Genomic DNA, 56,214 nt, shown 5'->3' with positions numbered 1-56,214 from the left:
TCTGGCTCTGGCTCTGGCTCTGGCTCTGGCTCTGGCTCTGGCTCTGGCTCTGGCTCTGGCTCTGGCTCTGGCTCCACAGGAACATCTTCGAGCGCTTGCTCTTCGTCAAGCAATAACTCGTCTTGTTCTAAACCAAGCAGCGACGCAAAGTAATCATCCAGCGCCTGCTCACTTGAGAGCGGCGCGGTATCAGCTTTCATCTTGCGCTAGCCTCTCCAAGTAAATCAGCAACTGTTTGTAGGCAAAGACACCTCGACTGCCCGCCGCAAAATGTGACGCAGGCAAATGCTTCAAACTGGCATCGCGAAATTTAGTGTCTATCGGTACTGCCGAGCTCCACACTTGCGATGGGTAATCTTGTTTAAGCTGAGTCAAGGTTTGCAGCGATGCGCGCGTACGTTTGTCGTACATGGTTGGTACTATGGTGACCTTAAACGGACGCTGACGCGACTTTTGCATAATCGCAAGTGTACGCACCATACGCTCTAAGCCTTTCATCGCTAAGAATTCTGTTTGGACCGGAATTAAGATGCGATCACTTGCCGCCAGCGCATTTACCATCATGACCCCAAGGATAGGTGGGCAATCAATTAACACGTAATCGTAGTCATCACGAATAGTCATTAGAGCGCGTTTAAGGATAAGTCCCATACCACTTCGATTACCCATCACTCGATCGAGCGTTGCCAGCGACATGTGCGCTGGCAAAATATCGATATTTTCGATGTTAGTGTTGTGGATTAACGGCTTAACTCGACTATCACTGAACTCTTTAAGCTGGAACATATCAAACAAACTGTGTGATAGATGATCTGAGTCCATGCCTAAGTAAGTGGTCAATGAAGCATGAGGATCGGTATCGATAAGCAATACACGATTACCTTTCTGGCTCAAAAGCCCCGCCAACGTAACAGTGGTTGTCGTTTTACCGACACCGCCTTTTTGGTTAGCAACACTCCATACGATCATGTTACGACCTCTTCAACTCAACCAAAATGCGTTCAGCAATACGATCAAGAGGCAGATCTTCTGAAGAAATCCCTGCCTTAGCGACTGCTTGTGGCATACCGTAAACCACGCAAGAGTCTTCATCTTGAGCCCATACCGTCGACCCAGCAGATTTCAGCATGCGTGCACCTTCTCGGCCATCAGCCCCCATTCCGGTCAGTACCATCGATAATACTTTGTCGTGGTAAATCTTGGCCGCCGAGCCAAAGGTAACATCAACACAAGGTTTGTAGTTCATGCGTTCACCGCCATCAAGAATGCGGATTTTCGCACTCCCAGGGCGCCCTTCGATCATCATTTGCATACCGCCAGGGGCAAGATAGGCCACACCTGGTTGCAGTACATCGCCATTGGCAGCTTCTTTCACCGTGATTTGGCAGAGCGAGTTTAGCCTAGCCGCGAATGCTGCGGTAAAAGTTGCTGGCATATGCTGGATCAGCAAAATCGGATGAGGGTAATTGCCTGGCAATTTAGTCAGGATTTTTTGCAGGGCAACAGGGCCGCCTGTCGACGTACCAATCGCCGTCAACTGATAACTTTTGCCGCTACTGCGAAAACGCGCTGCAGGTGCCGCCGTTTTAGACGCTGATGCATCATCATTAGGGCGAGTGACCGTTGCTCTTGGCGCAGTACTTGGCGTAGACATAGGTCGGCGCACCGCCGTGCGTCTCAATAACGCTCTGCGGCTAGCAATTTGCTGCACGCGCTGCTGCAGTAAGCTAACTGCTTCATCTTTATTTCGTGCGATGTCTTCAAACTTCTTAGGCAAGAAGTCCAACGCCCCGGCTTCTAGCGCATCCAGCGTGGCTTTTGCGCCTTCATGGGTCAATGAAGAAAACATCAAAATAGGGGTTGGCTGAGCGCTCATAATCTCACGGACAGCAGTGATGCCATCCATGACGGGCATCTCAATGTCCATAGTGATCACGTCAGGCTTTAGCGCTAGCGCTTTTTCTACCGCTTCTTTACCATTGATGGCCACGTCGATAACTTCCAGACGTGGCGCAGCATTGATAATGTCGCTGACTCGGCGACGGAAGAAACTAGAGTCATCTACAACTAATACTTTTAACGACATAGACTTCCTTATCAGATACGCGATGCTGCAGCGTACTGTTTAAGTAAGTCCGGCACGTCAAGAATAAGCGCAATATGGCCGTCACTGGTGATCGTTGCACCAGCCATGCCTGGAGTACCTTGTAGCAAGCTATCGAGAGGCTTGATCACCACCTCTTCTTGACCAATCAAGGTATCAACAACAAAGCCAACACGCTGACTACCAATTTGAACAATCACGACGTGACCATGGCCGGTGCGCTGCTGAGCGCGACCCGCGTGTGGTGCTAACCAGTCTTGCAAATAGAATAGCGGGATAGACTTATCACGAACGATAATCGTCAATTGACCATCAACCACATTTGTGCGGCTTAGATCCAAGTGGAAAATCTCATTCACACTTGCAAGTGGCAGTGCAAATGGGTTTTTACCAACACCCACCATCAAGGTCGGTAAAATCGCTAAAGTCAGTGGGACTTTAATAGTGATCTTGGTACCTTTACCAAGCTCTGAATCGATATCGATTGAACCGTTTAGAGTGTTGATGGCGGTTTTCACCACGTCCATTCCTACACCACGGCCAGAGATATCAGAAATCTTCTCTTTGCTTGAGAAACCCGGCATAAAGATAAGGTTAAAGCACTCTTTATCCGTCAAGCGAGACGCAGCATCGTCATCCATCATTCCGCGTTTCACCGCAATGGCACGCAGTTTATCAGGATCCATACCGCCACCATCATCGATGATTGCGAGCTCAATATGGTCGCCTTCTTGCGATGCTGATAAGGTAATTTTACCCGTACGGGACTTGCCAGTAGATTCACGGACGTCTGGCATTTCAATGCCATGGTCAACCGAGTTGCGCACCAAGTGGATCAATGGATCCGCGAGTGCTTCGACTAGATTTTTATCCAGATCGGTATCTTCGCCTTGCATCTCAAGTACGATGTCTTTGTTTAGGCTACGTGCTAAATCGCGAACCACGCGAGGGAAACGGCCAAACACCTTTTTAATCGGTTGCATGCGGGTTTTCATTACCGCACCTTGCAAATCTGCGGTAACAACATCGAGATTCGAGACCGCTTTCGACATCTCTTCATCGTTGCTGTTAAGACCCAAGCTCACCAAACGATTACGAACCAATACCAATTCGCCTACCATGTTCATAATGGTATCTAGTGTTGACGTATCAACGCGTACGCTTGCTTCTGCTTGTGGTTTCTTAGGTGCAACAGCCGTCGCTTTTTTCTCAGCCGGTAGTGATTTTTCACTGTTACCTACGCTGACAGGTGCAACAGTTGGTGCAGCAACAGGCTCTGCGACAGGTGCTACAGGTTCAACTGGCTTAGTGTCAGCAGGTGCTTCGTTCATTGAAGCAGGCTTAGTCGCAGCATCTAGCTCATCAGGAGAGGGACCTTTACCTACACCATGCAGTTCATCTAATAACTTTTCGAATTCTTCGTCTGTCATCAAATCACCGCCGTCATTCGCAGAGCTAGCAGCGGGTGCTGGCGCTGGTTTAGACGGGGCAACTGGTGCTGGCTGAGCGCCATCCGCTGCAGATGGTCCTTTACCGACACCATGCAGCTCATCTAGAAGCTTTTCAAACTCGTCGTCGGTAATATCCGATGAAGGAAGATCGCTCGGCGCTGACGCGGGAGCTGGTGTTTCAACCACAGTCATGGTCGGTTTAGCGGTTGATTTCGTTGGACTGCAACCTTTACCATGAAGCTCATCCAACAAACGTTCAAATTCATCTTGAGTAATATCATCAATCGAACCACTCGCGGAGATCTCCGCAGTTGGCGCTTCTGACACTACCTCAGGAACGGATTCTGGAACAACGTCGACGACTGGCGGCGGTGTAGGTGAGGCTGCTGTTTCGTCAGCAGATTCTGGGCTACTTAAACGATGAAGCTCTTCAAGCAGAGCAGGATCGGCAGGATCAATCGGCTCCATATTTTGAACTGACTGGAACTGAACGTTTACCGTATCCAGCGCTTTTAACATGGTATCCATTAAGCTAGCATTCACCGAACGCTGTCCGTTACGTAATATATCGAACACGTTTTCTGCGCCATGGCAGGTATCAACCAGTTCGGTCAACGCCAAGAATCCGGCACCACCTTTCACGGTATGAAAGCCTCTAAAGATCGCGTTGAGCAGATCTTTATCTTCCGGGTTATTTTCTAGCTCAACAAGTTGCTCAGAAAGTAACTCTAGGATCTCCCCCGCTTCCACTAGGAAGTCCTGAAGGATCTCTTCATCTAATTCGTAGCTCATAGTCACCCCTAAAACCCAAGACTTGAAAGTAAGTCATCAACTTCGTCTTGCGAAGCAACAGCATCGTCACGCTCATGAGGATTTATGATTGGTCCTTCAACGCCAGAGGTCGCTTGCTTTGGTTTTGTTGTTATTGGTTGTTGTTCGTCACTGAACACTTTCAAGATTTCTACCAAGCGCGTTTCCACTTCACTCACTAACGTGATGACGCGTCGGATGATCTGTCCAGTAAGGTCTTGAAAGTCCTGTGCCATAAGGATATTGGTCAGTTGAGTACGCAATTCGGTACTGTCCCCTTCCACTTGACTGAGTAAGTCATCAATGCGATGACACAGGTCTTTAAATTGCTGTAGCTCGAGCCTGCCATGCATCAGCTCGTTCCACTGAGGGCGTACCTGAGTTAAACACTCATGTAAACTGTCCGCCATTGGCAAACAGCGTTCCACCGCATCCATGGTTGTATTCGCTGAGACTTCGGTCTTATTGATGACATATTCAAGGCGATCGCGCGCTTCTGGGATTTCGTCAGTAGCAATCTCGTTAAGACGAGTATCGTAACTGAATTCCGTCAGTGCATCGTGTAGGTCACGGGTTAGCGCACCAACTTCTTGAAGCACTTTGCGCTCGCTGCCACCTTGAATCATCATGACCAGCTCGTCCGCTTCTTGTTGCTTGCCTTGTTCTAACAAATCAACAAGTTGCTTAGCTTGTTCCAATGAAATCATTCTGATATAGCCGTCTGCTATTTATGGCGTCTTATAAACGCTCAAAGATTTTATCTAGTTTTTCTTTTAGTGTTGCCGCAGTGAAAGGCTTAACGATATAGCCGTTTACACCCGCTTGCGCCGCTTCAATAATTTGCTCACGCTTAGCTTCTGCAGTGATCATAAGAACAGGCAAGTGCTTCAGCTCTTCGTCGGCACGAATATGGCGAAGCAGATCAATACCTTGCATGCCAGGCATGTTCCAGTCAGTCACCACAAAGTCGAAATCGCCTTTCTTGAGCATTGGCAAAGCCGTCAAACCATCGTCGGCTTCTAGCGTGTTGCTAAAACCCAAGTCGCGCAAAAGGTTTTTAACGATACGACGCATTGTTGAAAAATCGTCAACAATCAAGATTTTCATGTTTTTATTCAAAGTTGCCTCCACTGAAAGCAAAATCAGTGTTTATTAATTATTATCGGTCCAAGCGCTTAGCTTGGTGCGAAGACGCTGCATGGATTGACTTAGTATTTGGCTAACGCGCGATTCGCTGACGCCCAATACCTCACCTATCTCCTTCAAATTTAACTCTTCATCATAATACAGGGATAACGTCAACGCTTCACGCTCTGGGAGCGATTTTATTGATTCTATTAACGCTTCGCGAAATGCATCATCCGCGACCCCCTGAAAAGGCGAGTTATCTTCTTCATCTGCAACAGATACAGAGTCTTCGGAAATGCCAAGATCTTCAATACCAACAAGTTTTGAACAGTTAATGTCTGACAATGCCTTGTGATATTGTTCTAGGCTCATTCCTAAATGGTTGGCGACTTCCGTATCGGTCGGGTCACGATTGAGCTCCACCTCCAATACCGAAATCGCCTGCGAAATATCACGACTGTGCTTGTGTACCGAACGTGGCACCCAGTCACCTCGACGAATATCGTCTAGCATCGCACCTCGAATGCGAATGCCAGCATAGGTCTCAAAGCTTGCACCTTTGCTACCATCATAATTCTTTTGTGCTTCAATCAAGCCGATCATTCCGGCCTGAATCAAGTCTTCTACCAACACGTTAGGTGGTAAACGCCCAATTAAATGGTGAGCGATTCGTTTCACCAATACTGAGTATTTCTCCAAGAAAGCTTGCTGACCACTCAAATTGGCATGCTGGTCATAGGTCAAAGCTTTATTCACCAAACGGTTCCTCTAATACTTCCGGTCTGTTGAGTAGTCTCTCGACAAAAAACTCCAAGTGGCCACTTGGTACTTTTGGTATTGGCCAAGTCAGCGCTTTGTTGGCAAGCGAGCTCATCGCCAATGCCGCCGGTGAACGTGGAAATGCATCCACAACAATTTTCTGTCTCTTCACCGCTTGTCGCACTTTATCATCTAATGGAATACAGGCGACTAACTCAAGGCTCACATTCAAGAATCGCTCTGTGACTAGTGTCAATTTTGTGAACAATTCTCGGCCTTCTCGGTAGCTACGAACCATGTTCGCCACCACTTTGAAGCGTTGCACTTGGTGCTCGCGGCTCAGCAATTTAATCAATGCATAGGCATCAGTGATCGACGTTGGTTCATCACAGACCACCACAACGACATCTTGCGCGGCGCGGGAGAAACTGACCACCATGTCAGAAATACCTGCTGCAGTATCCACCAACAACACGTCCATTTCTTCTTCCAAGCTACCAAATGCACGGATAAGTCCCATGTGCTGTGCATGACTTAGTTCCGTCATGCTTTGGGTACCCGACGTCGCTGGAATGATTCTAATGCCGTGTGGGCCTTCAACGATAGCGTCTTTTAAATCGCATTCACCCGCCAGAACATGACCTAGATTTTTCTTAGGTCGGATGCCCAGCATGACATCGACATTAGCAAGACCTAAGTCGGCATCAAGTACCATCACTTTCTTGCCTTGGCGCGCCATGCAAATGGCCAAACCAAGCGTTACGTTGGATTTACCTACGCCGCCTTTGCCGCCGGTGACAGAGATAACTTTAGTTAAAGTTGGTTTAGTCAAACGTCTTAGGCCACTGGCCTGATCATGTATCATGTTATTTGTCATTTTCGCTTGCATCTAAACCCCCTCCATATCACTGTTCCAGAAGTGAGGTTCATTCTCTGTCGACTTCTCTAATAATTCGTTGGCTTTCGCGACCATGTATTTTGGCTGCGCGATCACGATGTCTTCCGGTACTCGCTGACCATTCGCAATGTAGGTCACCGGTAGTGCATTTTGGACAACGACACTAATAAACTCACCCAAACTCAACGACTCATCCAGCTTGGTCATAATACAACCAGATAACGGAATGCGTCTAAAGTGATCCAGTGTCTCTTGCAGTACTTGTCGCTGCGCTGTAGCAGGCAAAACAAGGTAACTGTGAATCACTTCGCCACTCTCTTGCATCAGAGTGTCTAACTGTTCGGACAAACGCACGTCGCGCTGGCCCATACCGGCGGTATCTATCAACACCAAACGTCGATTTCTCAACTGATAGAGTACATCGGCCAATTCTTCAGAATCTTTAGCGACTCTTACCGGGCAACCCATAATTCGGCCATAAATCGACAGCTGTTCGTGAGCACCGATACGATAAGTGTCAGTAGTCACCAAGGCGACATTGTCTGAGCCATACTCCATCGCCGCACGCGCAGCGAGTTTTGCCACAGTCGTGGTTTTACCTACACCTGTAGGACCGAGCAGCGCAACGATGCCACCTTTGCGTAGAATATCTTGCTTACTGACAACAATCTGATCGGAGACCAAAGACAGCAACGCTTTCCACGCTTTTTGTGGCGGTGTGTCTTCTGGAATATAGCAAGCAAGCTGGTCAGAAAGCTCAGGGGAGATCCCCATGCGTTCAAGGCGTTTAATCAACATGGCACGCAGCGGCTCACGACGCTCAACTTCTTGCCACATTAATCCGGAAACTTGATGTTCGAGCAAACGACGGATCGAGGACATATCCTCTTTCATCGCTTCGAGCTCTTCACCAAACTTACCATCGCGGCCACTACTTGGTTTGCGCGTCTCACGAGCATTATCTAAATAGCCTTCGTCAGAGCGGTAAGAGGGACGAGCACTTTCTTGGCGGTCACGGAAAGTCGTCTCAGAGCGGTTTTGCTGAGCATACTGCAAGCGGTCGCTGTTTTGATAGCCATCACTCACTGAACGAGAATCAGCGGCAGACTTACTGCGCTCCGACTGACGTTCAAGTAATGCTGAGAGTGAATCTGGTGGTGTATTCTTCGGCTTGCTTTGCTCGTTGTCGTTGCCGCGATAGCTTTTTAGCATATTCGCGAAACGATCGGTCATCGATGGTAGTGCGCTACTGGTCGGTGCGGCGCTGCCCTTTTGCAAGTTCACCACATCCTCTTTGAGGTCGCGACCATAGCTCGGCAAGGCCGAACGCGATGGCGCTGCTAGAGCATTGCTGCCCATTTGACGCTCTGGTTGCGCAGTATCGCCATCAATAGCAGCCACGATTTCTACGCCGCCCGCCACTTTTTTATTCGACATGATCACAGCATCGGCACCAAGTTCTTCTTTAACTTGGAGCAGAGCTTGCCTCATATCTCTGGCGAAAAATCGTTTAATTTTCAAGTGTTACATCCATTCAATGTGCAATGTCCGGCTCATCGGTGTAAAGACCGATGACCAGTGCTAAGGCTAATTACCTACGGCCTGCACGATTCTAATCTGTTTCTCATCAGGGATTTCTTGGTAAGACAAGACTCGCAAGTTCGGAATGGTATTTTTCACGAATTTAGCGAGCGTCGAACGCAATACACCCGATGTTAGCAGCACAGCTGCCTCTCCTTTTAGCTCTTGCTCTTGAGTCGCTTGTGTTAGCGAAGCTTGAAGTCTTTCGGCTAATCCAGGTTCAATGCCTGCGGATTCACCGCCAGACGCTTGCATAGTTTGATGCAAAATTTGTTCCAGCTCAGGTATCAGGGTAATCACTGGAAGCTCCGGCTCTATGCCGTTGATTTCCTGAACAATCAGGCGTTTCAGCGAGATACGAACCGCTGCCGTCAATACGTCAGGTTCTTGACTCTTGCCGGAGTATTCCGCCAAAGTTTGGACGATAGTACGGATATCACGGATAGGAATCGCCTCATGCAGCAAGTTCTGTAGAACCTTGACTACGGTACCCAGCGGCAATTGCTCTGGGACAAAATCTTCCACCAACTTAGGAGCGCTGCGACCAAGTACTTCCAGAAGGTTCTGCACTTCTTCGTGACCTAATAGCTGAGCGGCGTTATTGGTCAAGAGCTGACTCAAATGAGTGGCAAGCACTGTAGATGAGTCTACGACGGTATAACCAAGCGCCTGGGCGTGTTCTCGCTGCGCTTCTTGAATCCACACTGCTTCTAGCCCAAATGCAGGGTCAATGGTTTGCTCACCATCAATCAGGCCATAAACTTGTCCAGGATTAATCGCGAGCTCCTGATCGGGGCGAATTTCGGCTTCTCCCACAGCGACCCCCATCAAGGTAATGCGATAAGAGTTAGGCGTCAGCTCTAAGTTATCGCGAATATGCACCGCAGGAATAAGGAAGCCAAAGTCTTGGGATAGCTTTTTACGAACACCCTTCACACGTTCAAGCAGCTCACCACCTTGGTCTCTGTCTACTAGTGGAATTAAACGATAGCCCACTTCAAGACCAATCACATCAACGGGCTGAACGTCATCCCAAGAGAGCTCTTTTGGCGGCGCAGCCGGGTCATTGCTGTTGGCACCCACCTCCGCCGGTAGGTTCTTCTCATCCGCTTTAGCTTGCTGTTTACGGTGCATCCAATAGGCGCCACCACCAGCCAACGCAGCCAAAAGTAGAAAAGCAAAGTGTGGCATACCCGGCACAATACCCATCACACCCAAAATACCGGCGGTGATAGTCAATGCTTTCGGGTTATCAAAAAGCTGGAATACGACCTGCTCCCCCATGTCTTCGTCAGTATTTTGACGGGTTACCATGATAGCGGCAGCAATGGAAAGTAGTAGCGATGGGATTTGAGCAACCAAACCATCACCAATGGTCAGCAACGTGTAGATTTGCAGGGCTTCGGTAAAGCCGAGCGAGTGCTGCATCATACCAATGCTGAGACCCCCAACGATGTTGAGAAACAGGATCAAAATACCTGCAATGGCATCGCCCTTAACAAATTTGGATGCACCATCCATCGAACCGTAGAAGTCAGCCTCTTTGGTCACTTCGAAACGGCGCAGGCGTGCTTGGTCTTGGTCAATGAGACCAGCGTTAAGGTCAGCATCGATCGCCATCTGTTTACCTGGTAGGGCATCGAGGGTGAAGCGAGCACTTACCTCAGAAATACGTCCCGCACCTTTCGTAACCACCATGAAGTTAATGATCATCAAAATCATAAACACCACGAGACCCACGGCGTAGTTACCACCGATAACTACGTTACCAAACGCTTCAATGACGTTACCGGCAGCGCTGCCCCCTTCATGACCATAGAGTAAAACCACACGAGTAGACGCCACGTTTAGCGCTAAACGCAACAGAGTGGCGATCAGCAGTACGGTTGGGAATGCGGCAAAATCAAGAGGACGACGGGTATAGACCGATACCAGCAAGACCACCATGGCCAATGCGATATTAAAGGTGAAGAACAAGTCGAGCAGAATTGCCGGGATCGGCAATACAATCATCGCAAGCGCGGCAAGCACCATAACCGGTGCACCGATAGCAGGTAGCGCTCGACGCGGAATGTTCGGCAACTTATCGGCAAAAGGTAACGTCAATTTCATTACGGATAGTTCACTGCTGGTCTCCACTTTCCTTGGAGACTCGGGTTGTTTCTTTTAATAAGGACTAATGTGCAAGAATTACGCCACTAACGCACGCCATTTTTTTGACACTACGACTTTGCCACCCACGCTGGCAAAGTCGTATTAGTAACGCATATCTTTCGGGATGGTGACCTGCTCATTTTGCAGCTTAGGCCGCTGTCCACCCTTTTTGCGATACTGCTTAAGCTGATACACATAAGCGAGAATTTGCGCCACCGCTGCAAACAGTCCATCAGGGATTTCTTGTTCCAGCTCTGTGGTGTGATAAAGCGAGCGAGCTAATGGCGGTGACGGGATAACATAAATATTGTGCTCTCTCGCCACTTCACGGATCTTCAGCGCCATGTGATCCACGCCTTTTGCGACCACAATTGGCGCTTTGTCTTGGCCTTGTTTATAGCGAAGCGCTACGGAAAAGTGCTCAGGGTTAGTCACTATCACATCAGCTTGAGGCACTTCTGCCATCATGCGCCGTTGAGCGGCTTCCCGTTGCAACATACGAATACGCCCTTTCACCTCAGGTTTACCCTCGGTATCTTTGTATTCGTCTTTCACTTCTTGTTTGGTCATTTTCAGTTGGTTGGCGTGCTGCCAGATCTGAAACGGGATATCTATCGCTACCACAATGAGCAACGTCGTACTAATCAGCAAAATAAAGTTAAGCAAGATATCCAGCGCGTGGAAGATGTTCTGAGGATAGACTTCCATACTGAGCTGGAATAAGTCCGCACGCGAGGCGTTAACCAAATAAAACGCCATCCCGGCAACGAGCGCGACTTTTAAAATCGACTTGATAAGCTCCACCCAGCTTTGCATCCCAAGCATTCGCTTCACACCGCTAAGTGGGTTCATTTTCGACAGCTTTGGCATCGCTGCTTCCGCCGAAAAACTAATGCCCCCGACGCCCGCGGCGCCGACAAGCGCAGCAACGAACAACACAACCAAGATAAGTGTCAGTGGTAGCAACAAGCTCGACAGTGCACCGAGCACAACATCAAAGAGTTTGGTGGAGTCGTAGATTTCTTCTCGGGTTAAGGTGAATAACCGCGACATTGAACTAAACAATGCGCGCGCTAGCCCTTCGCCAAACATCATCAGTGATAGCGAGCCAACAATCAGTACGGACACCGATGCTAGTTCTTTGGATCGCGCCACCTGTCCCTTTTCGCGAGCTTGTTTAAGCCGCTGGGGGGTGGCGTCTTCGGTACGTTCTTGGCCGTCGGATTCTGCCATGATCAGCCCTCCCCTAGCACGCGAGATCGATCAAGCGACACACCTGACCTTCTACTTGTAACCAATAGAGCTGATAGTGACTATACAGCCCCGCCATAATGTACCAACAGATCATCAAACCGATCAGTAGCGCAAACGCAAAACCGAGCGAGAAGATGTTAAGTTGTGGCGCTGCACGAGTCATAACACCAAAAGACAAGTTGACGGTCAAAAGCGCGATAATACCGGCCAGAGCCATACTCAATGCAGTCTGAAACATGATGCCTAGCCACCCAGCCATTTCGCGAAAATCCGCGCTGGACAGGTGTCCCGAGCCCACTGGCAAGGTCTTAAAACTCATCACCACCAGTTGAATCATCTTAAGATGGCCATCTGTCGCAAGGAAAAACATGGTAGTAAGAAATAGAAATAGCTGACCTAACACCGGCGTATTTTGACCGTTCGCAGGGTCAACCATAGAAGCAAAACCTAGGCTCGATTGCATACCCAATATCTGGCCGAGCATAACAAAGGTCTGCACCATAAATACCGTCACCATGCCCATCGCCGTACCGATAAGTATTTGCTCAGCGACGGTGAGGAAACCTTGAAACGACAACAACTCAATGGTTTGAGGAATGGCTGGTATCGAAGGTGACACCGCCAGCGTCAGCGCAAGCCCCAAGAACAATCGAATACGAGGTGACACAAAGTTCGCCCCAGTCACGGACATCACCATCAACATGGCAGAAATACGCACATAAGGCCAAAAGAAGTTGGTTAGCCAATCAAGGACGTCACTCGCTGGGTATTCCATGCGGGGTTACCATAGTACCAATGGGAGACGCTCGATGATTTCATAAAAAAACTCCATCATCATCTGCGTGCCCCAATGGGCAAACGCCATCAGTGCCAAAATGGTGACAATCAATCTTGGCAAAAAACTTAACGTCTGTTCGTTAATCGAAGTCGCGGCTTGAAAGATAGCCACAACAAGACCGACTAACAGGCTCGGCACTACGATGGCACAAACCAGCAGCAATACCAGCCACAGCGCATCTCTAAACAGTTCGACAAACATCTCAGGAGTCATAATGCTACTCCAGCTACAAGGCGAAACTGCCGGCCAAGGTGGAAAGAATTAGATTCCATCCATCCACCAGCACGAACAACATCAGTTTAAACGGCAAGGATACAATCATCGGTGACAGCATCATCATACCCATTGCCATCAAAATGGACGCCACGACCAAATCAATGATAAGAAACGGTAAAAACAGCATAAAGCCAATTTGGAAGGCGGTTTTCAGCTCCGAAGTAATAAAGGCCGGGATAAGCACTGCCATAGAAACGTCTTCTGGGTTCTGTGCGGTTGAACCAGACATTTCAACAAAGGTCTCCAAATCTTTGACGCGCGTTTGCTTTAGCATAAAGTCTTTGATGGGTGCTTGTGCTTGTTCAAAGGCTTGCTTGGCACTGATCTGCTCATTGAGGTAGGGCTGAACAGCTTGCTCGTTCACCTGATTGAGCACCGGGGACATAATAAAAAAGGTCAAGAATATGGCAATACCAATGATCACCTGATTGGACGGCGTTTGCTGCAAACCCATTGCTTGGCGCAAGATGGACATCACCACGACAATTCGGGTAAAGGAGGTCATCAAAATCACCATGGCAGGCAAGAAGCCTAGCATGGTCATCAGTGCCAATATTTGCAGGTTGACCGAATAGTCTTCACTGCCGTCTGGATTAGTCGTCATAGTAAATGCTGGAATGCCAGGCCCCGTGCCAAAGGCACTGGATGTGGTTGCACCGGCTGCGCCTCGGTCGCTGCGCATTTCGCTGACGGTAACGCTGCTACTTGGAGCAGCAGAGCTTGAGATAGGCGTTGCTAACTCTTCTTCAGCAGCACTCACACCAACAGAAAACAGTGGCGCAGCAATCAGCAATAAACAAACAACAACAAGTCGAATAGAGTTAGTCATTGTGAGTCTGCTTTTTCATGATTTTTGACAACTGACTAGCAAATGCAGGTTGAGAGACCTCACTCTCTTCAAGCGGCTTCTCAAGCTTTGAGATAAGTTGAATCGATTGTGAGGTAATGCCCACTAAAAACTGCTCTTCACCCGCTTCTACGATCGCGATGCGCTCTTTGGTACCAACAGGAATTTGGCGAACAATCTTAAGCCCTTGCTGATTGACCAAAGAGGGCACTTTCATGCGCTTTAACACCCATGCTAAACCCAAGATCACAGCAATCACTAATACGAGTGAGCCAAGCGTGGCAGCAAAATCAAACGGCGAACCGCCGTTAGCTGAAACTTCTGCCGCGGCATTGGCGATTCCGGAAGTCATAAACAGCGCCGCCCCAATCGTGGACAACCAATATCGATTCAATGTCATCAGCCTAATTCCATTCACTAAATTTGATTAGCGCAACTTCTTAATGCGCTCTGTTTGACTGATCACGTCCGTTAAACGAATACCAAACTTATCGTTTACCACAACCACTTCGCCGTGGGCAATCAAGGTGCCGTTGACCATTACATCGAGCGACTCACCTGCAATACGGTCAAGTTCAACCACCGAACCTTGGTTGAGTTGTAGCAGGTTACGAATACTGATCTGCGAGCGCCCTACTTCCATCGAAATAGTGACAGGAATGTCCATAATGGTGTCGAGCTTACGACGCTCATCATCAGTAATTGGTGCAGGTGAATCTTCTAGCTCATCCAGTGGCGCCGCCAGAACTTCATCCACATTTACGTCGGGCGCCATTGGATCTTCACCCAGTGCCGCTGCCCACTCGTCCGCTAATTTTTGGTCATCACTGATTGTCATTGGTTATCTCTACTTCTGTTATTCTGTTGCACCGCGCGCCTGCGCAGTTTGATTATTCTTGGTCTAAGCCTTCGACGTGCTCAAGCTCTGCCATGATGTCTTTACCAAGGAAAGCCAAATCGGTTTTCACTACATCTGGTCGGCGAATTTTCTCCGACACTTGCACTGCGACTTTCTCGCCAGTGCGCCCCATCTTCACTCGGTAGGTTGGCAAATCTTCGACAAACATAGTGGCGTTCTCAGGCATCTCGATTGGGATAATATCGCCCGCTTGCAGCTCCATAAGATCGCGCAGCGACACATCTTTCTCTAATAAGTTGACGCGAAAGTTAACCGGAACATCCATGATTTCTTCACGCAGCGCGCTGCTCCAGCGTACATCGGTTTCCATCTTGTCGGATTGGACACCCGCATCGAGCAGTTCACGAATGGGCTCCACCATGGAATAAGGCATGACAACGTGGAAGTCACCGCCACCACCATCGACTTCAATGTGGAAAGAACTCACCACAATAACCTCGGTCGGACTGACGATGTTCGCCATACTCGGGTTAACTTCTGAGTCTAAGTACTCAAACTCGACGCCCATCACCGGCGACCACGCTTCTTTGTAGTCCTCGAACACCGTTTTCATTAACAGCTGAATGATACGGCGCTCGGTTGGCGTAAACTCACGGCCTTCAATCTTGGCGTGGAAACGGCCGTCTCCACCGAAAAAGTTCTCAACTAAGATAAATACCAAGCGTGCTTCCATCGTGATCAGTGCCGTACCTTTTAGTGGACGGAATCTCACCATGTTCAAGCTAGTCGGAACGTACAGCGTGTTTTGGTACTCACCAAATTTCATCATCTGAACGCCGTTAATCGACACTTCAGCTGTTTTACGCAGCATGTTGAATAAACTGATGCGCATGTGGCGCGCAAAGCGCTCGTTAATCAGCTCAAGCGTTGGCATGCGTCCACGGACGATGCGGTCTTGCGATGAAAAGTCGAAATGGACGACATCCGCCGGGTCTTGATCCAGCTCGTCCTCTACCTCATCGACGTCATCCACACCATGCAGTAGCGCATCAATCTCATCTTGGCTTAATAAATCGGTCACAATGCACCTATTGGATTACAAAATCGGTAAATAACACACGCTCAACCACTGGCGAACCTACTACTTGGCTGAGGCTTGCTTGAACATCAGTGGTCGCCTGATCACGAAGCTCGACACGACCTGTCGAACTGCGCAGTTGCTCTACCGTCGTAGAGGCAAACGTTGAAAGCAGAGTGCTTTCAATTAATGGTGAATGGTAACGCGCTTGACTCTCGTTATCTAAGCCACGCACCATAAGCTGAACTTTGATCTGCACCATACGATCGCGCTGCTTGCCAGATGCATTAAACAAAAATGGCTGGGCGAGATTGACATAAGAAATCGGGTCAACAGGTACCGCAGCACCTCCAGAAGCACTTTTGGTAGGCGATGATACGCTCACTGTGTCATCTGAGCTCAAAATCCAGTATGCGCCACCACCGACACCAAGTAGTACCACGACAGCGGCAACAATAATAATCAGCATCTTTTTGCTGCTGTTTTTTGCGGGTTGTAAACTTTCTTCAGCCATAACTCTTCAACTACTGCGTTACTTTGTTTTAGACATAGTCACTTCTACTTTATGCATCGTAATTTTTACCTTATGCACAGTAATTTTTGCCTTATGCACCGTAATTTTTACCTTATGCATAGTAACTTATGCCATCTTTATTCTGTTTTACTGCGACTTCAACGCTCGTGCCATTTTCAACACTGTCTACGTCACCGCTGCCATTTGATGCGCTATTCCCAGAGCCGCCCGTACCAGACCCGCTTGACGCATGGCGCTGCTGCTGACCTTGCTGCTGTACGGACGTGTCCGCCAACTGAATGCCTTGCTGTGACAACATTTCACGCAGCCTTGGCATCGCCTGGTCAACCATATCGCGAGTCTGCTGGTTTTGAACGGTAAAGTGCACCGTTGCCGAATCGTTGTTAAGGCTCATGCGAATTTGCATGCGTCCTAACTCAGGTGGATCAAGACGAATATCGACGTGCTTTAAGTTCTTCGACATCATCATTTGTACACGCTCAGCAACTTGATCACTGGCATTTTCTTTTGTCAGTACCATTGGTGATTGAACCGCAGAGGCGGCGGGCGTCTGCTGCTCAGCACGCAATTGCTGGGTCGCCGTTAATGCACCTGTTGCTTGTAGCGCGGTGTCATTACCCAAGCCAGCCGGAATTTGAGTTTTATTAGCGCCTTTAATTCCATTGATATTCGCCCCAGCCACTTGCGTGCCTATCGGCGAACCTGTTTTGGTTGCATCGGTACCACCAAGCTCTTTACCCCCCGCCATCATCGCTGCTGCAGCGGCCATTTCACCAGCGGATTGGCTGACGGCTTGAGCGCCTTGAACTGGCACTTGGGTTGAGTTGGCTTGCGCCTGAGCTTGATGAGCGGTGCCAGCAGAAGGAGCGCCTGCCTGGGACGTTGCTGCAGACGGCATTTTATCCGCTATAAAAGCGGTACCTGCAAGTGCTGCTTTCGCTTCTGATTTGGCGGCAAGTTCTGCGTCGGATTTACTCCAAGCAATGTTTGCTTGCGGCTTGCCCTCGCCTTCAGCTGCGAGCGAAGTCTTAGCCTCAGAGACTTGCGTCAATTTACCGTCAGAAACGTGGGCACCCGCCGCTGATGCCGCGAGTACTGTATTCGAACCTTGAACCTGTTTACTGGCTAGCTCTGTCTTATCGCCAGTTAGCGAAGAGGCTATTTGTTCCGCTGTCTGCGAAGAAGGCTGCGCTTGCTCGGCGACAACAACGCCTACTGCTACTGCGCCTGCAACTTTCTCAGTTTCACCATCAACGGGGTTTTTTAGGGCTTTATTGGATTCGTCTAGACGCGAAAGCAGTTCTGCATTTTCAGACATGGCTTGCTCGGCATCTGCGCCAGTTTTCGTCGCATTGTTGCCAGGCTGGTCTGATGAAGTCTTGTTTTCTGATGAAGTCTTGGCTGCGGCTAAATCCGCGGACTCTTCAGCGTTAATTTGAGTAGCACCTGCCAGCGCTGTCTCATCTGTCATTTTTTTGACAGGCGAGTCTGAGTCTTCACCCTTCGCAGCACTCTCAACCTTCTCCGTCTTTGCCGCTTTTACATCAGATACCTCTTCATCAGAGGAGTCTTCTTTACTGGATTTCGTCTGCGTTGCCGCATCTTCCAGCATAGCATCTGTTGACTGAGAGCTGGTCTTTGATTTGGCTACACTGCCCTCAACCTTTTGATCAGCTTCAGACTTTTCTGGAGATAGTGCGCCTTTTAACTTATCCCAAAATCCCGGGCTTTCGGCCGCATCACTCTCAGAGACTGAAGTTTTTCCTTCACTCTTTGGTAGCACGCTACTCGATACGCTGTTATTTGAAATCGACAGACTCATTCCATTTACGCCCGTTATTTAAAAAGGTTGCTGACTCGGCGGAAACTTGCCGCCCATATTCTCTAGGCAGTTCGATGCAATTTTTATACCGAGTATCATGCCTAATTGTGTCAGAAAGTGGAGACCAGAAAGTCTAGGTAGGGAAGTTAACGTGCCTGGCGACGACGGGCGAACAACAAATTGGAGAATTCATCCATTTGCTTTTGATCTCGCTTCGCTTCGAGCTGGGCTTTCTCTTTGGCTTTTTTCTCAATCAACCACTCGTAAGACTGGCGCTGTTTGCGGGTGTTGTGCCAATACTCTTCACAGTCATCCACTTGCTGCTTAAAATGCCCTTCGGCTGACTTTTGCTTAGTAAGTGTTTCATCTAACTGAGTGAGGAAGCGATTGAGGTGTCCATATTGGCTGGCCGTTAATCCCTCTTGTCCGCGAGCGACCAACTGGTTGCAATAGTCGAGTCGATACTGCTCGATTTGTTGAACTTGCTGATAGTATCCTTCAAGCTCAGTGCGAGCTTTGTTTAATGCCAGCACGGCTTGTTGTTCGTTATCTTTCGCTTGCTCAAGCAAAAACTCTAGGGCGTTTTCCATACAATTACGACTCTACGGACAGAAGCTGTTTCAACATGCCAAGGCACATATCGTAAGGCACGCTTTCTCGCATACTTTGTTGTAAGTATTGGTCGAGTTTTGGCTTCAAGGTAAACGCGCTGTCGATAGCCGGATCGGTTCCCGGCTTATAGGCACCAATCGATACCAAATCTTGATTTTTACGGCAAACGGACAGAATTTGTCGCACGGCTTTGGACATCAGGACATGCTGATCATCGGTAATTTGTGGCATGACACGACTCACCGACCTTTCGACATCAATGGCTGGGTAGTGACCGGCATCCGCCATCTCACGCGATAGCACAATATGGCCGTCTAGAATGGCTCGCGAAGCATCGGCAATCGGATCTTGTAGGTCATCCCCTTCCGTCAGTACCGTGAAAAATGCCGTAATCGAGCCCTGATTGACGTCACCATTACCAGCACGCTCGACCAAGGCGGGCAGTTTAGCGAACACCGATGGTGGATAGCCTTTAGTCGCTGGCGGCTCACCAACAGAGAGGGCAATTTCACGCTGCGCTTGGGCAAAACGGGTTAGCGAGTCCATGAGCAGCAATACATCTAAACCTTGATCGCGAAAATACTCTGCAATGGTCAAAGCCGTTTGACAGCCTTTCAGGCGCATCAGCGGTGAAGCATCAGCAGGAGCGGCAACCACCACTGAACGCTGACGCCCCTCAGTGCCTAAAATTTCTTCGATGAATTCTTTTACTTCGCGACCACGTTCACCAATGAGACCCACCACAACCACCTGTGCAGTCGTGCCGCGAGTCATCATGCCAAGCGTCACCGACTTACCCACGCCAGAGCCGGCAAATAGACCAATACGCTGACCTTTACCTACGGTTAAAAGACCATTGATGGCTTTAAGACCAACATCCAAAGGTTCAGTGATTGGCTTTCGAGCCAATGGGTTGATAGGCTCAGCATTGAATGAGGCGCGCTTTTCGGTGTAGATGTCGCCAAGGCCATCGAGCGGATTACCCACGCCATCAATCACGCGGCCGAGAAGCTCCATTCCAACAGGCAAACCCGTTTCCGACGCCATTGGGGTCACTTTTGCCCCTGGCAATACGCCCGTGATTTGCTCACTTGGCATGAGATAGAGATGTTCGCCAGAAAAGCCAACTACTTCAGCATCCATATCACCATGCATGGTTTCCACTTTACACAGGCTGCCGATAGGTGCTTTACAACCGATCGCTTCGAGCGTTAAGCCCACCACACGAACCAGTTTGCCTGACGCGGTTGCTCGAGATTTATGGCCTTCGACCTTATAGTTAGCCAGTCGCTGAGCCAGCGGCTGCATTACTCGCCCCCTTGGTGGCGATTGGCACCGCAAAAGCTTTGCAGAACGTTTTTAACGCGATCTTCCAGTTTGTAACTCACGCTAGAATCACCCGCTTCAATGTAAACATCACCGCGATTGAGCGACGGCTCAACGACCAATGTCCAATTGCGAATATTTAGCTCATCATCGCCATAAGCGGCACGCACGATATCAACATCAATTGGGTTGAGTTTTAAGGTGATCGCATGACCTAAGATAGGCAGAGCTTCCACAGACTGTTTGATGGTATCGAGGATGATCTGTGGGTTGGTTTGAACTTCGACATGAACCACTTCTTTGGTCAGTGCCAGCACCATGTCCACCAACTGCTTTTCAACTTGGTTGTTCATTAGCTCAAGCGGGTTAGCGAATTGATTGGCTAACTCCATGAAGGTGTCGACTTGCTGTTTGATATACTCTTCACCAGCCGCCACGCCTTCCGCTTTACCCAGTTCTAAACCCTCACCATGACCGGCAGCGAGGCCTTCCTCTTTGCCTTTGTCATAACCTTGCTTAAAGCCTGCTTCTTGGCCTTGGAAAAGACCATCTTGGTAGGCGCCTTGTTTGATTTGCTCGATTTGTTCCTCGGTGAGCATCAATGGCTCTTCTTCCTGAGCGACCTCTTCACGGGGTGTCCAGCTCGGGTCGTAATTGAGCGCCGTTTCTCTTGCTTCTTGAGTCACTCGAGAGGTGTAATCAGGCAAGCCCCATGAGTGAGCTTGCTCTACAGTGTTATCTTCAGATGGGCGTAAAAAGCCGCGTTTTCGATCACCAGACATCGGCAAACCTTCCTTTAACTGGGATTACAAGAACTCGTCTGCGCCACCGGACAGCATAAGCTCTCCGTTGTCGGCCATACGCCTTGCAATAGTCAACACTTCTTTTTGCGCTGATTCCACATCCGCGACACGCACTGGCGGCATCGCTTCGATGTCTTCACGCATCATATCAGCAGCACGTTTCGACATGTTGTTGAAGATCTTCTCTTTCAGGCCTTCATCGGCACCTTTCAGTGCACGTTGCAACACGTCTTGTGGAACGTCCCTAAGCAGCTTCTGAATACCTTGATCGTCGACTTCGATAAGGTTTTCGAACACAAACATAAGATCTTGAATCTGGGTCGCCATGTCTTCGTCTTGGTCGCGAATTTGATCCATGAGGATACCTTCGACGTTGTTGTCTAGGTAGTTCATGATCTCGGCCGCCGCCTTCAGGCCACCAATCTTGGCCGCTTGAGCACCAGCTTGACCGGCGAACTGTTTCTCCATGATTTCGTTTAGCTCTGCCAATGCAGACGGCTGAACTTCTTCGAGGTTGGCAATACGCATCATCAAATCAAGGCGAACACGCTCTGGGAACTGTGACAAGATTTCAGCTGATTGGTCCGCTTCTAAATAAGAAAGCACAATGGTTTGGATCTGTGGGTGTTCGTTGTGAATGATGCTCGCCACTTGGCGTGGATCCATCCATTTCAATGAATCGAGACCTTTTGAACCGGTACCGAGCAAGATTTGGTCGACCAGGTTGTTGGCTTTGTCTTCACCGAGTGCAGCAACCAATGCATTACGCATGAAGTCTTCACTGCCCATACCGATGTTGGTGTATTTCTGAATGTCTTCCAGAAATGCGCGGTGTACAACGCCGACTTTATCCTGGCTCAGGTCAGTTGCCTTCGCCATTGCGCTACCAACACGTTGAACCTGCTTAGGCTCAAGGTGGCGAATAATACTCGCCGCGTCAGATTCATTCAGACTCAGCAGCAAAATAGCCGCTTTTTCATCGCCACCAATCGAGGAAATATCAACGCTAGATTCCACTATTTGGCCACCATTGGCCGCTACAATATCGTTTGCCATTAGTTCTCAGCCATCCAGTTTTTCACTACTTGCGCAGCCAGTTCAGGTTCGTTGGCCACCAGTGCACGCACCGCTTTCAACACGTCTTCATCTTTATGTAGGTTCGGCAAATCAATGCCGGAGCTAAATTCAAACAGTTCACTACCGTCGATATCGGTGCCAATCAAGCTAGTTTCTCCATCCGCACCAAGCGGTAGACCATCAGGGCCGTATAACTGCTCGTCTTCTTCTGCAGCGGCAGGGTTAAGTAGTTTCTTCATCGCAGGACGGATGAGCACCATCACGACAACCACGATAACGAGTGCACTTGCGAACCAGCGGATCCAATCATTGAAGTTTGGATGTTCCCAAATTGGCACATCTGGTAGAAGCTCAGCCGCTGGCTCTTCGAAGGTCATACTAAGAACATTCAATAAGTCACCACGATTTTCACTAAAGCCCACCGCACCCACGAGAATTTGACGCAGTGCTGCTAGCTCACTTTCAGAGCGCGGCTCGTAGGTCACTTCACCGGTATCGGGATTGACTTTCGCGCGGTTTTTGATGGCAACCGCAACGGTTTGGCGGTTAACCACACCTGTTTGTTTACGCTCATGGCTAATAGTGGTATCGAGTTCAAAGTTGCGCGTAGCTTCTTTATGTACTGAGCCTTGCCCCATCACAGAGCCATCTTTCATCTGCGCCACATCCGTCGGAATCGACGCATCGGCGGGCGGTTGATTACTCAGCGCACCGGGCACACCGGCAACCACATTGCCGTTGTTGTAATCTTCTAGCGTGTATTCGCTTCGTGTAGCTGGAGTATTAGGATCGAAACGCTTGCGCGTTTGCTCTACAGCACTAAAGTCGAGTTCGATATCTACTTGAGCGGTGTAGTTGCCCAATCCCAAGATTGGGATAAGGACTGAATCAATTTTCTCACGCAATGCTTGTTCTTGGTTACGCTCAAGCTCTTGCTCTTTGCGTCTTGCCATTGACGTCGCATCTTGAGAGCCTGAGTTAAGAAGACGGCCGTGCTGATCAGTAACGGTAATGCGTGATGGCTTCATACCAGGTACAGCGCTCGCTACCATATCGACCACAGAGTCGACTTCTTGCTGTTTGAGAGACGCCCCCATCGCCAGTGTCAAAAATACCGAAGCAGACGCTTCTTGGTTATGACGAACAAACACGCTTTGTTTTGGCAGTGCGAGCAGTATGCGAGCGGTGCGCACTTGCTTCATTTGTTCGATGGCTTTGGCAAGCTGCCTTTCACGGCTGAGTTTGAGGCGCTCTTGCTCAAGACGCTGAGACACACCAAACCCCATATCTTGCATCAAGATATCGTCACCAGCGTTCGACGAGCGGTTAAGTCCGGCACGCACCATATCGAGTTTGAGGCTGTTGTATTCGCTTGCAGGTACGCTCAAAGAGTTGCCACTAAGCTTATAGGCAACTTTTTTCTGATCTAGGTAATCGAGAACCGGGATCAATTCTTCGGTTTCGTAAACCCCAAGTGGGCGCATTTCGGGCTCTTTGACCCAGAAAAATAGCATCACAATCAAAGCGACACAGATTGAGATAGACAGCACCAGTACAATTTGTCGTAGCAGATCGAGATCGCCGACGGCCAAATCAAACTTGGAGCTGCTTTTTTCATTAATGTCAGGATTTTGACTATCGCTTGCGATGTCTGTGCTGGAGACCATTGCGGTATCCGCACCACTGTCCATGACTGCGACGTCGGTCGACTGGTTATCTTGAGCCACTTATTATTACCTAGATTACACGGGCATATTCATGAGTTCTTTATAGGCTTCGACGAGCTTATTTCTCACTTGGATGGTTGCTTCGAAAGCGACACTCGACTTGTTACGAGCAATCATGACGTCTGACAATGAGACATCTGCGTCACCACGGTCAAAACGAGTTTGTAGATCACCAGAGGTTTTTTGAAGGCCATTTACGTTATTCACTGCTTGGGACAACATGTCGCCAAAGTTGGCACCCACTTGATGGGCGGTCGCTGTCGGCTTTGCGTTTGAGGCTTCAAACATCATCGCCTGCATTTCATGGTGTAGTCCGTCAACTTTCATGCTGTACCATCTTCTGTCAATAAGTTGACAGTTTCCTTTCTAAAATCTGATTTTTCTGGTTGATTGAAATAAAACAGCAAAAATTATGCCACGCTTGCCCCGATGCTGACCAGCACCGAGGTCAAATAAATTGTGACGTTTAGCTAGGGATCTCAATTCCCGCATCACGCATTTTAGCGAGCTTGTAGCGTAAAGTGCGTGGGCTGATGCCCAGCTTCTCTGACATCTCTTTGCGACGGCCTTCACACTCTTTTAATGTGTCTAAGATAATCGCAAACTCTTGGTCACGAAGCTCGCCGCCAAGTCCTTCACCACTCGCCACCGGACGAGCCAGTTCAGACTCGACTTCGGCTACCGGAGCAACCATTGGAGTAGCTATGGATACTGGGTCGGATACTGCTATTTGTAGGCTCGATGCATCTTGCCAATCCACGCCTTCAAGCAAAATATGCTCAGCCGCAACTTGGCTTTGATCACAAAGAATCAGAGCGCGCTGCACCACGTTGTCGAGCTCACGTACGTTGCCGGGCCAAGGGTAGCTTTGCAGTTTCGCCAAAGCTTGTTCAGTAAACTCTGGCACCGGCATTCCTAATTTCTTACAGTGACGCTCCGTTAAGTGGCGTGCGAGAGGCGTGATGTCACCCGTACGCTCGCGCAGCGCAGGCCACGCAATTGGGAACACGTTTAGACGGTAATACAAGTCTTCACGGAAGTTGCCTTCTTGAACGTACTGTTTAAGGTCACGGTTACTGGTTGCTAGAACACGAACATCAAGAGCGATACTTTTACGGCTTCCAAGACGCTCTACTTCGCGCTCTTGCAGAACACGCAGCAGTTTTGCTTGCAGATTAAGATCCATTTCACTGATTTCATCAAGCAAAATCGTGCCGCCCTGCGCCTGTTCAAACTTGCCCGGACAAGCTTGGATAGCACCGGTAAAGGCACCTTTTTCGTAACCAAACAGCGTTGCTTCTAGCATGTTGTCTGGGATGGCTGCACAGTTAATCGCAACAAAGGGACCGTCAGCACGCAGTGACTTGTTGTGAATGTAACGAGACATCACTTCTTTACCTGAGCCGCTTGGACCCAGCACCATCACGCTGGCATCGGTTTTGGCCACTTTTTCCGCGAGTGTCAACAACTGAATACTTTTCGCATCTGCTACCACTGCGTCGCCATTGTCGTCCGACTTAACGGGTGCGTAACGACTAACCATATTGAGCAAAACTTCAGGGGCAAATGGCTTCGCCATGTAGTCGATAGCACCTTCTTTCATTGCTGCCACCGCATCTTCAATGTTGGCGTATGCCGTCATTAGAAGAACAGGCAGATTCGGCCAGTGCTGCTTGATATTGCGAAGCAGCGCCAAACCACCCATGCCAGCCATCTGAACGTCAGAAACCACTATGTCTACAGGTTGCGCTTTTAGTTTCACTAACGCATCTTCCGCGCAATCCGCTTCAACCCATTCATAGCCAGCAAGCGCCAGCGTATCGACTAATGCTTCGCGAAGACCTTCATCATCTTCAACGATCAATACTTTGCTCTGAGCCATCAGTTATGTCCTTCGTCCGTTACTTCTTGATCCGACGGTGTTTTTGCCAGTGGCAAGCACATGGTAAAACAAGCACCATCATCCTCTTCTGATATTAATTCCAATCGTCCCTCGTGGGCACGACACACCATTTGCACCACAGCAAGTCCAAGACCCGTACCTTGAGAGCGTGTGGTGAAAAATGGTTCCATGATTTTTTGTTGTAGCTCTTTCGGTACGCCAGGACCGCTATCTTGTACCGAGATTTTTAACTCGTTATTTACCGGTCTAAAGAAAACATCGACCTGAGAACCCTTGCCTGCAATTTGCACCGCGTTAAGCACTAGATTACTCAGTGCTGACGCTAGCGCGTTCACGTTGCCTAACAGCGGTGTCTGTTCTTGTTCGACCTCCAAGCAGTAATCGATTTGATTGCTTTTAAGCGTTGTCTCGACCATAGGCTGATATTCGGCAACCAAATCACCAATAGTAAATGGCTTAATCACCTTGTTATCGCCGCCTTTAGCGAACAGTAGCATGTCGTTAACCTGCTTTTCGAGATCATGCAGTCTATCGACCAGTTTGACTTGAAAACGCTCGCGCGTCGCTTGTGGAAGGTTCGGCGCGGCTAAGTTTGATGCATATAGCATCGCACTCGATAGCGGCGTGCGAACCTGGTGTGCCAATGAAGCCACCATGCGCCCCAATGACGACAGTCGCTGCAAATCACTGACCCGTGATTGCAATAAACGGGTTTCCGTCAAATCGGTAATCAGGATCAATTGCCCAGTCGATGACGCTGAAATAGCCAAACGTACTTTGCGGCCATTACGCAAAGATACCTCATGCCCGTCATCTTCTTTTGGGTCGAATACTACTTGAATAAGATGAAACCACTTCTGACCCACTAGCGGGATCTCGAGAATGCGGTGTGCTTCTGGATTCGCTTCACGCACTACCCCTTGGCTATCGAGCAAAATCACACCAGCGGGCATCGCTTCAATGACTTGCTGATAACGCTCAACTTGTGACTCAAGCGAATCTAAGTGCGAGCTGGATTCAGGTTCAGACTGCGAGGTTTCGTTGACCATCTGATTCATGTACGAGGCTTTCCTTCCATTAATACTGCTCGTAGAAATACGTAAGCCCATAAAAGACTATAGCCCGACCATGCAAAAGGCATGCCGAGCTATATTCATTGTTTTTCAGACACTTAGCCGCGTCAATTATTTGTCGTCAATTTTCAAGCGTGAGCTGCGTCAAATTTACTCTATCTGTGGTGAAGAGAAAGCGATGAACACCTAGCGATGAATAGCGTATTTACGCATTTTCTCGACTAGGGTGGTACGGCGCATACCCAGCATGTCAGCCGCTCGAGCAACGATGCCATCTTGCGCATCCAGCGCTTGGTTAATCATATTAACTTCAAGATCTGCCAGCATCTCTTTCAGGTTCACTCCTTCTGGAGGCAGTGACTGAGGCGCATGTTGTGAGTCAAACTCAGGTTCATCATCAAAAGAGAAGTCATCTGAGAAGATACTATCCAGTGCGTCTCGCTCCTGCTCTTCGATGGTCTTGAGTGTATTCATCTCTGGTTGGAATTCCGGGATGTCACTGTAGCGATACTTCACCGGAAGATGGTTTACATCAACTAGGCTGTTTGGATACAGGATCACCATACGCTCTACTAGGTTAGCGAGTTCACGAACATTGCCGGGCCAGTCGTGCTCCATCAATGAGTTAATTGAGCGCGGTGCAAAGCAGATTGGTTGACCACCTTCCGCTTCCATGCGTGCTAGAAGCTCTTGAAGTAGCAGTGGAATATCGTCTTTGCGCTCACGAAGTGATGGCATCTCAATTGGGAACACATTTAGGCGATAGTAGAGATCTTCTCGGAACTGAGCCTCTTGAATCATGGTTTCAAGATCGCGGTGCGTCGCCGCTACAATGCGAACATTAGCCTTGATCACTGATGTACCGCCAACACGTTCAAATACTCGCTCTTGAAGTACACGCAGAAGCTTCACTTGCATTGGCATTGGCATATCGCCAATTTCATCGAGAAATAGAGTGCCGCCTTCAGCGAGCTCAAAGCGCCCTTTACGTGCAGTGATTGCACCGGTAAACGCCCCTTTCTCGTGGCCAAACAGTTCACTCTCCAGCAGATCTGGTGGGATTGCACCACAGTTGACCGGTACAAACGGGCCTTTGCGACGGCTGGAATGATAGTGAATATTGCGCGCCACCACTTCTTTACCAGTACCCGATTCACCTAAAATAAGAACATTCGCTTCTGAACCAGAGACCTGCTCAATTAGATGGCGAACCTCTTGGATACCAGAGCTTTGGCCAACTAGGCTGCGAAACAGGGTATTCTTGCGCGTCGCGGATGGGACTTGTACGCCTTTACGCCCCAAAAACTCGCGGCAATGACGCAAAGCATCGCTGAGCTGCGGGTAATTGAGCGGGAATTCAAGTTCACCAACAAAACTGGTCAGTGATTCAACAGCGCCCGTAAACTCACTAGTGACAAGGAGTGGGATGTGATTTGACACAGCAAGCTGAGCCAGCAAAGCGTTTGAGAGCGTCGCGCTTTGCAGTGCACCGACGATGCACCCAGACCAGGTCTGAGTCCAATCAATTTGATTGATGTCGCTCGATGAAATTGCAACGCAGTGCTCACCTACAAACTCAAGGATAGTCTGAAGGTTATTGCGCACTTGCGAGTCGTCAGCAATAACAAGAAGTTTAGCTAAGTCTTGCATGTGTCAGGAATAATGCCTTGGTAAGTCAACCTATTCATCTGCACACAGCCGCAAGATTCGTGCGACAAATGCGCTTTATAAACGCCATAAGAGTTTTATAAAACAGATGCTTAGGTACAAAAAAAGCGCCATTAGGCTAAGAATGGCGTCTATTCTATTGGCATTAATATAAGAAGGCAACTGACACACAGCCAGTTTAAGAGGTTTATTCCGCTTAAATACCTACTTCTTGAGCAGTTAGGTTATGATAGTTAGCTGGGATTTGATCCCACGCGGATTTGATTTCACGGATGATCTCAATTACGTCATCAATTGGCTGCGGGTTGTTTTCATGATTTGCCTCGGTAATCTGACCGATCATGAATTCGTACAATTGATCTAAGTTTTTAGCGATATCGCCACCATCGTCCATAGAAAGGCAGCTACGCAGGGCAATGATGATGTCGAGAGCTTTACCAATACGCTCACCTTTTACAGGAATGTTGCCTTGCTCCATCGCTGCTTTTGCTTGGATTAGCCTTTCAATAGCACCACCCATAAGCATTTGGATAACTTTGTGCGGTGAGGCAGCCGTCAACTGACTGTCTACAGAAACTTTCTTGTATGCTTGCAATGAACCACGCATCACTATCCTCTCAAATAAATTTTTTGTACTGCTGTAAGGAACGTTTACCGTGTCGGTATTTTCTTAACGACTGTCCCAGTTGTTCCGTTTTTGATTCCATCAGCTGCGCAATATGGCGAGTCGATTCGACCACATGCTGCCACTGAGCACTTTGCTGCAGGTTCGGATTCCTTTTGCAGACATCAATAATGGTTTTGATTAACTGTTCTCTTTTATCGACCAACTGATGAATTTCTTCAGTCTCTGGGTCAATATTTTCTATCAGAGATAATAAACGGTGATCTAAATCACTTAACTCATTGAAAATAAGCATTTAATTAACTCCGTACGGATAAACATTATGATAAAGCATTCATCATGCCAGCAAGCTGCGCCTGCATTTTTCCGGTCGCATCTTGCATCGCGGCGAATTTGTCTTGGGTTCGCTTTTCAATGCCTTCCATGCGCCTGTCTAACGAGGCTTGGTCGTCATTGAGGCGATAGTTTTGCTCCGATAAACTCTTCTCTCGAGTACGGATAGAGCCGGTCATTCCCGTCATGCTATGAATGGCATCTTCGACCTTCTTGGCAAAACCGTTATTGCCACCAAAGAAATCACCTAAATTGCCAAAGTTATTGTTGAGCTGCTTATCAAGCAGTTGAGAGTTAATTTCAAGACGCCCTTCTCGTGTGGTCGTAATACCGAACTCAGTGAGGGATTGCAGATCTTTTGGTGCGCCTTCGACACTACTTGAAAATACGCTTTTTAGCCTGGAATCGGCGCTACGCACGATACTGTCACCCGCGAGTGGCCCTGCTCTTCCCGTGGTCGGGTCAACTTTGGATAAGTCCTGAGAGACTTGGAAGAACTGGTTGTAAGCATTGACGAACTGCTCGATGTCGGCACGCACACTATCTCTATCGTACTCTACGCCGATTTCGGCCGCTCGCTCTCCAGGTTTGGTGGTGCCTTTTAAGGTTAAGTCGACACCTTCAATCGCATCTTCAATCACATTGTTGTGGCTAGAGAGCTCAGCAACACCATCAAGAAGGACGACCGAATCTTGCGCAGATTGGACTTCAGACATCCCCATGTAAATTTGCATTGAACGTTGAGCTTCAGCGAGTTCTGACTGGATTACCTCGACTTTTTCTAACCGTTCGCGCTCTTCTGGCGACAGTTTTTCGCGCTCTAGTTTTTTGGCCTCTTCTTCCGTTATATCGCCATCGGCCACGGCCTTCGCGATCGCTGCTTTCTCAGCGGCAAGCTCCTCTTCGAGTTTGGCTTGCGCCTCTTCAGGGGTGACGTATGAGTCGGTTAAGGTACCAGAGGCAGTGTTCGACCAACCCGGTACTTGTTTCGATTTTTCAATCGCTTTTTCATCAAGCTCAGGTTCTGGAGCTTGATAGGAATCCATTAGGGTGCCAGACGCCGTTTCGGTCCAACCAGGAATGGTATCTTCAGGGCGGCCAGAATTTGCCTCCTGAGGGTTTTCGGGGTTAGCTTCGCCTTCTTGCGCTGCCTGCTCGGCACTTTGCGTGTCTTCAGCCGCTTTCCCATCAACGGTTTGACCAGCGGCGGTTTCTTCACCTGGCATTGACTCTTGAGCCTCACCCACAGCTTGCTCTTGTTCACCGTCTTGCGGCGGCAAGCCAAGTACACTTAACGCTTGTGCTTGCGCTTGTTCGAGATCGCGCACGCGCTGTTCTATGGTTTTGAACTCAAAACGGAACAGGTCATTGCCTGGCTCAGCTTCAACGCCAATCGTGAGCGCCTTCTCAGCACCAGATTGATCAGAGGCAACAATGAGCCTTGGTCCATTACGGTCTTTGATGATTGAGGCTCGAACGCCGGGGTTGTCACTGGCGCCATTGATGGCTCTCACCACATCAGTGAGTCTGGAATTTTTACGAAGGGATAAATCGAATTGCTCGTCGCCAAGGGAAATTTGCAGCTTACCCGGCCCAAATCGCGTGTCATCAGGGATGACATCTGAGGCAATTTTGTGGCTTTGTGCAAGCTGCAAGACATCGACAGCGTATTTGCCAGCGATCGCATCTGTGGTCGCTGTGGCTGTGACAATATTTTCTTCAGTGCTGTTTACACTTCGCAGTGCAAATGCTTTTTCCTGACGAAAATTTGCCATCAGGTTTTTCATCGTATCGAGTGATTCTCGGAGCCGTCCATAGGCACTGATACTGGTATCAATTTTTACGCGTTCAAAATCAATACGTTGCTGCTTTGGTATGCGCTCCGCATCGACGATTTTGCTCACCATGGAATTGATATCCATGCCAGATGACATCCCTATCGGGCCCATTATTCACCAAACTACTTCAAATCTATACCCACCTGAACTCAATTGAGTCAGGCATTACACCAGCATGTCTATGGTTAACGAGCCATGCTGTTCGATGCGGCGTAAAACGTTGAGCAGTTCTTCATCCGGAAACTGGCGGATCACATCCCCCGTTTCCTTGGCATACACCGTGAAAATATTACGTCCAGATTCTTCGTCGACACTAAACGCTAATCCCGTATTCATGTCGCTTAAAAATTTATCCAGTCGCTCGACCATTTTCTCGCGCTCAACATCATTAAGCTGCTGTCGCTCGTTGGCAATGCGTTGAATGACTTCGGTGGCTTTCTTGTTAGTCAGCTCCGGCGTCTCGGTTTTATTGACCTCGTCAACCGACTGAGATTTCTCTTTATTCTCGGTCGTTAGCTGTTGCGAGGCGGCATCTTTAGTATTTTTTGAAGCAAGTTCTGTGCCACTCGATGAGGCAAAAGGCTGAAGGTTCGATGCGTAGGATGAAATGTCCATTCTCGCTCTCCCGTTTCTAACCTCGTATTGTCCAACTCCAACAAAGGTACTTCTTGTTGAGCAATAACATTGAAATTGGAAGTTGACGGTAAAGGGATGTTACCGCCAACCAACCTGCCTAAGGTCTACGACGAAATTAGCCTAGTAGGCTAAGTGCCGCCGATGGAGACTGCTTCGCTTGAGCAAGAATCGATGTACTTGCTTGTTGCAAGATTTGATTCTTAGTCATAGACGTCGTCTCTTTTGCGTAGTCCGTGTCTTTAATGCGACTGTTTGACGCATTCACGTTCTCGTTGATGTTGCTAAGGTTGTTGATTGCGTGGTTGAAACGGTTTTGGAAAGCACCAAGTTCAGCACGCTGAGAGTCAACACTCTTAAGTGCGCCATCAAGCACTGCAACCGCTTCTTGAGCGCCAGCTACCGATGTTACATCGATATCTTTCACTGTCACATCTTGACCCGCGCCGATGCTAAGATCAGAAGCTAGAGAGCCACCAAATGTCACATCACCCGTTACTTTTTGCGTTGAAGCGTAAAGCTGCAGTTTGCCATCATCGCCAACAGACGCTTTCACATCTTCACTTTGACCATTGATGTACGTCGCTAACTGCTCAATATCGTCGCCTTCTTTAGCCTTGATATCTTCTGTTTGTTCTTTACCGTGTTTATCGGTGTATTTCATGGTTAGGGTTGCGCCAGCGCCAACTTTCCAATCGGCATTAGCTCCAACGGTTGCTGCGTAGCTCGTGCCACCCATTTCTGCCGTATCAGAGCGGAGGTTACCCATAGAAAGCATTACCGCTTCGCCAGAGTCGGCACCGATTTGGAAAGATTGTGTGCCGTAAGTACCGTTAAGAAGACGGTTACCACCGAAAGAGGTAGTTTCTGCGATACGGTTAAGTTCGTCGTTAAGCGCTGTCACTTCTTCTTGAATCGCAACACGCTCTGACTTTGAGTTTGAGCCATTAGAAGATTGAAGCGATAGGTCACGCATACGTTGCAGGATATTGGTGGTCTCGTTCATCGCACCTTCTGCAGTTTGCGCGATAGAAATACCATCATTCGCATTTTTCACCGCCATATCTAGACCGCGGCTTTGCGACGTCAAACGGTTAGAAATCTGTAGACCCGCAGCGTCATCTTTTGCGCTGTTGATTTTATAGCCAGAAGACAAACGCTCCATTGATTTTTGTGTACCTTCCGCAGCGGTATTCAGATAACGCTGGGCGGTCATTGCAGACACGTTAGTGTTTACATTAATTGCCATATTGATCTCCTTAGGCATTTAGGGATAGATGGCCTCTGTGTCTCTCACCTCACGTTGGCACATCTGATTTCATTTCTCTCAATCCCTGTAACGGCGATTCATTTAGAAGCTTTAGAAAAAAAATGTGTTTTTTTTATCGTAAATTCAATTGATTGAATAAATGTGAGTTTGATCGTGATAAGTCAGGCATATTGACAGTAGGAAATGACAAAGGCTGGGAGAAATCATGGGAGCGTTAAAAGGGCGAAAAAAAACCAGAGCCGAAGCTCTGGTTTGTATAACTGGTTGGGTATTTGATTAACCCAGCAGGCTTAGTGCCGCGTTTGGCGCCTGCTTCGCTTGCGCCAAGATTGAGCTTGATGCTTGCGATAGGATTTGGTTCTTAGTCATCGCCGTCGTTTCTTTCGCGAAGTCAGTATCTTTGATACGGCTCTTCGACGCGTTCACGTTCTCGTTGATGTTATCCAAATTGTTGATTGCGTGGTTGAAACGGTTTTGGAATGCACCAAGCTCTGCACGGTGGCTGTCCACGTATTTTAGAGCTGAGTCTAGGATAGCAACCGATTCTTGCGCGCCGCCTACAGATGTTACATCAATCGTATCGACCGTGACTGCTTGACCTGCTTGCATGCCTAGCTCACCCGCTAGACCGCCAGAGAATGTCACTGCGCCATCAACTTTGTTGTTACCAGCGAATACTTGTAGCTTACCGTCTTGGTCAACAGACGCTTTCACCATGTCAGTTTGACCATTGATGTACGTCGCTAGCTGCTCAATGTCATCACCCTCTTTCGCGTTGATGGTGATAGTTGGTACGTCGCCAAAGCTATCTTTCAGGTCAATTTTAAGGTCGTTGGCACCTGCCGCTACGCTCCAGTCTTTGTCTTTCGCGTTAGCAGCTTGGTAGCTAGTGCCACCCATTTGTGCGTTATCAGAGCGCATATCACGTAGGCTCAGCATAACCGCTTCACCGTTGTCAGCACCAATTTGGAATGACTTAGTACCGTGTGTGCCGTTAAGTAGCTTGTTACCACCGAAAGACGTGGTTTCTGCGATACGGTTTAGCTCGTCGTTTAGCGCTGTCACTTCTTCTTGAATCGCAACACGCTCAGCTTTTGAGTTGGAGCCGTTTGATGATTGAAGTGATAGGTCACGCATACGTTGCAAGATGTTGGTGGTCTCGTTCATCGCACCTTCAGCGGTTTGTGCGATGGAGATACCATCGTTAGCGTTACGAACAGCAACATCAAGACCACGGCTTTGTACGTTCAAACGGTTAGAGATTTGTAGACCCGCAGCGTCATCTTTCGCGCTGTTGATTTTATGACCTGAAGCTAAACGCTCCATTGACGCTTGCTGAGATTGGTTTGCGTTGTTTAGGTAACGCTGCGCTGTCATCGCTGATACGTTTGTATTTACATTCACTGCCATGTTGTTTCTCCAATTGATTTTCCGGTGTAGCGGTTTCCGACGTCTCGGAAAACCAAGTAGTTCTCTCAAAGTTAATCTTTTAACGACACGGTGAAAAAAACCTTTAGGAAAAAACGGAAAAAATTTAAATAAAACATCCGTTTGATTACGAAATGAGCAAACAGCAATAGATTGCAAAAAAAGTGCTAAAGATCTCTCATTGGCGGCCGAAACAATCAGATTTTTCGCTTTAAAATTGGCTTAGAGAGCACGGAATGGAAGAGGTTGAGGTGGCAAAAGATTGAGTGGATAAACAGATTTCTGGTAACACAAAAAAAGAAAAAGCCCCTATTCCTTTGAGAGAACTGGGGCTGGATGGAAGCCATGACGTGTGTGGAGATCAAGAGAAATGAACACAATCCGGCGTTCCGACATATCTCATGGCCGTATCAGGGCAGGTTGAGAGAGAACCCCAACACTTTCACAAGGTATGCTTGCCAAGCAATAAGATAATTACGCCACGTCTGGCTAGGTATCTTCTGCTTTATCTGGATGTCTTACTATTGTAGTAGAGACATCGCAGAGTTAGGCAACTGTTTCGCTTGAGCAAGAATCGAGGTACCTGCTTGTTGCAGGATCTGGTTCTTAGTCATAGCGGTTGTCTCTTTAGCGAAATCGGTATCCTTGATGCGGCTATTCGACGCTTCAACGTTTTCTTGGATGCTCGCCAAGTTATTAATACTGTGGCTCAGACGGTTTTGCTTCGCACCAAGGTCTGCACGTTGTGAATCTACATACTTAAGTGCAGAATCCAATACCGATATCGCATTCTGTGAACCCGAGACTGTGGTCATGTCAATATCTTGTACTGTGGTTGGCACGCCTTTGCTGCCAAGACCCAATTCTTTTGCTAAGTTCCCAGAGATAGTGATCTTGTCACCTAAATCAGGCTCCGCAACAAAAATCTGTAATTCACCGTCATCTCCTACTGACGCATTGACTCTATCAGTCTGGCCATTGATGTAAGTAGCCAATTGCTCAATATTATCGCCAGCCTTTGCGTTAATAGTGATTGTGTCAGTCACACTTTCACCATCTTTTTTGGTAGTAAATTCAAACGCAATATCATTCGCCTCTGTTTTCACCTCCCAGTTAGAATCCATCGCTTTCTTAGCCGTGAAAGTTTCCCCCCCCATACGAAAATCATCCGCACGGATGCTGGTCAGGCCCATGATCATGGCTTCACCAGAATTGGCACCGATTTGGAATGATGCATCACCAAACGAGCCGTTAAGCAAGCGACGACCACCAAACGAGGTGGTTTCTGCAATACGGTTTAGTTCCGCTTGCAGAGCTGTCGACTCTTCATTGATAGCTTGACGCTCTGATGGCGAGTTAGTGCCGTTTGACGATTGAATCGCGAGATCACGCATACGCTGCAGAATATTGGTCGACTCATTCATCGCCCCTTCTGCCGTTTGTGCAATCGAGATACCATCGTTAGCGTTTCGCATTGCCACGTCCAAACCACGAGACTGCGCAGTTAGGCGGTTAGAAATTTGCAGACCCGCTGCATCGTCTTTGGCACTGTTAATTTTGTGGCCTGATGACAAACGTTCCATCGACGTATTTAAGTCATTCGAAGACTTATTGAGATAACGCTGCGCGGTCATCGCAGAAACGTTAGTACTTACTGTAATTGCCATTTTGCTCTCCTAAATGAGTTCGCAAGCGCTTCAAGTTGGATTGCGACGCGGCCAGATAGCCGTTGGCAACGACTGACCGTCTACATCCACCTGATACCCCGTATCAGATGGAGTATCTGTTCAAATTCTCTGCCTGAGCCCTGCCAAAACGGCAAAGCACAGTGGTTCAATTTAGTTAATACAAATCACGTGCCAAGTTTTGGAACCTGAATCATGTTTTATCTAAGTTATTAACAATCAATAAGTTAAACTCTTTATATTCATCACTCAGATGGGTTTTAGGCAGCTTATTGATAAGAGTGGCAATGTGGCTGTACGCTGTTTTGCCGCTCTTAACTTTGCATTCCTGCTCCTAAGGCTTGGCACATAGGGCAACCGAGAACACAAAGCGAAGAATTATAAATAGTTAAATAAAGTCAGATCTTTGGTCTTACCAAACGCAAGCTGCGAGGCTTGCAGCGCTCTTGAATTCTCTTCAAATTCAATCACCGCTTTTGAGTAATCCAGATCTTCAAAATTGCTTTTCGAGCGCGCTAGCGAGATTTTGAAATCTTCATGCTGCGCCTCTTGAATATCTAATGTCCCGAGCCTTGCGCCGGTATCAGTACGCGCCTTGGTCAAATGCATAAACGCAGTATGAAATTGTTCTGTGGCTTGATGCAGCTCAGCACTGGCACTGGCATCGGCGACATCGTTATCCATTCCGACAATGGCATCGCGAAACGTATCGAAAACACTAAAGGTTTTTTGTGGTTCAAGCTCAATGGCATCACCCGGCGTGACTTGACCTCGAACGCGAATGTTCAACCCTTCGAACTCAACACCAGTTTTCGGATCGTAGTCGTCCGCTTTCACCACTGCGCCATCGCGCTCTAACTGATAGCCAAAGCTATCATTGCCCATATCGACAAAAGTCACTTTGTAGCGACTCTCATCACTGGCGTTGCTGTTGGTGGCTCGTTGCAATAGCAGCTCTGAAGCATTTTGCAGCTGATAGTTTGCTGAATAGTCGCCAAATGGGTTTTCAATTTCCATAAACAGCTTGCTGCCAGGATCGCTGGTCGCAATTTCCATGCTGTTTGAAATACGCATCTTGCGTTGGTAGTCATCACCGGCGTACGACATCTTGCCATTGCTATCGACAAAAAACGGCTGAGTACGACTCTTAGTCCCTGCAAACGTGTAGTTGCCGGATTCATCTTGCGTGTTTGCTAGTGCCAAAAAGTTCACCGCCAACTCTTCAATTTGGCGCGCCTTAGCTTCGCGGTCTTGTGGCGACAGCGCACCGTTGATCGCTTCCATGGTTAAGCGCTTGGCGTGGTCGGCAAATTGCTCGGTTTCACGCAGCATCACTTCTTGATGCTCTAGACGGTTACGAGACAGCACGATTGAGTCAGTATGCTGGTTTAGCTGTTCGGTTTGCTGACCCACTTTCTGCAGGTAGTGCACCGCTAGCGGATCATCCGCAGGCTTTTGTAGCTGTTTACCTGACGCTAGCTGCGCCTGGTTGTGGTGAATTTTGTTTTCCTGACGACGCAGGTCATTTTGAACAGTTTGATAGTTATGAAAACTAGAAATGCGATTCATCATGTTCCATTACCTCCTATCGCAATGCCAAAATGGTATCGAAGGTTTCATTGGCCGCCTGCATCACGCGTGATGAGGCCATATACGCCTGCTGAAACTTCATCATATTTGCCGCTTCTTCATCTAGGTTTACCCCAGAAATGGACGCGATACGGCTTTTCGCCGATTCGTGTTCAAGATTGGCCACTTCTTGCAATCGAGTTGCCGTAGACGCTTTCAGGCCAACCTCGGTATTTAGATTGTGATAAACATCGATTACCGTCGAGTTACCACCATTCAACGTTTTGTCTGTTTGAATGTTGATCATTTTGCGAAGGTTACCGTTATCACCTTGCGCTGGGTTTAGGTTTGCGGCAAACCGGTCGTTAGGTAGCGCGCCATCAGTCAGCTCAAAGGTCGTGCCCAAGACGGTAACAGGATCGGTTGGCGGATATAGCTGAGGCGTCAGTAATACATTGCCTTGCTTATCTGTGACCGCAAATTCTTTCCCGGTTGGCGATACATGGACTTCGAACTCGCGAAGTTGGCCTGCACCAAGAATGGTAAATTTAGCGTTACCTTGAGCACGTGTAGAAGAAGCCTCAAAGCTGTTTGCAGCAATAGTTTTTGGATCATCGGTCGCCATTTTCATCGTCGCAGCGCCATTTCGCGTCGGTCTTAGCAGGACTTGCTCACCTACTTCAGGGGCGTTTTTGATGTTGACTACCATGCCATCTAGATAAAACGCACCCGAGCTAACATTCACGTCTACGGTTTGCTTTTCACCATTTGGTTTGGTGACCAAGTAGTTATTGCCATCAAATCGCAGCTCGTATTCACCGCCTTGCAGTTCGCTCGTATCGGCAATGTATACCGCCATATCGGCTTTAGAGTTTGGTGCGGTCACCACACGTGATTTGGCAATCACTTCGCTATTTACGTCAACGAAAATGTCGGCACCCACTTGACCATTAAGATCCAAACCTTGGTTTTGCAACTTGTTGACTTCAAAAGAGAACGCGGTGGCAAGCTTACCTAACTCGTCCATAATGAATGGGATCTCTTTATCACGCAGATCCAACATCCCTTCGATCTTACCGCCAATGTCATCGGCTTTGATTGGTTTGATCCCCTTGCCTTCGACCATAGCTAAGCGTCTTTGGTGAACGTCGGGCGAGCCGTCGATCATCTTCAATTGGCTTGCTTCCGTGCCAGAGACTAGGGTGTGGCCATTGCCAATGTGAACATTAAACCCTTCTGATTCAGCCTTAGGTGTCACCGTTACTTTGGTATACTCCGATAGCTCTTTGATAAGCAACTCGTGCTTATCCATCAAATCAATGTGCGGCCCTGGTGTTCTCACCATTAGACGATGAACGTCGCGGATCTCATGAGCAAGCTGGTTGACACGCTCAATACCCATATCCAACTTTTTGTTGGCGGTATCGGCTTGTTGACGCATCGATTCGTGAAAGTTGTTCATGGTTTGACGAATCAAATCCGCCTTTTCAAGCACCACCGTACGAGCACCAATATCATTCGGTGTATCGGCAAGCGTTTTGACTGAATCAAACCAGTCATTAAGGTTCTCTGGAATTTTTTTCGACGCCACCGATGACAGCATGCCCGACAACAAATCGAGATTGGACAAGCTCTCATTGCGAAAATTCATCTGAGTGGTGGCCATATTGAGCTCTTTGACGGCAAACTGATCCCAAGAGCGGCGAACATTTTCCACATGCACACCCATACCGTAGGTTTGCCCACCAAACTGCCTAGGGTCACTGGTACCCTGAACCACAGATTGACGGCTGTAACCCTCTGTATTTGCATTAGAAATGTTATGACCAGTCGTGGTTAACTGTCTCTGAGCTGTGAGTACACTTTGTGACCCTAAGTTCAGAAGATCTGACGCCATATCGCCCCCAAAAACCTCAAAATCGGGCAATAGTCATCATGATTTGCCCGTCGTTGATAGTTAAAATGCAACATGTATGCCAGTTGCTAAAAAATGCCGGAAGCGAATGTTTTTATGGATAAAAAACGACCGATGAACGACCATTTTCTTAAGCTAGAAACGACATCGCTCGGCAACGATGCCGAGCGATGGTGATTAGAATCTTGATGAAGACTAAAACGCCATGTCATCAATCTGTTTTTTAACCCTAAGTACCTTATCGGCATAGCTTGGGTCGGTGGCGTAACCCGCCTGATGAATATCACGAATGAACGACTCAGAGCCTTCACTGCGATTTAGTGCCGACTGGTAGCGTGGGTTTTCATTCAAGAACTTCACATAATCATTGAAGCTATCTTCATAGGTACGATAAGAGCGGAACGCAGCACGCTCTTGCACTGGCACATTTTGGTGGTATTCCAGAGTTTGCGTTGCCACCTTATCACCACCCCAGCTGCGATCTGCTTTGATGTTGAATAGGTTGTTACTACTGCCTTGACTGTTGTTGACGACTTTTTGCCCCCAACCTGTTTCCAGTGCCGCTTGCGCCAGGAGTAGCGATGAGTCCACACCCAAAGATTTCGCCGCGCGATTGGCGTACGGTTTTAGCGAACTCACGAAACTCTCTGGTGTCGCAAAATCGACTTGCTCGGCTTTCGCTCTTGTACCATCAAGGCCAAGTGCTGCCGCCGTTCGACGCGCTTTAGCCTCGTCGTACTTAGCTTCACGCTCTGGTAAATCAAACGACTCATTACGCACACGAAGTTCATGATTGCTTGCCGCTTGCGCTTCTGGCGCACGCGCCGCACCAAGCTGAGCAACAATCATGTCCGCAAGCCCAAGGGATCCGTTAGCACTCAACTCACTCGACATCTGCTCATCGAGCATTTGGCGATAAAACTGGTTGTTTTGGTTCATGGATAAGTCAGACTCGAAATGGGTATTCGCATCACGCATCGACTTAAGCATCATGGTGGTAAAAATTGACTCGAACTGACGCGCTGCCGCTTTCAGCGCTGCGTCATCGTCCCCTTCTTTACCGCTGACAGCTTGCTGACGAAGTTTGTCTAGGCTACCGATATCATGAATAAATCCGATATCGTTGGGATTTTTCATCATGTTAGCGCTCCTAGATTACGATCAGCTGGCCTTCGATAGCGCCTGCTTGTTTCAGCGCTTGTAAGATAGCCATGAGATCCGAAGGCGCAGCGCCAACTTCATTCACCGCACGTACCAAATCATCCAGTGTTAAACCCGGCTCAAACTTAAACATTTTGCCTGAGCCTTCGGTCACTTGAATGTCTGAATTAGGCACAACCACCGTTTCACCACCAGCAAATGCGTTAGGCTGACTAACACGTAGGTTTTCTTTAATGGCGACCGTCATACCGCCGTGAGTCACTGCCGCTGCTTTTAGCTTGACGTGTTTACCCACAACGATGGTGCCAGTTCGAGAGTTAACAATGATTTTTGCGCCGCTGTCGGCGGTATCAAATTCCACGTTTTCAACCGCAGATAGGAAGGCAACACGCTGGCTTAAGTCACGTGGCGCACGAACGCGTACCGAAGTTGCATCCAATGCGTTCGCCATTTGCGGCCCCAAGAAGTCATTGATGGCATTCGCCATGTTTTGTGCAGTGGTAAAGTCTGACTCTAGTAGGTTAAAGGTGATGTAGTCACCGCGAGAAAATGGGCTTGGTACTTCACGTTCGACCGTCGCACCACTTGAAATCATACCTACAACTGGGTTGTTACCAACAATCTTTGAGCCATCGAGACCTTCGGCACTAAAGCCACTCACAACTAGGTTACCTTGAGCAACCGCATAAACCTCACCATCCAAACCTTGCATGAAGGTTTGCATCAGTGTGCCGCCGCGGAGGCTTTTTGCCGCACCGATAGAGGACACGGTGACATCAATCTTTTGCCCCGGCTTAGAGAAGGCCGGCAACTCTGCGGTTACAATCACCGCTGCCACGTTTTTGAACTTAGGCTTGAAACCGATCGGCATTTGAATACCGAATTTTTCCAGCATTGAGCGAAAGCTCTGCTCGGTAAACGGCGTTTTTTCACCAGTACCTGGTAGACCCGTTACCAGACCATAGCCCACCAGTTGGTTACTACGTACACCGGCAACTTCTGACACATCCTTGATGCGTGCCGCTTGCACACTTGCCGCGGCAAAGCACAAACCCAATAGTAAAAACGTAAACTTTTTCATGATGTTACCCTAAAAACAAACAAACCCTCTTAGGAGAGGGTTTGCCGCTTACGATTCGATTAATCCACTCCTATAGAGAGACATTAAAAAATCGTGCCAAGAATCCAGGTTCTTGCATATCTTGTTGAGTTCCAGTGCCAGAATACTGAATTCGTGCGTTAGAAATACGATTTGACGCAATGGTGTTATCAAACTCAATGTCATCTGGACGAATAGTGCCACTAAGTCGAATGTACTCGTCACCGGTATTCAATGTTAACCATTTTTCGCCGCGAATCACCAGATTGCCATTTGCCAGGACCTCAATGACTTCAACGGTAATCGAACCAGAAATGCTGTTACTTTGGTTTGCTGATGCATTGCCTTTAAAGTTATTGTCGTTTTTAAGCTCATAAGAGAAATCATAGTCGTTAATCGTCACCGGACGACCACCCACCGCTAATGGCTCCATGGATGAGTCATTGGCTTTCGACAAATCGGCATCGGCACTTTTTGCCGCTTTGGTGGCTTCATTCAGCTCGACAGTAATAATGTCGCCAATACCACGTGGTTTGGAATCATCATACCAATCGCGAGCGTAATTGGTGTTAAACAGTGAACCTGTCGCCGCCGCGTAATGCTCTGGCTTATTTTTTGGGTGAATCGGCGCCCAAGCAGGATCGTCAGCAACCGGATCCGTTCGGCCGCGCAGCGTATCCACAATACCAGTTGATTGAGAGCGATCACCCTCGACGGCATCAACCGCTGTGGTGCTATCAGCGACTTCGTCGACAGTTTCTTGCGGGCCAAATTGCGCACAACCAGACAACACAGCCAATAGCGAGATACAAAACAGTTTTTTCATAAGTCAGGCCTCTAGCTACAGCTGCTGGTTAGCAAAGCTCATCATCTTGTCGACTGACGAGATCACTTTAGAGTTCATTTCATACACGCGCTGCGCTTCAATCATGTTGACCAGTTCTTCCGTCACGTTCACGTTTGATGTTTCTAGTGTTGATTGACGAATTTTACCAAAGCCATCAAGACCTGGAATGCCTTCGTTTGGATCGCCACTGGCGCCCGTTGGCAAGTAAAGGTTTTGACCAATCGGCTCAAGGCCGCCTGGGTTAATAAAATCAACGGTCGTGATGTTACCGACCACTTGGTTATCTTGCTGGCCACGCACACGTACTGACACTTCACCATCTGTACCCACGGTAATCGAGATTGCATCTTCTGGAATGGCAATTTCTGGCTCTAGTGCATAACCTGCACCCGAGGTCACAATGATGCCTTCATCGTTTAACGTGAACTGACCATTACGGCTATAACCGATGTTGCCATCCGGCATCAGTACTTGGAAGAAACCATCGCCCTCAATCATCATATCTAGGCTGTTGGTGGTGGTTTGTGCATTACCTGGTGTGTGGATTTTCTGGGTCGCAACCACTTTAGAACCGGCACCTAACATTAGGCCACTTGGCAGCTCTGTGTTTTGCGATGACTGACCACCAGGTTGATTAATGTTTTGATAAAACAGATCTTCAAATACCGCGCGGCTTTTCTTGTAGCCAACGGTTGAGGCGTTCGCCAAGTTGTTTGAGATGGTTGAAATATTGGTTTGCTGCGCGTCTAAGCCAGTCTTACTTACCCAAAGTGCCGGATGCATATTCTTCCCCTATGTCCTTACCAATTAACCCATGCGAAGCAGTGAATCAGACGCTTTGTCCATGTCTTCTGCTGTGCTCATGAGTTTCACCTGCATCTCAAACTGACGCTGCAGATCAATTAAACTTGTCATCTCACCAACGGCATTCACGTTACTGCCCTCAACCGCGCCGGTCATCACTTGCACGGCGGCAGACGCTTCAAAACCAAGCGCTGGATCTTTGCTGCGGAACAAACCGTTAGTGTCTTTGAATAGTGAGCGGTTATCTGTGTTGGTGAGTTTGATTCGATCCACCACTTCCATCTCATCTGCTGGCGCGTCTTGAGGAATAACCGATACCGTGCCATCACGACCGATTTCGATTTTTCTTAGTGGGATTGGCACCGTGATCGGTGTACCACGCTCACCAAGAACCAAATGGCCGTTGCTGTTCGCTAGAAGACCATTTTGATCAACACGCAAACTGCCGTTACGGGTGAGGCCTTCTTTGCCGGTTTTATCCAGCACAGAAATCCAACCTTGGCCTTCAATGGTGACATCGAGATCACGACCTGTGGTCACAACACTGCCCTGCTCAAAGCTATGGCCTGGACGCTCTGTCATGCTAAACACACGGCTTGGCAACCCTTCGCCATATGCTTGCATTGAGCGCGCTTGGGCAAGGTCGGCACGAAAGCCAGGTGTGCTTGCGTTAGCAAGGTTGTTCGCTCTTAGCTGCAAAGCTTGCATATTTTGCTTCGCTCCGCTCATGGCGAGATACAGGGCACGATCCATTGATAGCTCCAACATTCAAAGTACTAGAGCGTTAAAGCAATCTCTGTGCCAAAAAATATTATTTATATTTATCAGTCATATAGAAAGATTTTGTAGGAGCAATTGCCAGATCGGCAAGGGCGGCAGGCGCGGCAATGGCAAGGGAAAACGGCAACGCGGCACCGGGCGGCAAAGCATTGCTGAAAAAACACACAAAACCACGTAACAGGCAAGAACCTATCACGCGGCTATTTATCATTAAAATCCAGTTATGGAGCTAACTGCGATTAGCGAATTTGCAGGATGTTTTGTTGCAGCTGGTTATGTACATCCAATGCACGCGAGTTTGCTTGGAAGTTACGCTGCGCTGAAATCAGATCCACCAGCTCTTGAGTCATGTCGATGTTCGACTGCTCAAGGGTACCGTTATTAACCGTACCAAAAGAGCCTTTGTTGGATTCACCCCAGATCTTTTCACCCGATGCTGAAGTCGAATCCCACTGAGTACCGCCTTTCTTGTCAAGGCCTTGCTCGTTTGCAACTCGAACCAATGCCACGCGGCCAAGGTTCTCGTTCTTACCATTCGAGTAAGTAGCCATAACGTTACCTTCCTCATCAAAGTCAACTTTGGTCAAAAAGCCTGGTTTTGCTCCATCCTCGTCAAGTTTTGTTATCTCAAATGGCGCAGCGTAAGAAGTATGATCACCTAATTTCATTGATATAGTTTGGTCGGGATCCGAGTCTTGCAAATCAATATTAGCTTCTGTACCTAAGGCAACACTGGCAACAGGGTTACCGCTATTTACACTATTAAAACTACCATCATTATTAAACTTAAGTGTATGCCCCACGTGTGGATCTGTACCGCCCGGATCTGCATCCCCACCCTCTATGTTAAGCGGTTTCTCTCCTTCAGCATCAGTAATCGTATAATATGCGTGCCAAGTGTTCGGCGTTTGATCTGATTTGAGATAGTACGTTGTCATTTTGTAGGGGTTGCCTTGCGAATCATTTACTGTAAATGAGGTTGAACGGTCATAAGTATCCTCATCTGAAAAATTGAAGTTCGCAGGGTTATGCTCTTTGTTCGGTGTAGCTGGTAGGTTAGCTCCAATTTCTACCGTTTCTGTCTCTTTAGGCACACCAAAATCCGCTTTAACTTCAATTGGCTTTGCTTCATAAGATTCAACTTGACCACTATCTTTATTAACTTTGTAACCCAGCAAAAACTCATCGTTTGACGTCACGAGCATATTATCTTTGTTTAAATGGAACGCACCGTTACGCGTCAGTTCGTTTTGCTGTGGAGTATTAACATCTTTCGCCACCGCAAAGAAACCTGTGCCGCTAATACGAAGATCCATTGGGTTATTAGTATAGATACTCGAACCTTCATGGAATTGTTGCGCGACAACGTTCGCCTGCGCACCGCCACCCGGAGTGGTTTTTGCGTTAGTGAACAAAGAGTTTGAGTACACATCACCAAATTCAGCACGCGACTCTTTAAAGCCGTATGTGTTGGCGTTGGCAATGTTGTTACTGGTGGTGTTCAGATCTAGCTGTGCCGCAGATAGACCGCTTAAAGATACATATGACATTCCTAATCTCCTAATCTAACCAGCGGTTATGCTTTGCCGACTTCCAGTACTTCTGCTAGTCGAACTGGGCTTTCAAAGCCAGCTAGGTTGAGCAGTACGTTTCCATCGCCTTTACCAAGAAGTACACTGTTGACGTTGGCGTACGTCGACACTTCAAACTCTCGGCTTTCTCCTTCCATCAAGCCAGAAGCTTTCACTCTGTACTTGCCAGCAGGCATTGGATTACCTTGATCATCTTTGCCGTCCCATTCTACGCGTGCATCGCCACCAGGCTGTGCACCCACATCGAAGGTACGAACCAATTGACCCATTTCATTTTCTACACGAACAAGCACGTTATCCATTGATTGCGGCAACTTCACCATTGCGGCCATACCAGCATCAGCCGGCTTAATACCTGCCGCGCCTGGTACCAGCACGTCACGCCCTACTAACGAAGACGCTTGCAACGCTTGGTTAGAGGTCATTGATGAGTTAAGGCTTTCGAACTGAGTGTTCATTTTGCCAATGCCATCAACGGTCGCGAACGACGCCATTTGCGCAATCATTTGGTCATTACTGACCGGCTTAAACGGATCCTGTTGAGACAACTGCTTAGTGAGTAGTGACAGGAAGTCTTCTTGCTTGAGATCCTGTTTACCCGTGCTCTCTTCAGTCTTGCTTTGATCTTGCAGTTTTTTTAATTGGTCAAGGTAGGATAAACTGCCTTGACCAACATTGTTGATTCCAGCCATGTGCTATCTCCTATCTCTATTTACCCATTCGCAGTGTGCTCATGAGCATCTGCTTACTCGCATCCGCCACCTGAACATTGGTCTGGTAAGAGCGAGATGCTGAGATCATGTTTGCCATCTCTTCCATCACGTTAACGTTCGGCTTGTAGATGTAGCCTTCGTCGTTCGCCAATGGATGATCTGGGTTGTATTCCGCGCTAAGTGGTTTATCACTTTCCGCAATGCCCATCACTTTCACAGGCACGGTATGGTCGCGGTTATATTTTGCTTTGCTCAACTCAGCACCAAACACGGCATGGCGTGCCTTGTAGGTGTCTTTCGCTGAACTACTAATGCTGTCGGCATTGGCGAGGTTACTTGAGGTGGTGTTTAGACGAACCGATTCGGCGCTCATCGCGCTGCCCGTTACATTGAAAACGTTAAATAAGCTCATCTAAATTACTCCCCTTTGATCGCTTTGGTCATGTTTTTGAACTTGCTTCCTAGAAAATCAATCGAAGCTTGGTGACGCAATTGGTTCTGCATGAACAAGTTTCGCTCTAGATCCACATCGACGGTATTGCCGTCGCCCGTATCTGGTTGAGTCGGCGTGCGGTACAACACTTCGCCAGAAACATTGGTGGAGGCAGAAATGTGCCGTCCATCGGTGCGACTAAGACCAATACTTGCCCCTGAGCTTGCCGCTTTTAACGCACGGTCAAAGTCCATCCCTTTCGCCTTAAAGCCAGGAGTATTTGCCTGTGCAATATTGGTAGAGATGACTTCTGCATTCTTTTCACGTACCCCGACGGTATGTTGGTGAATGCCTAGTGCATTGTTAAAAGAGATGGCCATTTAAACCTCATCGTTCAAAAACAGGTGCCTGTCATAGTTACAAAGCAATATCCGCGCCAAAAATGTTTGCCAATGTAAAAATTGCCTTCATTTTCGTGCAAGCGGACGATTTAGTGAGTGCTATAACGAAAACTGTCTAGCAAACACTGCGCCAATAAGGCGTTGGATGATTAGGAATGTCATTGCACCGCTCATCCACACTATGGGTGAGCATAGCAAATAAAAAAGCCTTGGTGATACACCAAGGCTTTGAGAAGGGATAACCATCAACGGAAATTGTTAGGGTTTAAGCTTATAAATGATGCCCGGGTTACAACGCACCATTTCAAATTGGTCAGTCAAACCCGTCAACGACTCTGACGCGCCTAGCAGCAGATAACCGCCAGGGTTTAGGCTGCGTGCCATTTGGTTGAGTACTTTGGCCTTCATATCCGGCGAGAAGTAAATCAACACGTTGCGGCAGAAAATAATGTCAAACTTGCCCAGCAAGGCGTAAGAGTCCATTAGGTTCTGTGGCCTAAAGTTAACCAAGCGCTTGACGTTGTCTTTGACTTTCATCTTACCGTTGCCGGCATCTTCAAAAAACACGCGGCGACGCTCAGGCGACAATCCGCGTCCTAGCGCTAGATTGTCATATTCACCGACTCGGCACATGTCGAGCATGGTGTTGGAAATATCCGTGGCAGTGATCGACACATTTGGAAGTAAACCAGGCTTCTTGGTTTGCGTCTCTAAAATGGTCATGGCCATCGAATACGGCTCTTGGCCTGATGAGCTTGCCGCTGACCAAATTTTTATTGGTCTTTTGTTTGCCGCCGCTTCAGGTAGGAGCTTATCGGCAAGCACCGTAAACGGATAACCATCGCGAAACCATAAAGTCTCGTTGGTGGTCATGGCATCTACTGCGGCAATGCGTAACTCGCGGTTACGTCCAATGACAACCTCTTTTAACAGCTGTGACAAAGTGCCTAAACCAAACTTTGATACCAATGGGCTCAAACGGCTGCGCACTAAATATTGCTTGCTATCACCAAGCACAATGCCGCATTGGGATTCCAAAAAGCGGCTAAATTCACGATACTCTTGATCGCTAATGGTTATCGCTGTCATTCAATTCTCTATACTACTTTACTAAAGGCTTGCTTTTTAAGGCTGCACTTTACACAGCCGACAAGCTCTCATTTTTTACTTTTAGTCAGCGATGACTGCGGCTTTTACAGCGCCTCCAAGCTCTTCTGGGTTGAACTTGGCGATAAACTCATTGGCGCCTACTCGCTCAACCATCGCTTGGTTAAATACACCACTTAACGAGGTGTGAAGGATAATGTGCAAATCTTTCAGCTCGGCGTGACGGCGAACCTCTGCCGTTAACGTGTAGCCGTCCATCTCTGGCATCTCAATATCAGAGATAAGCAGCGAAATTTGGTCGTGAATGTTACCTTCATCGGCCATTTCTACCAGCTTGTTGTACGCTTCTTTGCCATCTTTAACCAAAATGGCTTCAAAGCCAATAGACTCAATCGCTCGTTGTACCTGTTTTCTCGCAACAGCCGAGTCATCAGCAATCATAATGCGTTTTACCATTGGCTTCTGCTTTTTCTGCTCTGCCACGGCAATTTCTTCGACAATGCGATGATCCATTTCCTCACGCACTGGTGAAATCTCCGCAAGGATCTTTTCTACATCAAGAATTTCAACCAGTTCATTATCAATATTGGTGACGGCAGTCAGGTAGTTTTCTTTACCTGCACCTTCTGGTGGCGGCAAAATCGACTCCCAGTGCATGTTGATAATGCGTTCAACAGAGCTGACTAAAAAACCTTGTACACTGCGGTTAAACTCGGAAATGACAACAAAGCAATTCTCAATATCGGTGGTTGGTCGACCACCTACTGCTAAGCTCAAATCAATCACTGAAATAGTCTGACCACGGATGTGCGCCACCCCTTTCACTAACGGATTTAGGTTAGGCATACGGGTGAGCTTTGGACACTGCAGCACTTCTTTAACTTTGAACACGTTAATACCGTAACGCTGGCGGCCCATCAAACGAAAGGTCAACAACTCTAGTCGGTTTTGACCTACTAGCTGCGTTCGTTGATTCACCGAATCCAAGATACCGGTCATAAGTTCATCTCCATCTCAAACTTTTAAGCTAAAAAAGTGATAGTCTATCTCGGCCTCAGAGAACCCGAGAAACAGAATGCTGTATTATAAGACATCTTTTTTGCATACTACCAGCCGTACTTTTAGGCAAAAGTGTCACTGGCTTTGCCTCTTTATCGTCTGGCACACGATATTCTTTAGCGTATTAACGCACGCAGCAACGCCTGAGCAAATAGAAAACATTCAAAAGGCTGCCCAAGCTCATGTTTTAGAGACCATTGAGCAGCCCCTTGGCGGTGAAATCGTGGCAACCCCTGGCCGGATAGACAGTCGCATCCATGCAACTGATTGCCCTTCACCACTCGAAACCTCGTCGTCGACAACGAGAAATACCAGCAGTAACGTGACCGTTTTAGTTGAATGCCTGGAGGATAACTGGCGCATCTACGTGCCCGTTAGAATGTCCATTTCGATGCCTCTAGTGACGGCGATACGACCACTCTCTCGCGGTAGTTTGGTGGAAGCGCACGATGTCACCATGACCATGGTGGATAAGAACCGTGCACGACGTGGCGGTTTTAGCGACATGAACAGTGTCGTTGGTGCTAAACTGAAGCGCAACGTAAAACTGGGTGATGTTATCGAGCGCAACGATGTCTGCGTAGTTTGTCGCAACGAAAAAGTAGTGATTCGAGCGGTAAAAGGCGAGATGACCATCTCCACTAGGGGCACGGCACTATCGGATGGTTCACATGGCGATCAAGTAAGAGTGAAAAATGACAAGTCTCAGCGTATAATTGAGGGAATTGTCACCGGTGTTGCAGAAATTACCGTTAATTTTTGATTTTTTTCTAAAGATTTTGATTTGCACGTCGATATGGACGGTATACACAAATACATTGTGTGACATTCAGGGCTACAATACGTGGCCACAACCAACGCAATATTGAGCAATTTTATAAGGCGAAACTATGGCAGGCATTGATAACATTCGATCTGGACAGACGCTAACGACGACAAGTCGCGCACCTGCTCGTTCGGACGCCAGCAAAGAAAGCGCGTCAACTCAAGTTGGTCAACCTTCAGCAAAGCAAGACGCTGTCACATTGAGCCAAGGCGGTAAAGCCATTGGTCAAATGCATCAGCAAATGGCTAGCCAACCTAGCTTTGACTCGGCAAAAGTCGCAGCAATCAAAGACGCGATCGCAAACGGTTCTTACACCGTTGATGCAGAAAAGCTGGCTGATAACATGATCAAGTTTGAAGACGAACTTGGCGGATTACGATAATCGCGTCCGCAGACTCACTAAATTTTAGGTACAGGTAATGGCAGCACTTGTTGATTTGATTGACTACCAACTCAAAAACGCAAAAGCCCTGTCTCTTCTTCTTGCGGAAGAGACCAAAGCCATCGCGGCGCGCGAATCCAGCGAGATCGAACGCATTGCAAAAGAAAAGATGACGCTAGTCGGCCAATTACAACAGACCGATAAACGTTTAAGTGAACACCAAGACGTTCACCGCCTCACCGATGAAGCGCCGCTAGCACAAAAAGTGGCGGACATTAAGTCGATCGTTCTCGACTGCCAACAGCTTAACGACATCAATGGGCAAAGCTTGCAGCGCGCTCAGTTAAGTTTTAATAAACTCAACAACCTAATGCAGCAAAGCCACGGCAAAATAGGCATGACTTATAATGCGGGCGGGCAAACGCACACCTTATCGACGCTCGGTACCAACCTTAAAGCCTAGTCACAGTGAAGCCTTAAAACTTAAGAGTTTCTCTTACTAGGACAGTTACTCTGCTTGATATAGTGGCTCTACGGCTTGACAAAATCCCGTCGAGACTCGGTTTTTCCCCTCTTGTTTGGACTGATATAATGCCTTATCAGCTCGCTCAAGATTGCCTTGTAATGTGGCTCTTCTATCGACATTCGTTACCCCTACCGAACACGTCACGCGCAAATAGAGGCTTAACGGGCTATCAGCAATCGATTTTCGAATACGCTCAGCAATACTAGTCGCAACGTTATGGTTTTTGGCACTGAAGATCACAACAAACTCTTCCCCTCCCCAACGGCCAACAACCGCATCTTCCCGCAAATACGCTGTCAATGTGGTCGCAAGATTCACCAGTATCGTATCCCCTTCATTGTGTCCGTAGGTATCATTGATGCGTTTGAAATTATCGATATCCAACATAATCAAAAATAGCGTTTCTTTTTTTTCTAAGCGCTGTAAATAACGCTCTTGGATCCCTTGCCGGTTGTAAAGGCCTGTGAGTTTATCTAACGAGGCCAGTTTTCTGTATTTGTCCCGCTCTCTATTAGCATGAGTTAAGCTCATATCGAGCAATGACGCCCTGCTTTGATTTACCTTAAGCGAATGTTTTAGCGCGATAAGACGTGCTAAAACATCGGCAGTAACAGCTAACACCCATGCGGCCACCAGCAAAAACTGAACTTCAAATAGCGTCAGCCATTTGCCGACAAATTCTACAGAGCGCACCGTTATCGTAGTGTTTTTTCTGGTATGGCTATCACCAGTGGCAATTTGGATGTCCGTGACGTTATCCAAGCGAGCAGAATGGTCAGAGGTTTTAGCGTGCAAAAATGACCACCATGAAGGTACGTAGAAATTGGCAATAGGCAGTATGTAAGAGTAAGTGGGCTGATTCACAGGAATGATGGTTTGTAGGTTGGCTCTGGAAATGATCGAGGATGAACTCGCATCATGCTCAGCATTAAGTAAATAAACCAATACCGAATCTTGGAGATCGGACGCCTCTGAGTATGACAGTTTAATTTGCACTGAGTGAAAGCGCTGCAAATCCAACCCTTGCAATGCTCGTGGCGACGTTGGGATCACCACACTACAAAAAGGAAACGTATTAGAGCGGCGAGTCTGGCATGAAAAACTCAGAGCGCGATCGCGCTGGACAAAATGTCCGAGAGATTGACCACCGTTAATATCATCATTCATCATCCTAACCCTAGGAACATCAAGTTCAATATGCCGAGTGATGTTCATTCCCCAGTGATACCATGCCAGAAAGCTCAAACTTAGTACGGCCAACACTGCATAGCCATTTTCTCTTCTAATTATACGCAACCAATGCACTAGACTTCCCTCCTTGAAAGAAAGCGCTTACTAATGTTAGGGTATCTTAGCTGATTATAAATTACCCGAAATCAACAAAAACGGATTGCCAAATCGTGTTTTCAATCACACCTATCCTCACTAAATTAGGCAGAAGCATTCCCTCTTTCATCTCCCATAACTGCCTTATTGATACCTTACACAATCCCATATAATGCAATTTAATTAAAAACTTATGAGATTTTTTCCATGAGTTCACAAAATCTAATCGCAACACTAGCCAGCTGACAAAACCCATTGCTAATGTAGAGAGGCTATCATTAACTAATAAAACTATCGTTTGTTACAACACATGGATGTGGAACTACACTATGAAAGCGCTTACAAAAAATCGAGAAGCCATTACCTCAAGCGAGCTTAGGGAACATCCTCGCTTTGCTATGCGTTACGTTAAAGGCTCGATCAGGAAAGCGGGTCTATTTTCAAGCTATACCACTATGAATATTGTCGATATATCCAAAGGCGGCATAGGTGTAGAGTGTCGAAAAATGCTGATGGTGGGCGAGCGTGTTGAGGTAAGGGTGGGGAACAAGAAGTATTCTGGCCAAGTGGTGTTTGGTAGTCAGATCCTAGGTAGCCGTCAGCTTCGGATTGGCATTCAGTTTACCGATAAGCTAGGTATCTCAGACATGCTGTTTTTTGGCGCACCGATGGAGATTGCGATCGCTTAGTCTTAAAACAAAGACAAGAAAAAGAAAAAGGGCGGCAATGATTTGCATTGCCGCCCCGTCAGATTGTTATCGCTTGAGACACAACCTATGTATTAGAACAAGGTTTGACGTTTCTTTTCTGGAACTCGGCGGATTTCACCGTAATCACGCAGTCTGTCCATTTTTTCAATATCCAGTATTAACTCAGTAACGTAGCTATCGCCGACTTTGTAGCTGCGTACCACCTCTGCCCCGCGGATCACGCCATCCACGGCACCCGTCGTCGATTCAACACCGAGGCGCTGATCTTGAAGATCTGCTCTCGCCGACACCCGAAGGCCGTAGACTTGCTCCGCCAGTTCACGATACGCATCAATCTTTGAAGCGCGCATTGCGCGAACTTGCTTCTCTTCATCATTACGACCAGTCTGCTCACTGATGCTGGCATAGCCCACCGCGGTCAACGTATTCTGATCCATCGCGCCAATTGGAGTACAACCAATCATGACCATCGCGATTAAGGCGGCAAAAATTACTCTCATCTTCATGTCCTATGGGCGTAAAATCACTGTGGTTGGCGTTGTCATGGTTGGATCTGAACGAATCAACACACCATCTTCAGTACGCATTTGATTAAGCGTATCTAAGTCACGACCAATTCGATCTGCTGGCAAAAAGCCTTGCGCTGACGCAACGACAATTCTCGATTGCATACCAATCACACGAGCGTTGACCAATACACCGCCCTCTTGACGCAGCATAGTGCCAGTTAGGACAAATTGAATTTGCTGTTCTTGGGCAAGATCTTTCCAGTCACGACTTAGCGCAAAGTCACCCTGACTTGTCACCTGAATAGAGCCAGTGGTTTTAAAATCCACCACCTTAAAACCGCGACGCTGCAACTGATGAATAAACCCTTCTGACACAGAGTTACCCAGCCAGTTAGTCGCATCCATATTCTGTAAGTCGACAAAAGAAGCCACGGCAACCGGCGTGCGTGATGACACACTGGTGTTCGAATTCACCAACTCTTCCGTTAAGCTCTCTACAAAGTAATCCATGGTATGACGAGGACTCTCCATCAGCATAAACTTGCTGCCCGAGTACGACTCTTTACCGTTATAGATTGGTGAGTAGGCACAAGCGGTCAGCGTTAACACTGACGCCATCAGTAGCCACTTTTTCATTACACACTCTCCAAATGTTATTAATTGGGTCAATTGTGGCAACCTTGATTCAGGTTGGAACAATCTTTGCTTTTGTTATTCTGTCCTAAATAAGAAAGCCCGCTCCAATATTCGCTAGAAAATAGTAAGCAAATATTGTTCCGCATTTGGAAAAGTTGTATGAAAAAAATCGTTTCTTCTTTAATTTCAACAGCATTGCTGACATTAAGTGCCAGTAATGCCTATGCCGAGTGGTATGAAGTCACGGGCACGTCGACCATTGTCTCCTCTGAAAAGGCGGCAAGGATCTACGCGCTTGAAGATGCCGTATATAAGGCGGTCGACTTCTCTGGCGCCGACATCGGCAGCCTATCGACACTGGCACCAATGCTAGAAGACGATAAGGAACAGTACCAGTTTATCGACTCCGAGGTTCGCCATATCGTCATTGATGACAAGTTTGTAAGCGGCAACCAGATGGTGGTAAAAGCACGCATCGACATCTACCCAACGGCAAAGGCTTGCCATAAAGAGCAATATAAGAAGACCATTGGCGTTGCCATGTTCGACATTGTTGATCCGCAGCAAGCGGTCATGGGTCAGATCTATAAGCTGGGTGAAGATTACAGCGCCGTCATCGATAAGCAGCTTGCCGCGCGCTCTTACAGCTTTGTTTCTGTGGGCACTACCCGTTACGAAATCAACAAGCGCCAGCCTGAACGAATCAAGATGATCGCTGATGATCTTGGTGCGCAGTACATTGTCACTGGCGCGATTAAAGATCTCACTGCGACAATCGATGCAGGTGGCCTATTGAGAGATGATCGCATCAACCGCCAGTTCGCCATGGACATGGCCATCTTTGATGGCAAAACTGGCCACGAGATCTTCCAGCACACCTATCGCGAAATTGCCCAATGGCCATTTGCAAAAACCAGTAAAGTTGATACCAAGAGCGCTCGCTTCTGGACATCCGCCTATGGGGAGATGATGCAACGAGTCAGTCGCAATATCATGCTCGACTTGGAAGCAGAGATTTCCTGCAAGATGACGCTACCTGAAGTGGTTGCCACATACGGCAACAAAGTGACTATCGATCTTGGCCGTGTACATGGCGTACAAGCTGGCGACCAACTGCGCCTATGGCACACTGGTTCCTTCATTGACCAAAACGGCTTACCACGCAATAAGGTCAGCCGCAGCGACATTACATTAACCGTCTCACGCGTTTATGAGGGTGATGCTGAAGCGACGGTTGATCAGCCAACGTTGGCCAACAGTATTCAGATTGGCGATGTAATGCACAAACAAAACTAATAGTATGAATACGGGCTTAACTTATTCATATAATTGAGTAATATAAGCCCTAAGCTCCCGTGGCACAGCTGGATAGCGCGGCCCCCTCCTAAGGGGCAGGTCACAGGTTCGAATCCTGTCGGGAGCGC

At 48.0% G+C, this 56,214-nt stretch carries 56 protein-coding genes, 1 tRNA gene and 1 pseudogene (1 of these 58 cut by a window edge); 6 read left to right on the top strand and 52 right to left on the bottom strand.

Annotated elements, in window-relative coordinates; all coding sequences use genetic code 11:
- From L4C42_RS17270 to L4C42_RS17030, 49 genes and pseudogenes are all read right to left on the bottom strand, one after another.
- Positions 1-200, bottom strand: a pseudogene (locus L4C42_RS17270) (hypothetical protein); the annotation flags it as partial.
- Positions 190-969, bottom strand: coding sequence for a ParA family protein (locus L4C42_RS17265; protein ID WP_429761427.1), 780 nt, complete (start codon positions 967-969; stop codon positions 190-192). The gene L4C42_RS17265 and the pseudogene L4C42_RS17270, both read right to left, overlap by 11 nt.
- Position 970: 1 nt before the next feature.
- Positions 971-2,086 carry a protein-glutamate methylesterase/protein-glutamine glutaminase gene (locus L4C42_RS17260; RefSeq protein ID WP_429761425.1) on the bottom strand — a complete coding sequence of 372 codons (1,116 nt, stop codon included), beginning with the start codon at positions 2,084-2,086 and terminating at the stop codon, positions 971-973.
- An 11-nt stretch (positions 2,087-2,097) separates the two neighbouring features.
- Complete coding sequence (locus tag L4C42_RS17255) at positions 2,098-4,347, bottom strand: chemotaxis protein CheA (protein WP_429761423.1); 2,250 nt, start codon at positions 4,345-4,347, stop codon at positions 2,098-2,100.
- 8 nt (positions 4,348-4,355) lie between these two features.
- Complete coding sequence (locus L4C42_RS17250; RefSeq protein WP_353496726.1) at positions 4,356-5,072, bottom strand: protein phosphatase CheZ; 717 nt, start codon at positions 5,070-5,072, stop codon at positions 4,356-4,358.
- Between the two features lie 31 nt (positions 5,073-5,103).
- Entirely contained in the window at positions 5,104-5,472 is a 369-nt protein-coding gene (gene cheY / locus L4C42_RS17245; RefSeq protein ID WP_006069980.1) for a chemotaxis response regulator CheY, read from the bottom strand.
- A 45-nt stretch (positions 5,473-5,517) separates the two neighbouring features.
- Complete coding sequence (locus L4C42_RS17240; RefSeq protein WP_429761420.1) at positions 5,518-6,249, bottom strand: RNA polymerase sigma factor FliA; 732 nt, start codon at positions 6,247-6,249, stop codon at positions 5,518-5,520.
- Positions 6,242-7,129 carry a MinD/ParA family protein gene (locus L4C42_RS17235; RefSeq protein ID WP_429761418.1) on the bottom strand — a complete coding sequence of 296 codons (888 nt, stop codon included), beginning with the start codon at positions 7,127-7,129 and terminating at the stop codon, positions 6,242-6,244. The genes L4C42_RS17240 and L4C42_RS17235 overlap by 8 nt, the downstream gene beginning before the upstream one ends.
- A gap of 12 nt (positions 7,130-7,141) precedes the next feature.
- The gene (gene flhF / locus L4C42_RS17230; RefSeq protein WP_429761416.1) at positions 7,142-8,671 is read right to left on the bottom strand and encodes a flagellar biosynthesis GTPase FlhF; all 1,530 of its coding nucleotides are present in this window, start codon (positions 8,669-8,671) and stop codon (positions 7,142-7,144) included.
- Between the two features lie 66 nt (positions 8,672-8,737).
- Positions 8,738-10,843 (bottom strand): flagellar biosynthesis protein FlhA, encoded by a 2,106-nt coding sequence (gene flhA, locus L4C42_RS17225; protein ID WP_353496730.1) that lies wholly within the window; start codon positions 10,841-10,843, stop codon positions 8,738-8,740.
- 144 nt (positions 10,844-10,987) lie between these two features.
- Positions 10,988-12,118 (bottom strand): flagellar biosynthesis protein FlhB, encoded by a 1,131-nt coding sequence (flhB, locus tag L4C42_RS17220; RefSeq protein WP_353496731.1) that lies wholly within the window; start codon positions 12,116-12,118, stop codon positions 10,988-10,990.
- A 13-nt stretch (positions 12,119-12,131) separates the two neighbouring features.
- On the bottom strand, positions 12,132-12,914 hold the full coding sequence (gene fliR, locus L4C42_RS17215; RefSeq protein ID WP_353496732.1) for a flagellar biosynthetic protein FliR: 783 nt from the start codon (positions 12,912-12,914) through the stop codon (positions 12,132-12,134).
- A 6-nt stretch (positions 12,915-12,920) separates the two neighbouring features.
- Positions 12,921-13,190, bottom strand: coding sequence for a flagellar biosynthesis protein FliQ (gene fliQ / locus L4C42_RS17210; protein ID WP_353496733.1), 270 nt, complete (start codon positions 13,188-13,190; stop codon positions 12,921-12,923).
- Between the two features lie 13 nt (positions 13,191-13,203).
- Positions 13,204-14,082 (bottom strand): flagellar type III secretion system pore protein FliP, encoded by an 879-nt coding sequence (gene fliP, locus L4C42_RS17205; RefSeq protein ID WP_353496734.1) that lies wholly within the window; start codon positions 14,080-14,082, stop codon positions 13,204-13,206.
- A complete protein-coding gene (gene fliO, locus L4C42_RS17200) occupies positions 14,075-14,500 on the bottom strand; it encodes a flagellar biosynthetic protein FliO (RefSeq protein ID WP_418642041.1) in 426 nt (141 codons plus the stop codon). Before fliO ends, fliP begins: the two co-directional genes overlap by 8 nt.
- Positions 14,501-14,527: 27 nt before the next feature.
- Entirely contained in the window at positions 14,528-14,938 is a 411-nt protein-coding gene (fliN, locus tag L4C42_RS17195) for a flagellar motor switch protein FliN (RefSeq protein ID WP_429761412.1), read from the bottom strand.
- A gap of 52 nt (positions 14,939-14,990) precedes the next feature.
- Positions 14,991-16,040: a flagellar motor switch protein FliM gene (fliM, locus tag L4C42_RS17190; RefSeq protein WP_429761410.1), complete on the bottom strand. Its 1,050-nt coding sequence runs from the start codon at positions 16,038-16,040 to the stop codon at positions 14,991-14,993.
- 7 nt (positions 16,041-16,047) lie between these two features.
- Positions 16,048-16,551, bottom strand: a complete 504-nt coding sequence (fliL, locus tag L4C42_RS17185) for a flagellar basal body-associated protein FliL (protein ID WP_429761408.1) — start codon at positions 16,549-16,551, stop codon at positions 16,048-16,050.
- Positions 16,552-16,663: 112 nt separating this feature from the next.
- Positions 16,664-18,394, bottom strand: a complete 1,731-nt coding sequence (locus L4C42_RS17180) for a flagellar hook-length control protein FliK (RefSeq protein WP_429761406.1) — start codon at positions 18,392-18,394, stop codon at positions 16,664-16,666.
- Between the two features lie 146 nt (positions 18,395-18,540).
- Entirely contained in the window at positions 18,541-18,984 is a 444-nt protein-coding gene (gene fliJ / locus L4C42_RS17175) for a flagellar export protein FliJ (RefSeq protein WP_112480503.1), read from the bottom strand.
- A 4-nt stretch (positions 18,985-18,988) separates the two neighbouring features.
- Entirely contained in the window at positions 18,989-20,314 is a 1,326-nt protein-coding gene (gene fliI / locus L4C42_RS17170; protein WP_429761404.1) for a flagellar protein export ATPase FliI, read from the bottom strand.
- The gene (gene fliH / locus L4C42_RS17165; RefSeq protein ID WP_429761402.1) at positions 20,314-21,114 is read right to left on the bottom strand and encodes a flagellar assembly protein FliH; all 801 of its coding nucleotides are present in this window, start codon (positions 21,112-21,114) and stop codon (positions 20,314-20,316) included. The genes fliI and fliH overlap by 1 nt, the downstream gene beginning before the upstream one ends.
- Positions 21,115-21,138: 24 nt before the next feature.
- Positions 21,139-22,191 (bottom strand): flagellar motor switch protein FliG, encoded by a 1,053-nt coding sequence (fliG, locus tag L4C42_RS17160; protein ID WP_429761400.1) that lies wholly within the window; start codon positions 22,189-22,191, stop codon positions 21,139-21,141.
- Positions 22,191-23,939 carry a flagellar basal-body MS-ring/collar protein FliF gene (fliF, locus tag L4C42_RS17155; protein ID WP_418642040.1) on the bottom strand — a complete coding sequence of 583 codons (1,749 nt, stop codon included), beginning with the start codon at positions 23,937-23,939 and terminating at the stop codon, positions 22,191-22,193. The genes fliG and fliF overlap by 1 nt, the downstream gene beginning before the upstream one ends.
- A gap of 15 nt (positions 23,940-23,954) precedes the next feature.
- Positions 23,955-24,266 (bottom strand): flagellar hook-basal body complex protein FliE, encoded by a 312-nt coding sequence (gene fliE, locus L4C42_RS17150; protein WP_042497023.1) that lies wholly within the window; start codon positions 24,264-24,266, stop codon positions 23,955-23,957.
- A gap of 139 nt (positions 24,267-24,405) precedes the next feature.
- Positions 24,406-25,821, bottom strand: coding sequence for a sigma-54-dependent transcriptional regulator (locus tag L4C42_RS17145; RefSeq protein WP_429761397.1), 1,416 nt, complete (start codon positions 25,819-25,821; stop codon positions 24,406-24,408).
- The gene (locus L4C42_RS17140) at positions 25,821-26,891 is read right to left on the bottom strand and encodes a sensor histidine kinase (protein WP_429761431.1); all 1,071 of its coding nucleotides are present in this window, start codon (positions 26,889-26,891) and stop codon (positions 25,821-25,823) included. The genes L4C42_RS17145 and L4C42_RS17140 overlap by 1 nt, the downstream gene beginning before the upstream one ends.
- 210 nt (positions 26,892-27,101) lie before the next feature.
- Entirely contained in the window at positions 27,102-28,565 is a 1,464-nt protein-coding gene (locus L4C42_RS17135; protein WP_429761395.1) for a sigma-54 dependent transcriptional regulator, read from the bottom strand.
- A gap of 214 nt (positions 28,566-28,779) precedes the next feature.
- On the bottom strand, positions 28,780-29,190 hold the full coding sequence (fliS, locus tag L4C42_RS17130; protein ID WP_112461804.1) for a flagellar export chaperone FliS: 411 nt from the start codon (positions 29,188-29,190) through the stop codon (positions 28,780-28,782).
- A 10-nt stretch (positions 29,191-29,200) separates the two neighbouring features.
- Positions 29,201-29,503 carry a flagellar protein FliT gene (locus L4C42_RS17125; protein WP_429761393.1) on the bottom strand — a complete coding sequence of 101 codons (303 nt, stop codon included), beginning with the start codon at positions 29,501-29,503 and terminating at the stop codon, positions 29,201-29,203.
- A gap of 25 nt (positions 29,504-29,528) precedes the next feature.
- Positions 29,529-31,490, bottom strand: a complete 1,962-nt coding sequence (fliD, locus tag L4C42_RS17120) for a flagellar filament capping protein FliD (RefSeq protein ID WP_429761391.1) — start codon at positions 31,488-31,490, stop codon at positions 29,529-29,531.
- 54 nt (positions 31,491-31,544) lie between these two features.
- Positions 31,545-31,994, bottom strand: coding sequence for a flagellar protein FlaG (locus L4C42_RS17115; RefSeq protein WP_429761389.1), 450 nt, complete (start codon positions 31,992-31,994; stop codon positions 31,545-31,547).
- A 136-nt stretch (positions 31,995-32,130) separates the two neighbouring features.
- On the bottom strand, positions 32,131-33,261 hold the full coding sequence (locus L4C42_RS17110) for a flagellin (RefSeq protein ID WP_429761387.1): 1,131 nt from the start codon (positions 33,259-33,261) through the stop codon (positions 32,131-32,133).
- Positions 33,262-33,558: 297 nt separating this feature from the next.
- Positions 33,559-34,692, bottom strand: coding sequence for a flagellin (locus L4C42_RS17105; protein WP_429761385.1), 1,134 nt, complete (start codon positions 34,690-34,692; stop codon positions 33,559-33,561).
- Between the two features lie 539 nt (positions 34,693-35,231).
- The gene (locus L4C42_RS17100; protein WP_429761383.1) at positions 35,232-36,377 is read right to left on the bottom strand and encodes a flagellin; all 1,146 of its coding nucleotides are present in this window, start codon (positions 36,375-36,377) and stop codon (positions 35,232-35,234) included.
- A 396-nt stretch (positions 36,378-36,773) separates the two neighbouring features.
- Entirely contained in the window at positions 36,774-37,967 is a 1,194-nt protein-coding gene (gene flgL, locus L4C42_RS17095; protein ID WP_429761381.1) for a flagellar hook-associated protein FlgL, read from the bottom strand.
- Positions 37,968-37,980: 13 nt separating this feature from the next.
- Complete coding sequence (gene flgK / locus L4C42_RS17090) at positions 37,981-39,861, bottom strand: flagellar hook-associated protein FlgK (protein ID WP_429761379.1); 1,881 nt, start codon at positions 39,859-39,861, stop codon at positions 37,981-37,983.
- A gap of 213 nt (positions 39,862-40,074) precedes the next feature.
- A complete protein-coding gene (flgJ, locus tag L4C42_RS17085) occupies positions 40,075-41,019 on the bottom strand; it encodes a flagellar assembly peptidoglycan hydrolase FlgJ (protein WP_429761377.1) in 945 nt (314 codons plus the stop codon).
- 10 nt (positions 41,020-41,029) lie between these two features.
- Positions 41,030-42,121, bottom strand: a complete 1,092-nt coding sequence (locus L4C42_RS17080; RefSeq protein ID WP_338164992.1) for a flagellar basal body P-ring protein FlgI — start codon at positions 42,119-42,121, stop codon at positions 41,030-41,032.
- A 70-nt stretch (positions 42,122-42,191) separates the two neighbouring features.
- Entirely contained in the window at positions 42,192-42,965 is a 774-nt protein-coding gene (flgH, locus tag L4C42_RS17075) for a flagellar basal body L-ring protein FlgH (RefSeq protein ID WP_353496754.1), read from the bottom strand.
- A 15-nt stretch (positions 42,966-42,980) separates the two neighbouring features.
- On the bottom strand, positions 42,981-43,769 hold the full coding sequence (gene flgG / locus L4C42_RS17070; RefSeq protein ID WP_112462175.1) for a flagellar basal-body rod protein FlgG: 789 nt from the start codon (positions 43,767-43,769) through the stop codon (positions 42,981-42,983).
- Between the two features lie 24 nt (positions 43,770-43,793).
- Positions 43,794-44,543 (bottom strand): flagellar basal-body rod protein FlgF, encoded by a 750-nt coding sequence (flgF, locus tag L4C42_RS17065; protein WP_353496755.1) that lies wholly within the window; start codon positions 44,541-44,543, stop codon positions 43,794-43,796.
- Between the two features lie 58 nt (positions 44,544-44,601).
- Complete coding sequence (locus L4C42_RS17060; protein WP_429761373.1) at positions 44,602-44,781, bottom strand: hypothetical protein; 180 nt, start codon at positions 44,779-44,781, stop codon at positions 44,602-44,604.
- 28 nt (positions 44,782-44,809) lie between these two features.
- Positions 44,810-46,120, bottom strand: a complete 1,311-nt coding sequence (gene flgE, locus L4C42_RS17055; RefSeq protein WP_429761371.1) for a flagellar hook protein FlgE — start codon at positions 46,118-46,120, stop codon at positions 44,810-44,812.
- 26 nt (positions 46,121-46,146) lie between these two features.
- Positions 46,147-46,854 (bottom strand): flagellar hook assembly protein FlgD, encoded by a 708-nt coding sequence (gene flgD, locus L4C42_RS17050; protein ID WP_338164997.1) that lies wholly within the window; start codon positions 46,852-46,854, stop codon positions 46,147-46,149.
- A 16-nt stretch (positions 46,855-46,870) separates the two neighbouring features.
- Positions 46,871-47,287, bottom strand: a complete 417-nt coding sequence (gene flgC / locus L4C42_RS17045) for a flagellar basal body rod protein FlgC (protein ID WP_429761368.1) — start codon at positions 47,285-47,287, stop codon at positions 46,871-46,873.
- A gap of 5 nt (positions 47,288-47,292) precedes the next feature.
- Positions 47,293-47,688, bottom strand: coding sequence for a flagellar basal body rod protein FlgB (flgB, locus tag L4C42_RS17040; RefSeq protein ID WP_042496988.1), 396 nt, complete (start codon positions 47,686-47,688; stop codon positions 47,293-47,295).
- A 279-nt stretch (positions 47,689-47,967) separates the two neighbouring features.
- Complete coding sequence (locus tag L4C42_RS17035) at positions 47,968-48,798, bottom strand: CheR family methyltransferase (RefSeq protein WP_429761366.1); 831 nt, start codon at positions 48,796-48,798, stop codon at positions 47,968-47,970.
- Between the two features lie 81 nt (positions 48,799-48,879).
- On the bottom strand, positions 48,880-49,815 hold the full coding sequence (locus L4C42_RS17030; RefSeq protein WP_429761364.1) for a chemotaxis protein CheV: 936 nt from the start codon (positions 49,813-49,815) through the stop codon (positions 48,880-48,882).
- Between the two features lie 76 nt (positions 49,816-49,891).
- On the opposite strand from L4C42_RS17030, the gene flgA reads away from it, so the two are divergent.
- From flgA to L4C42_RS17015, 3 genes are all read left to right on the top strand, one after another.
- Positions 49,892-50,638 (top strand): flagellar basal body P-ring formation chaperone FlgA, encoded by a 747-nt coding sequence (gene flgA, locus L4C42_RS17025; protein ID WP_429761362.1) that lies wholly within the window; start codon positions 49,892-49,894, stop codon positions 50,636-50,638.
- A 127-nt stretch (positions 50,639-50,765) separates the two neighbouring features.
- A complete protein-coding gene (flgM, locus tag L4C42_RS17020; RefSeq protein WP_429761360.1) occupies positions 50,766-51,083 on the top strand; it encodes a flagellar biosynthesis anti-sigma factor FlgM in 318 nt (105 codons plus the stop codon).
- A gap of 37 nt (positions 51,084-51,120) precedes the next feature.
- A complete protein-coding gene (locus L4C42_RS17015; protein WP_042496979.1) occupies positions 51,121-51,546 on the top strand; it encodes a flagella synthesis protein FlgN in 426 nt (141 codons plus the stop codon).
- 45 nt (positions 51,547-51,591) lie between these two features.
- Here the strand turns inward: L4C42_RS17015 and L4C42_RS17010 are convergent, their stop codons facing one another.
- Positions 51,592-52,914 carry a GGDEF domain-containing protein gene (locus L4C42_RS17010; protein WP_429761358.1) on the bottom strand — a complete coding sequence of 441 codons (1,323 nt, stop codon included), beginning with the start codon at positions 52,912-52,914 and terminating at the stop codon, positions 51,592-51,594.
- Positions 52,915-53,264: 350 nt separating this feature from the next.
- Here L4C42_RS17010 and L4C42_RS17005 point away from each other — a divergent pair, with 350 nt between their 5' ends.
- Positions 53,265-53,624, top strand: a complete 360-nt coding sequence (locus tag L4C42_RS17005) for a PilZ domain-containing protein (RefSeq protein ID WP_429761356.1) — start codon at positions 53,265-53,267, stop codon at positions 53,622-53,624.
- Positions 53,625-53,716: 92 nt separating this feature from the next.
- On the opposite strand, the gene L4C42_RS17000 is transcribed toward L4C42_RS17005, so the two are convergent.
- Complete coding sequence (locus L4C42_RS17000; protein WP_338165006.1) at positions 53,717-54,145, bottom strand: LPP20 family lipoprotein; 429 nt, start codon at positions 54,143-54,145, stop codon at positions 53,717-53,719.
- A 9-nt stretch (positions 54,146-54,154) separates the two neighbouring features.
- A complete protein-coding gene (locus L4C42_RS16995; protein WP_353496764.1) occupies positions 54,155-54,790 on the bottom strand; it encodes a FlgO family outer membrane protein in 636 nt (211 codons plus the stop codon).
- A gap of 159 nt (positions 54,791-54,949) precedes the next feature.
- Here L4C42_RS16995 and L4C42_RS16990 point away from each other — a divergent pair, with 159 nt between their 5' ends.
- Positions 54,950-56,086, top strand: coding sequence for a flagellar assembly protein FlgT (locus L4C42_RS16990; protein WP_429761353.1), 1,137 nt, complete (start codon positions 54,950-54,952; stop codon positions 56,084-56,086).
- Positions 56,087-56,139: 53 nt separating this feature from the next.
- Positions 56,140-56,214, top strand: a tRNA-Arg gene (locus L4C42_RS16985) (it continues 2 nt past the right edge of the window).

Origin of the sequence: Vibrio wakamikoensis, assembly GCF_050337275.1 — a bacterium.
Classification (GTDB): Bacteria; Pseudomonadota; Gammaproteobacteria; order Enterobacterales; family Vibrionaceae; genus Vibrio; species Vibrio chaetopteri.
The sequence above is the reverse complement of the archived record's forward strand: the minus strand, read 5'-3'. Positions and strand labels throughout refer to the sequence as shown.

What these genes read in the sequence shown, in the direction of transcription:
- fliL (WP_429761408.1), bottom strand. Translation starts at nt 16,551, where the DNA reads ATGGCTGAAGAAAGTTTACAACCCGCAAAAAACAGCAGCAAAAAGATG.
- flgC (WP_429761368.1), bottom strand. Translation starts at nt 47,287, where the DNA reads ATGAGCTTATTTAACGTTTTCAATGTAACGGGCAGCGCGATGAGCGCC.
- flgB (WP_042496988.1), bottom strand. Translation starts at nt 47,688, where the DNA reads ATGGCCATCTCTTTTAACAATGCACTAGGCATTCACCAACATACCGTC.
- L4C42_RS17060 (WP_429761373.1), bottom strand. Translation starts at nt 44,781, where the DNA reads ATGATAAATAGCCGCGTGATAGGTTCTTGCCTGTTACGTGGTTTTGTG.
- fliD (WP_429761391.1), bottom strand. Translation starts at nt 31,490, where the DNA reads ATGGGCCCGATAGGGATGTCATCTGGCATGGATATCAATTCCATGGTG.
- flgD (WP_338164997.1), bottom strand. Translation starts at nt 46,854, where the DNA reads ATGGCTGGAATCAACAATGTTGGTCAAGGCAGTTTATCCTACCTTGAC.
- L4C42_RS17260 (WP_429761425.1), bottom strand. Translation starts at nt 2,086, where the DNA reads ATGTCGTTAAAAGTATTAGTTGTAGATGACTCTAGTTTCTTCCGTCGC.
- fliQ (WP_353496733.1), bottom strand. Translation starts at nt 13,190, where the DNA reads ATGACTCCTGAGATGTTTGTCGAACTGTTTAGAGATGCGCTGTGGCTG.
- flgA (WP_429761362.1), top strand. Translation starts at nt 49,892, where the DNA reads ATGCTGTATTATAAGACATCTTTTTTGCATACTACCAGCCGTACTTTT.
- flhA (WP_353496730.1), bottom strand. Translation starts at nt 10,843, where the DNA reads ATGAAATTGACGTTACCTTTTGCCGATAAGTTGCCGAACATTCCGCGT.
- fliR (WP_353496732.1), bottom strand. Translation starts at nt 12,914, where the DNA reads ATGGAATACCCAGCGAGTGACGTCCTTGATTGGCTAACCAACTTCTTT.
- L4C42_RS16990 (WP_429761353.1), top strand. Translation starts at nt 54,950, where the DNA reads ATGAAAAAAATCGTTTCTTCTTTAATTTCAACAGCATTGCTGACATTA.
- L4C42_RS17035 (WP_429761366.1), bottom strand. Translation starts at nt 48,798, where the DNA reads ATGACAGCGATAACCATTAGCGATCAAGAGTATCGTGAATTTAGCCGC.
- fliG (WP_429761400.1), bottom strand. Translation starts at nt 22,191, where the DNA reads ATGGCAAACGATATTGTAGCGGCCAATGGTGGCCAAATAGTGGAATCT.
- flhB (WP_353496731.1), bottom strand. Translation starts at nt 12,118, where the DNA reads ATGGCAGAATCCGACGGCCAAGAACGTACCGAAGACGCCACCCCCCAG.
- L4C42_RS17080 (WP_338164992.1), bottom strand. Translation starts at nt 42,121, where the DNA reads ATGAAAAAGTTTACGTTTTTACTATTGGGTTTGTGCTTTGCCGCGGCA.
- flgH (WP_353496754.1), bottom strand. Translation starts at nt 42,965, where the DNA reads ATGAAAAAACTGTTTTGTATCTCGCTATTGGCTGTGTTGTCTGGTTGT.
- L4C42_RS17005 (WP_429761356.1), top strand. Translation starts at nt 53,265, where the DNA reads ATGAAAGCGCTTACAAAAAATCGAGAAGCCATTACCTCAAGCGAGCTT.
- L4C42_RS17135 (WP_429761395.1), bottom strand. Translation starts at nt 28,565, where the DNA reads ATGCAAGACTTAGCTAAACTTCTTGTTATTGCTGACGACTCGCAAGTG.
- L4C42_RS17235 (WP_429761418.1), bottom strand. Translation starts at nt 7,129, where the DNA reads ATGACAAATAACATGATACATGATCAGGCCAGTGGCCTAAGACGTTTG.
- L4C42_RS17100 (WP_429761383.1), bottom strand. Translation starts at nt 36,377, where the DNA reads ATGGCAATTACAGTAAGTACTAACGTTTCTGCGATGACCGCGCAGCGT.
- fliE (WP_042497023.1), bottom strand. Translation starts at nt 24,266, where the DNA reads ATGAAAGTTGACGGACTACACCATGAAATGCAGGCGATGATGTTTGAA.
- flgJ (WP_429761377.1), bottom strand. Translation starts at nt 41,019, where the DNA reads ATGATGAAAAATCCCAACGATATCGGATTTATTCATGATATCGGTAGC.
- L4C42_RS17000 (WP_338165006.1), bottom strand. Translation starts at nt 54,145, where the DNA reads ATGAGAGTAATTTTTGCCGCCTTAATCGCGATGGTCATGATTGGTTGT.
- fliN (WP_429761412.1), bottom strand. Translation starts at nt 14,938, where the DNA reads ATGACAATCAGTGATGACCAAAAATTAGCGGACGAGTGGGCAGCGGCA.
- L4C42_RS17145 (WP_429761397.1), bottom strand. Translation starts at nt 25,821, where the DNA reads ATGGCTCAGAGCAAAGTATTGATCGTTGAAGATGATGAAGGTCTTCGC.
- L4C42_RS17030 (WP_429761364.1), bottom strand. Translation starts at nt 49,815, where the DNA reads ATGACCGGTATCTTGGATTCGGTGAATCAACGAACGCAGCTAGTAGGT.
- fliJ (WP_112480503.1), bottom strand. Translation starts at nt 18,984, where the DNA reads ATGGAAAACGCCCTAGAGTTTTTGCTTGAGCAAGCGAAAGATAACGAA.
- fliI (WP_429761404.1), bottom strand. Translation starts at nt 20,314, where the DNA reads ATGCAGCCGCTGGCTCAGCGACTGGCTAACTATAAGGTCGAAGGCCAT.
- L4C42_RS17140 (WP_429761431.1), bottom strand. Translation starts at nt 26,891, where the DNA reads ATGGTCAACGAAACCTCGCAGTCTGAACCTGAATCCAGCTCGCACTTA.
- cheY (WP_006069980.1), bottom strand. Translation starts at nt 5,472, where the DNA reads ATGAAAATCTTGATTGTTGACGATTTTTCAACAATGCGTCGTATCGTT.
- flgK (WP_429761379.1), bottom strand. Translation starts at nt 39,861, where the DNA reads ATGGCGTCAGATCTTCTGAACTTAGGGTCACAAAGTGTACTCACAGCT.
- fliO (WP_418642041.1), bottom strand. Translation starts at nt 14,500, where the DNA reads ATGACATTGAATCGATATTGGTTGTCCACGATTGGGGCGGCGCTGTTT.
- fliS (WP_112461804.1), bottom strand. Translation starts at nt 29,190, where the DNA reads ATGCGTGGTTCATTGCAAGCATACAAGAAAGTTTCTGTAGACAGTCAG.
- L4C42_RS17115 (WP_429761389.1), bottom strand. Translation starts at nt 31,994, where the DNA reads ATGGACATTTCATCCTACGCATCGAACCTTCAGCCTTTTGCCTCATCG.
- flgM (WP_429761360.1), top strand. Translation starts at nt 50,766, where the DNA reads ATGGCAGGCATTGATAACATTCGATCTGGACAGACGCTAACGACGACA.
- L4C42_RS16995 (WP_353496764.1), bottom strand. Translation starts at nt 54,790, where the DNA reads ATGAAAAAGTGGCTACTGATGGCGTCAGTGTTAACGCTGACCGCTTGT.
- L4C42_RS17125 (WP_429761393.1), bottom strand. Translation starts at nt 29,503, where the DNA reads ATGCTTATTTTCAATGAGTTAAGTGATTTAGATCACCGTTTATTATCT.
- fliH (WP_429761402.1), bottom strand. Translation starts at nt 21,114, where the DNA reads ATGTCTGGTGATCGAAAACGCGGCTTTTTACGCCCATCTGAAGATAAC.
- flgL (WP_429761381.1), bottom strand. Translation starts at nt 37,967, where the DNA reads ATGATGAATCGCATTTCTAGTTTTCATAACTATCAAACTGTTCAAAAT.
- L4C42_RS17015 (WP_042496979.1), top strand. Translation starts at nt 51,121, where the DNA reads ATGGCAGCACTTGTTGATTTGATTGACTACCAACTCAAAAACGCAAAA.
- L4C42_RS17255 (WP_429761423.1), bottom strand. Translation starts at nt 4,347, where the DNA reads ATGAGCTACGAATTAGATGAAGAGATCCTTCAGGACTTCCTAGTGGAA.
- fliP (WP_353496734.1), bottom strand. Translation starts at nt 14,082, where the DNA reads ATGACTAACTCTATTCGACTTGTTGTTGTTTGTTTATTGCTGATTGCT.
- flgE (WP_429761371.1), bottom strand. Translation starts at nt 46,120, where the DNA reads ATGTCATATGTATCTTTAAGCGGTCTATCTGCGGCACAGCTAGATCTG.
- flgG (WP_112462175.1), bottom strand. Translation starts at nt 43,769, where the DNA reads ATGCATCCGGCACTTTGGGTAAGTAAGACTGGCTTAGACGCGCAGCAA.
- flgF (WP_353496755.1), bottom strand. Translation starts at nt 44,543, where the DNA reads ATGGATCGTGCCCTGTATCTCGCCATGAGCGGAGCGAAGCAAAATATG.
- L4C42_RS17105 (WP_429761385.1), bottom strand. Translation starts at nt 34,692, where the DNA reads ATGGCAGTGAATGTAAATACAAACGTATCAGCGATGACAGCGCAGCGT.
- L4C42_RS17110 (WP_429761387.1), bottom strand. Translation starts at nt 33,261, where the DNA reads ATGGCAATTAATGTAAACACTAACGTGTCTGCAATGACCGCCCAGCGT.
- L4C42_RS17265 (WP_429761427.1), bottom strand. Translation starts at nt 969, where the DNA reads ATGATCGTATGGAGTGTTGCTAACCAAAAAGGCGGTGTCGGTAAAACG.
- L4C42_RS17180 (WP_429761406.1), bottom strand. Translation starts at nt 18,394, where the DNA reads ATGAGTCTGTCGATTTCAAATAACAGCGTATCGAGTAGCGTGCTACCA.
- L4C42_RS17250 (WP_353496726.1), bottom strand. Translation starts at nt 5,072, where the DNA reads ATGATTTCATTGGAACAAGCTAAGCAACTTGTTGATTTGTTAGAACAA.